Annotated in this window: 48 protein-coding genes and 2 pseudogenes (2 of these 50 cut by a window edge); 37 read left to right on the forward strand and 13 right to left on the reverse strand. The window is 69.0% G+C overall.

Translation table 11 applies throughout. From position 1 onward, the window contains the following. The 3 genes from AC21LY_RS09880 to AC21LY_RS09890 form a co-directional block, all read right to left on the reverse strand. Positions 1 to 792: the 5' portion of an ABC transporter permease gene (locus tag AC21LY_RS09880; protein WP_489046285.1), read on the reverse strand. Its footprint begins 231 nt before the window's first position; 792 of the gene's 1,023 nt are visible here — the first part of the coding sequence; it begins with the start codon at positions 790 to 792; its stop codon lies beyond the left edge, outside the window. Further along, positions 789 to 1,781: an ABC transporter substrate-binding protein gene (locus AC21LY_RS09885; protein ID WP_489046286.1), complete on the reverse strand. Its 993-nt coding sequence runs from the start codon at positions 1,779 to 1,781 to the stop codon at positions 789 to 791. Before AC21LY_RS09885 ends, AC21LY_RS09880 begins: the two co-directional genes overlap by 4 nt. A 122-nt stretch (positions 1,782 to 1,903) precedes the next feature. Beyond that, positions 1,904 to 2,992: a polyprenyl synthetase family protein gene (locus AC21LY_RS09890; RefSeq protein ID WP_489046287.1), complete on the reverse strand. Its 1,089-nt coding sequence runs from the start codon at positions 2,990 to 2,992 to the stop codon at positions 1,904 to 1,906. Positions 2,993 to 3,015: 23 nt separating this feature from the next. Here AC21LY_RS09890 and metF point away from each other — a divergent pair, with 23 nt between their 5' ends. The 9 genes and pseudogenes from metF to AC21LY_RS09935 all read left to right on the forward strand — a co-directional run bounded on the left by metF (position 3,016) and on the right by AC21LY_RS09935 (position 13,748). Then, complete coding sequence (metF, locus tag AC21LY_RS09895) at positions 3,016 to 3,948, forward strand: methylenetetrahydrofolate reductase [NAD(P)H] (RefSeq protein ID WP_489046288.1); 933 nt, start codon at positions 3,016 to 3,018, stop codon at positions 3,946 to 3,948. Between the two features lie 257 nt (positions 3,949 to 4,205). Next, on the forward strand, positions 4,206 to 4,883 hold the full coding sequence (locus AC21LY_RS09900; protein WP_489046289.1) for a hypothetical protein: 678 nt from the start codon (positions 4,206 to 4,208) through the stop codon (positions 4,881 to 4,883). 190 nt (positions 4,884 to 5,073) lie between these two features. Further along, complete coding sequence (locus AC21LY_RS09905; RefSeq protein WP_489046290.1) at positions 5,074 to 6,549, forward strand: class I adenylate-forming enzyme family protein; 1,476 nt, start codon at positions 5,074 to 5,076, stop codon at positions 6,547 to 6,549. Between the two features lie 216 nt (positions 6,550 to 6,765). After that, positions 6,766 to 8,525: pseudogene (locus tag AC21LY_RS09910) on the forward strand (DUF3556 domain-containing protein). After that, a complete protein-coding gene (locus AC21LY_RS09915) occupies positions 8,522 to 9,979 on the forward strand; it encodes a phytoene desaturase family protein (RefSeq protein WP_489046291.1) in 1,458 nt (485 codons plus the stop codon). The pseudogene AC21LY_RS09910 and the gene AC21LY_RS09915 overlap by 4 nt, the downstream one beginning before the upstream one ends. Then, the gene (locus tag AC21LY_RS09920; protein WP_489046292.1) at positions 9,961 to 11,283 is read left to right on the forward strand and encodes a PucR family transcriptional regulator; all 1,323 of its coding nucleotides are present in this window, start codon (positions 9,961 to 9,963) and stop codon (positions 11,281 to 11,283) included. Before AC21LY_RS09915 ends, AC21LY_RS09920 begins: the two co-directional genes overlap by 19 nt. A gap of 227 nt (positions 11,284 to 11,510) precedes the next feature. Continuing rightward, positions 11,511 to 12,515, forward strand: a complete 1,005-nt coding sequence (locus AC21LY_RS09925) for a zinc-binding dehydrogenase (protein ID WP_489046449.1) — start codon at positions 11,511 to 11,513, stop codon at positions 12,513 to 12,515. A gap of 59 nt (positions 12,516 to 12,574) precedes the next feature. Then, a complete protein-coding gene (locus tag AC21LY_RS09930) occupies positions 12,575 to 12,916 on the forward strand; it encodes a hypothetical protein (RefSeq protein ID WP_489046293.1) in 342 nt (113 codons plus the stop codon). Positions 12,917 to 12,977: 61 nt separating this feature from the next. Then, positions 12,978 to 13,748 (forward strand): glucose 1-dehydrogenase, encoded by a 771-nt coding sequence (locus AC21LY_RS09935; protein WP_489046294.1) that lies wholly within the window; start codon positions 12,978 to 12,980, stop codon positions 13,746 to 13,748. Between the two features lie 661 nt (positions 13,749 to 14,409). On the opposite strand, the gene AC21LY_RS09940 is transcribed toward AC21LY_RS09935, so the two are convergent. Continuing rightward, positions 14,410 to 15,927, reverse strand: coding sequence for a carboxylesterase/lipase family protein (locus tag AC21LY_RS09940; RefSeq protein ID WP_489046295.1), 1,518 nt, complete (start codon positions 15,925 to 15,927; stop codon positions 14,410 to 14,412). Then, positions 15,914 to 17,332, reverse strand: coding sequence for a sugar porter family MFS transporter (locus AC21LY_RS09945; RefSeq protein WP_489046296.1), 1,419 nt, complete (start codon positions 17,330 to 17,332; stop codon positions 15,914 to 15,916). Before AC21LY_RS09945 ends, AC21LY_RS09940 begins: the two co-directional genes overlap by 14 nt. Positions 17,333 to 17,425: 93 nt before the next feature. Between AC21LY_RS09945 and AC21LY_RS09950 the strand changes: the two genes are divergently transcribed. Continuing rightward, positions 17,426 to 18,622, forward strand: coding sequence for an ROK family protein (locus tag AC21LY_RS09950; protein ID WP_489046297.1), 1,197 nt, complete (start codon positions 17,426 to 17,428; stop codon positions 18,620 to 18,622). A 191-nt stretch (positions 18,623 to 18,813) separates the two neighbouring features. Then, positions 18,814 to 19,629: a histidine phosphatase family protein gene (locus AC21LY_RS09955; RefSeq protein WP_489046298.1), complete on the forward strand. Its 816-nt coding sequence runs from the start codon at positions 18,814 to 18,816 to the stop codon at positions 19,627 to 19,629. 102 nt (positions 19,630 to 19,731) lie between these two features. Here AC21LY_RS09955 and AC21LY_RS09960 read toward each other — a convergent pair whose 3' ends face one another. Genes AC21LY_RS09960 through AC21LY_RS09970 form a run of 3 tightly spaced genes read right to left on the reverse strand, consistent with a single transcriptional unit; the run spans position 19,732 to position 24,290 of the window. Next, positions 19,732 to 21,333 (reverse strand): AMP-binding protein, encoded by a 1,602-nt coding sequence (locus AC21LY_RS09960; protein WP_489046300.1) that lies wholly within the window; start codon positions 21,331 to 21,333, stop codon positions 19,732 to 19,734. 40 nt (positions 21,334 to 21,373) lie between these two features. Continuing rightward, on the reverse strand, positions 21,374 to 23,062 hold the full coding sequence (locus AC21LY_RS09965; RefSeq protein WP_489046301.1) for an aldehyde dehydrogenase family protein: 1,689 nt from the start codon (positions 23,060 to 23,062) through the stop codon (positions 21,374 to 21,376). A gap of 37 nt (positions 23,063 to 23,099) precedes the next feature. Then, entirely contained in the window at positions 23,100 to 24,290 is a 1,191-nt protein-coding gene (locus AC21LY_RS09970) for a DUF2306 domain-containing protein (RefSeq protein WP_489046302.1), read from the reverse strand. Positions 24,291 to 24,335: 45 nt separating this feature from the next. On the opposite strand from AC21LY_RS09970, the gene AC21LY_RS09975 reads away from it, so the two are divergent. Continuing rightward, positions 24,336 to 24,944, forward strand: coding sequence for a TetR/AcrR family transcriptional regulator (locus AC21LY_RS09975; RefSeq protein WP_489046303.1), 609 nt, complete (start codon positions 24,336 to 24,338; stop codon positions 24,942 to 24,944). 336 nt (positions 24,945 to 25,280) lie between these two features. On the opposite strand, the gene AC21LY_RS09980 is transcribed toward AC21LY_RS09975, so the two are convergent. After that, positions 25,281 to 25,847, reverse strand: a complete 567-nt coding sequence (locus tag AC21LY_RS09980) for a TetR/AcrR family transcriptional regulator (protein WP_489046304.1) — start codon at positions 25,845 to 25,847, stop codon at positions 25,281 to 25,283. Positions 25,848 to 25,927: 80 nt separating this feature from the next. On the opposite strand from AC21LY_RS09980, the gene AC21LY_RS09985 reads away from it, so the two are divergent. Beyond that, positions 25,928 to 27,148 (forward strand): alpha/beta hydrolase, encoded by a 1,221-nt coding sequence (locus AC21LY_RS09985; protein ID WP_489046305.1) that lies wholly within the window; start codon positions 25,928 to 25,930, stop codon positions 27,146 to 27,148. A gap of 179 nt (positions 27,149 to 27,327) precedes the next feature. Here AC21LY_RS09985 and AC21LY_RS09990 read toward each other — a convergent pair whose 3' ends face one another. Next, the gene (locus tag AC21LY_RS09990; RefSeq protein WP_489046306.1) at positions 27,328 to 27,585 is read right to left on the reverse strand and encodes a hypothetical protein; all 258 of its coding nucleotides are present in this window, start codon (positions 27,583 to 27,585) and stop codon (positions 27,328 to 27,330) included. Positions 27,586 to 27,649: 64 nt separating this feature from the next. On the opposite strand from AC21LY_RS09990, the pseudogene AC21LY_RS09995 reads away from it, so the two are divergent. Continuing rightward, positions 27,650 to 28,555, forward strand: a pseudogene (locus tag AC21LY_RS09995) (IS5 family transposase). 17 nt (positions 28,556 to 28,572) lie between these two features. On the opposite strand, the gene AC21LY_RS10000 reads toward AC21LY_RS09995, so the two are convergent. The 3 genes from AC21LY_RS10000 to AC21LY_RS10010 are packed head-to-tail and all read right to left on the reverse strand — an operon-like array spanning position 28,573 to position 31,471. Next, positions 28,573 to 29,283: an LppM family (lipo)protein gene (locus AC21LY_RS10000; protein ID WP_489046307.1), complete on the reverse strand. Its 711-nt coding sequence runs from the start codon at positions 29,281 to 29,283 to the stop codon at positions 28,573 to 28,575. Then, the gene (locus AC21LY_RS10005; protein WP_489046308.1) at positions 29,280 to 30,857 is read right to left on the reverse strand and encodes a phytoene desaturase family protein; all 1,578 of its coding nucleotides are present in this window, start codon (positions 30,855 to 30,857) and stop codon (positions 29,280 to 29,282) included. The genes AC21LY_RS10000 and AC21LY_RS10005 overlap by 4 nt, the downstream gene beginning before the upstream one ends. Further along, entirely contained in the window at positions 30,854 to 31,471 is a 618-nt protein-coding gene (locus AC21LY_RS10010) for a GNAT family N-acetyltransferase (RefSeq protein WP_489046309.1), read from the reverse strand. Before AC21LY_RS10010 ends, AC21LY_RS10005 begins: the two co-directional genes overlap by 4 nt. Positions 31,472 to 31,702: 231 nt before the next feature. On the opposite strand from AC21LY_RS10010, the gene AC21LY_RS10015 reads away from it, so the two are divergent. From AC21LY_RS10015 to AC21LY_RS10125, 23 genes are all read left to right on the forward strand, one after another. Beyond that, positions 31,703 to 32,116, forward strand: a complete 414-nt coding sequence (locus AC21LY_RS10015) for an SAV_6107 family HEPN domain-containing protein (RefSeq protein ID WP_489046310.1) — start codon at positions 31,703 to 31,705, stop codon at positions 32,114 to 32,116. Positions 32,117 to 32,222: 106 nt separating this feature from the next. Next, entirely contained in the window at positions 32,223 to 32,642 is a 420-nt protein-coding gene (locus AC21LY_RS10020; protein ID WP_489046311.1) for a DUF3040 domain-containing protein, read from the forward strand. A 556-nt stretch (positions 32,643 to 33,198) separates the two neighbouring features. Further along, a complete protein-coding gene (gene mraZ, locus AC21LY_RS10025) occupies positions 33,199 to 33,630 on the forward strand; it encodes a division/cell wall cluster transcriptional repressor MraZ (protein WP_489046312.1) in 432 nt (143 codons plus the stop codon). A 156-nt stretch (positions 33,631 to 33,786) separates the two neighbouring features. Continuing rightward, on the forward strand, positions 33,787 to 34,818 hold the full coding sequence (gene rsmH, locus AC21LY_RS10030; protein WP_489046313.1) for a 16S rRNA (cytosine(1402)-N(4))-methyltransferase RsmH: 1,032 nt from the start codon (positions 33,787 to 33,789) through the stop codon (positions 34,816 to 34,818). Further along, the gene (ftsL, locus tag AC21LY_RS10035) at positions 34,815 to 35,681 is read left to right on the forward strand and encodes a cell division protein FtsL (RefSeq protein WP_489046314.1); all 867 of its coding nucleotides are present in this window, start codon (positions 34,815 to 34,817) and stop codon (positions 35,679 to 35,681) included. The genes rsmH and ftsL overlap by 4 nt, the downstream gene beginning before the upstream one ends. Further along, positions 35,678 to 37,633 (forward strand): peptidoglycan D,D-transpeptidase FtsI family protein, encoded by a 1,956-nt coding sequence (locus AC21LY_RS10040; protein WP_489046315.1) that lies wholly within the window; start codon positions 35,678 to 35,680, stop codon positions 37,631 to 37,633. Before ftsL ends, AC21LY_RS10040 begins: the two co-directional genes overlap by 4 nt. Positions 37,634 to 37,657: 24 nt before the next feature. Continuing rightward, positions 37,658 to 39,241 (forward strand): UDP-N-acetylmuramoyl-L-alanyl-D-glutamate--2,6-diaminopimelate ligase, encoded by a 1,584-nt coding sequence (locus AC21LY_RS10045; RefSeq protein WP_489046316.1) that lies wholly within the window; start codon positions 37,658 to 37,660, stop codon positions 39,239 to 39,241. After that, positions 39,238 to 40,764 carry a UDP-N-acetylmuramoyl-tripeptide--D-alanyl-D-alanine ligase gene (locus tag AC21LY_RS10050; RefSeq protein ID WP_489046317.1) on the forward strand — a complete coding sequence of 509 codons (1,527 nt, stop codon included), beginning with the start codon at positions 39,238 to 39,240 and terminating at the stop codon, positions 40,762 to 40,764. Before AC21LY_RS10045 ends, AC21LY_RS10050 begins: the two co-directional genes overlap by 4 nt. Continuing rightward, on the forward strand, positions 40,761 to 41,840 hold the full coding sequence (gene mraY / locus AC21LY_RS10055; protein WP_489046318.1) for a phospho-N-acetylmuramoyl-pentapeptide-transferase: 1,080 nt from the start codon (positions 40,761 to 40,763) through the stop codon (positions 41,838 to 41,840). Before AC21LY_RS10050 ends, mraY begins: the two co-directional genes overlap by 4 nt. Beyond that, entirely contained in the window at positions 41,840 to 43,354 is a 1,515-nt protein-coding gene (gene murD / locus AC21LY_RS10060) for a UDP-N-acetylmuramoyl-L-alanine--D-glutamate ligase (RefSeq protein ID WP_489046319.1), read from the forward strand. Before mraY ends, murD begins: the two co-directional genes overlap by 1 nt. Beyond that, positions 43,351 to 45,054 carry a putative lipid II flippase FtsW gene (ftsW, locus tag AC21LY_RS10065; protein WP_489046320.1) on the forward strand — a complete coding sequence of 568 codons (1,704 nt, stop codon included), beginning with the start codon at positions 43,351 to 43,353 and terminating at the stop codon, positions 45,052 to 45,054. Before murD ends, ftsW begins: the two co-directional genes overlap by 4 nt. After that, positions 45,048 to 46,145 carry an undecaprenyldiphospho-muramoylpentapeptide beta-N-acetylglucosaminyltransferase gene (gene murG, locus AC21LY_RS10070; RefSeq protein ID WP_489046321.1) on the forward strand — a complete coding sequence of 366 codons (1,098 nt, stop codon included), beginning with the start codon at positions 45,048 to 45,050 and terminating at the stop codon, positions 46,143 to 46,145. The genes ftsW and murG overlap by 7 nt, the downstream gene beginning before the upstream one ends. A 44-nt stretch (positions 46,146 to 46,189) precedes the next feature. Continuing rightward, a complete protein-coding gene (gene murC, locus AC21LY_RS10075) occupies positions 46,190 to 47,629 on the forward strand; it encodes a UDP-N-acetylmuramate--L-alanine ligase (protein ID WP_489046450.1) in 1,440 nt (479 codons plus the stop codon). Next, on the forward strand, positions 47,626 to 48,330 hold the full coding sequence (locus AC21LY_RS10080) for a cell division protein FtsQ/DivIB (protein ID WP_489046322.1): 705 nt from the start codon (positions 47,626 to 47,628) through the stop codon (positions 48,328 to 48,330). The genes murC and AC21LY_RS10080 overlap by 4 nt, the downstream gene beginning before the upstream one ends. A 179-nt stretch (positions 48,331 to 48,509) precedes the next feature. Then, positions 48,510 to 49,667: a cell division protein FtsZ gene (gene ftsZ, locus AC21LY_RS10085; RefSeq protein WP_489046323.1), complete on the forward strand. Its 1,158-nt coding sequence runs from the start codon at positions 48,510 to 48,512 to the stop codon at positions 49,665 to 49,667. Between the two features lie 60 nt (positions 49,668 to 49,727). Beyond that, positions 49,728 to 50,468, forward strand: a complete 741-nt coding sequence (gene pgeF / locus AC21LY_RS10090) for a peptidoglycan editing factor PgeF (RefSeq protein ID WP_489046324.1) — start codon at positions 49,728 to 49,730, stop codon at positions 50,466 to 50,468. Positions 50,469 to 50,594: 126 nt separating this feature from the next. After that, the gene (locus AC21LY_RS10095; protein ID WP_489046325.1) at positions 50,595 to 51,269 is read left to right on the forward strand and encodes a cell division protein SepF; all 675 of its coding nucleotides are present in this window, start codon (positions 50,595 to 50,597) and stop codon (positions 51,267 to 51,269) included. Between the two features lie 23 nt (positions 51,270 to 51,292). Continuing rightward, positions 51,293 to 51,583, forward strand: a complete 291-nt coding sequence (locus AC21LY_RS10100) for a YggT family protein (protein WP_489046327.1) — start codon at positions 51,293 to 51,295, stop codon at positions 51,581 to 51,583. A 164-nt stretch (positions 51,584 to 51,747) separates the two neighbouring features. Continuing rightward, the gene (gene wag31, locus AC21LY_RS10105) at positions 51,748 to 52,575 is read left to right on the forward strand and encodes a DivIVA-like cell division protein Wag31 (RefSeq protein ID WP_489046328.1); all 828 of its coding nucleotides are present in this window, start codon (positions 51,748 to 51,750) and stop codon (positions 52,573 to 52,575) included. 39 nt (positions 52,576 to 52,614) lie between these two features. Further along, positions 52,615 to 53,256 (forward strand): hypothetical protein, encoded by a 642-nt coding sequence (locus AC21LY_RS10110; protein ID WP_489046329.1) that lies wholly within the window; start codon positions 52,615 to 52,617, stop codon positions 53,254 to 53,256. Positions 53,257 to 53,533: 277 nt separating this feature from the next. Then, positions 53,534 to 56,680 (forward strand): isoleucine--tRNA ligase, encoded by a 3,147-nt coding sequence (gene ileS, locus AC21LY_RS10115; RefSeq protein ID WP_489046451.1) that lies wholly within the window; start codon positions 53,534 to 53,536, stop codon positions 56,678 to 56,680. A 2-nt stretch (positions 56,681 to 56,682) separates the two neighbouring features. Further along, positions 56,683 to 57,501: an enoyl-CoA hydratase/isomerase family protein gene (locus AC21LY_RS10120; protein WP_489046330.1), complete on the forward strand. Its 819-nt coding sequence runs from the start codon at positions 56,683 to 56,685 to the stop codon at positions 57,499 to 57,501. Between the two features lie 10 nt (positions 57,502 to 57,511). Continuing rightward, positions 57,512 to 57,671, forward strand: partial view of a DNA polymerase IV gene (locus tag AC21LY_RS10125; RefSeq protein WP_489046331.1) — the beginning only. 1,214 nt of this gene lie beyond the right edge of the window; the window shows 160 of its 1,374 coding nt (coding positions 1–160); it begins with the start codon at positions 57,512 to 57,514; its stop codon lies beyond the right edge, outside the window.

The following is a 57,671-nucleotide window of genomic DNA, read 5'->3' on the forward strand; positions in this document are numbered from 1 at the left end:
CGGGATGAAGCCGACGACCACACTGGTGACGCCGGTGGCGAGCGCCACCATGGTCACGCCGAGGCCAATGGTGAGTCCGTAGCGCAGCCCCAGCGAGGTCGCGACGTCCTTGCCGAGCCCGGCGATGGTGAAGTAGTTCGCCAGCAGGTAGGTCGCCACCGCGATGACGGCGACCGCCCACAGCGGCTCGTAGAAGCCGCGCACGATGTGCGCGAAACCGCCCGAGCGCCAGCTGGTCACGGCCTGCAGCAGCTGTGCGCCGATCGCCAGATAGGTGGTGATGGCGCCGACCACGGCGCCCAGCATGAGACCCACCAGCGGCACGATGGCCGAGCGCCGGGCCCGGATCCGGGACAGGAAGCCCAGGAAGATCATGGTGCCCACGAAGGCGGTCGCGGTGGCGAAGAGCATCCGCACCAGCGGCGTGGCGCCGGGCAGCAGGAGCATGCACAGCAGCACGCCCAGGCCGGCCCACTCGGCGGTGCCCGCGGTGGTCGGCTCGACGAACCGGTTCTGCGTCAGGCGCTGCATGATCACGCCGGAGAAGCTCATCGCCAGGCCCGCGAAGACCAGGGCGGCGGTGCGCGGGACGCGGGAGATGAGGAACATCCGCCACATCTCGTCGTCGCCGGCGAGGAGCCCGGCGAGCGTGATGTGGTATTCGCCCGTCATCAGAGAGGCGAACAGCAGTGCCGCGCAGGCGATCGCGAGCAGCGCGAGCGCAACGCGACCCCGGCGGGCCCCCTGCTGGGAGCCCGCCCGGGTCGGCGCGGAGGTCGCGGTCGTCGTCACTTCTTGGCGGCGAGGGCCTCGGCCAGTGCGGCGTAGTTCTGGCCGTAGTCCTGGATGCCCTCGCGGATGTAGAAGGCGTTGTCCAGGTAGAAGATCCGGCCCTTCTGCTGGAACTCGGTCCCGGCGAAGGCCTGCTGTGCGGCGAAGACCTGCGCCGCGGTCTGCGGCGTCTTCCCGTCGGTCGGCTCGACGGCGGCGTCGCGGTCCATCACGATGACCCACTGCGGGTTCGCCTGCGCGATCGCCTCCGGGGTCAGGCCCGAGTTCTGGTGGTGATCGCCGGCCTGCCCGCCGAAGACGTCCCGGAGGTTGAGCGGGGCGACGAAGGGCTGCATGCGCTTGGCGCCGTTGTCGATCTTGCCGCCGTTGACGATGGAGAGGAAGACGCTCTGGCCGGTGGTCTGCGCCTTCGCCGCGTTCAGGCTCTTGTCGAAGTCGGCGACGATCTGCTTGGCCAGCTCGTCCTTGCCGAAGATCTTGCCCAGGGTGATCGTGGAGTCGCGCATGGTCTCGACGCGGCCCTTCGGCGCGCCGTCCTCGGCGGCGATGTCGATGAAGGCGGCGCCGGTCTTCTCGGCGATCTTCTTGAGGTCGCCGTCGGACTTGGCGAACCGGTAGCCGCCGATGATCAGGTCGGGCTTGACGTCCTCGATCACGTCGAACTTGGGCTCCGCGTGGGTACCCGTGTCCTTGATCTCGGGGTTGGCGATCCAATCGCCCAGGACGCTCTTGGCGAACAGGCCCTTGGGGATCGCGACGGGGGTGACGCCCATCGCCTTGACGGTCTCGGCGCTCGTGTTGTCGAGGACGACGACCCGCTTCGGGTTCTTCGGGACCTGCACCTCGCCCTTGTTGGTGCTGACGGTGATCTTCTCGCCGGCGGCGGGCTTGTCCTCGTCGGCACCGGTGGTGGAACAGCCGGCGAAGACGAGGCCGGCCGCGAGCAGCGCGGCGGCGACGGGCGCGGCCCTGCGGAAGCGGGGGAACATTCGGGGTGACTCCATTCTCGCTGTAGCTTCAAGACGGGACACCGTAAGCCGATGGTAAAGAGGCTTAGGTAAACGGAACCATACCCATAGGTGGCTAGGTTTACCTAACTCGGGTGGGAGGGTTATGCCGCCCGGTCCACCAGGACCGCCGCGAGCCGGGCCAGGACGGGCCGGGCACCGTCGGCGATCGGGGCGTCGCCGATCGCGGCGGTGGCCCGGGCGGTCAGTTCCTCGACCCGCGCCTGCATGGCCGACGGTGCCCCCGTCGCCCGGAGCGCGGCGCGGGCCCGCTCGACGCCCGCGTCGTCCAGCTCGGTCCCGACGAGTGCGCGCAGCTCGGCCGCGGCGTCACCGCCGGTCGCGAGGGCGTGCGCGAGCATGGGGGTGTGCTTGCCGGACCGCAGGTCGTCGCCCGAGGGCTTGCCCGTGACCGCGGGATCGCCGAAGGCGCCCAGCAGGTCGTCCCGCAGCTGGAAGGCGACCCCGAGATCCACGCCGATCCCGCGGAGCGCCGCGATCGCCTCGTCCGAGGCGCCCGCGAGGGCGGCGCCCACGTGCAGGGGGCGCTCGACGGTGTACCCGGCGGTCTTGAACCGCACGACGCGCTCGGCGGCGGCCTCGGACTCGTCGCGGGCGGCCTCGCTCACGATGTCGAGCAGCTGCCCGCCGAGCACCTCGGTGCGCATGGCCGCCCAGGCGTGGGCGGCGCGCAGGTAGCGCTCCGGTTCCAGCCCGGCGCCGAGGAACATGTCGTCGGCCCACGCCAGGGCGAGGTCGCCGAGCAGGATCGCCGTCGCCTCCCCAAACCTGTCCGACGAGCCCGACCAGCCCCGCTCGGCATGCAGCTGTGCGAACTCACGGTGCGTGGTTGGATGGCCGCGGCGGGTCAGCGAGGCGTCGATGATGTCGTCGTGGATGAGGGCGCACGCCTGGACGAACTCCAGTGCCGAACAGGCCCGCAGCGCGGCGCGGGCGACGGCACCGTCGGCCTCGCCACCGCCGGCGAGCCAGCCCGTCCAGGCGAACGCCGGCCGAATACGCTTACCGCCGCGTAAAATGAAGCGCTCGAGCCCCGCGGTCGCCTCGGTGAACACGGGCCCGACGGGTTCGACCAGGTCACGGCGCTCGTTGAGGAAGGATTCCAGGGTCGGCTGCACGGCCGCCGCGATGTCCGTCAGGCTGGTCTGGGGCGGGGCGACGGGCAGCGTCATACCTGGAAACCTATTCTGAAAGGGTGACTGAACAAAGCCGGACCGTACTCGACCGCCTCGACGCCGTGCGCGCGAGCGGCCGAATGCCGTTCTCGGTGGAGTTCATGCCGCCGCGGGACGAGGAGGGCGAGGCGCGGCTGTGGCGCGCCGTGCGCACCTTCGAGCGGATGGACCCGGCGTTCGTCTCCATGACCTACGGCGCGGGCGGCTCGACCCGTGACCGCACGGTGCGCGTGACCGGTGAGCTCGCCGCGACCACGACGCTGCTGCCGGTCGCCCACCTGACCGCGGTGAACCACAGCATCGCGGAGCTGCGCGCCCTCATGGGCGCCTACGCAGATCAGGACGTGCGCAACGTGCTCGTGCTGCGCGGCGACCCGCCGGGCGACCCGCTCGGGCGGTGGGTGCGTCACCCCCAGGGGCTCAAGTACGCCAGCGAGGTCGTCGAACTCGTGCGCGAGCTGGGCGACTTCCACGTGGGCGTCGCGGCCTTCCCCGAGGGGCACCACCGCTCGCCCGACCTCGACACGGACGTGCGCTACTTCGCGAACAAGCTGCGGGCCGGCGCCGATTACTCGATCACCCAGATGTTCTTCGACGTCGACGACTACCTGCGCCTGCGCGACGCCGTCGTCGCCTTCGATCCGGAGCAGGGCGCGAAGCCGCTGATCCCGGGCATCATGCCGATCACCTCGCTGAAGTCGGTCTCGCGCATGGCGGAGCTGTCCAACGCGAAGATCCCTGAGGCGATGCGCGCCGAGCTGCGCGCCGCCGCGGGCGATGGGCCCGAGGAGGATCGCGCCGCCGTGCGCGCGGTCGGCATCGAGATCGCCACCCGCATGGGGGAGCGGCTCATCGCCGAGGGGGCGCCGGCGTTGCACTTCTGCACCCTGAACTTCGCCAAGGCCACCTCGGAGGTGCTGGAGAACCTGGGGATGCTGCCCGTCGGGGTCTAGGGCGTGTCTCGTAACCGATTTCGGTTTCGTGGGGCCGAGTTTCTTCGGTGTCGAGAGTTCAGGTCCTGACCGATGAGATGTGGGCGCGGATCGAGCCGTTGATGCCGGCGCCGTCCCGGAAGGGGGGCGGCCCTCCGTAACCGAGATCGCCGGGTACCGCATCGTCCGCCAGCTCGGTGCTGGCGGTAGGGGCAGGTGTTCCTGGTCGAGCACCGCGGCTGCCGCGCCAAGACGCGCTCAAGCTCCTCGATGCCGGCGTGTCCCGGAACCACGTCTTCAAGGCACGATTCACGCGCGAAGCCGACCTGCTCGCCCAGCCGTCGCACTCGAACATCGTGACCCTGCACGACCGCGGCGAGTTCGAGGACCGGCTCTGGATCACGATGGAGTACATCGACGGCACCGACGCCGGCGAGTTCGTCAAGGCGAACGGGGCCCTCGACCCCACCCTCGCGCTGGAGCTCATCACGGGCGCCGGCGCGGCCCTAGAGGCTACGCAGCTACGTGGAGATGCGGAACCCGCCACGCCCGTCAGGAAGCCGCGGGCGGTACCGATCCTCGCTGCTGTGACGAGCTCGACGACGGTGCCCGCGGCGCCAACTGTGACGGTGAGCGTGACGCCTTCGACCACGACGGTGCCAGTGACGACGTCAGCTCCCGAGACGACTTCTGCCATGACTACGGTGCAGACCACCACCGCGGCGCCGACGATCTACACAGGGATGCCGTGCGATGAACCCGGAGCCACTTCTCCCGACGGACTGTACGGCTGCAGCGGGGAACTCGGAGTCTGGAAGGAGCGGAACGCTAAGCCTCTGCCAACGATAGGTTGGGATGCGATAGGCAAGGCGTGCACTCAGCCAGGCGCTAAGGCGCGACTCACCGGCTCAGACGGTGTTCTAACGTGCACTCCCAAGTCAGGGAGCTACATCTGAGTATCGGGTCCCTACTGACAGACACATCGAGGTGCAAGAACACCGCTGGTCACGCTGGCACGCTCACACTGCAGCAGAGCTTGTGCAGACTGACCAAACTCTAGCGGGCCGTTCGTCAACGCAGGACATGGTGAGCATCATGTTAAGGCCATAGTGTGGCTCGAGACACAGCGATCTAGGAAGCGGAACAATGACACACTTCGCATATCTCCCGTGGGTAACCGGAAACCGCTTCGGCGACGCGCCCGCCTTGGCGGACGATAACGGACACTGGAGCTATCGTGAGATTGATGCTCGAACAGCTGCTGTCTCTAAACAGCTAGCTACGGCTGGAGTCGGTCGCGGCGACGTCGTTGGTGTAATGCTGCCCAATCGCGCAGAACTGATTGTCACGATTGGTGCGGCATGGAGATTGGGCGCGACCGCCATGCCCGTCAATCCTGCATTAACTGACACCGAGGCTTCGCACCAGCTCGCCGATTCGGATGCTCGGGTTATTGTCACCGTCGATGGAGTCTCGCCGCTGGCCGGCCGAACCGTGCTCGGGGTAGATGACCTCGTGGCCGACACGACCGAGCAAGAAGTCGCTAGCGAACCGGTCGAACCCGTCGATAGCGACGTTGCGTTGCTCATCTATACGAGTGGATCTACTGGCCGCCCCAAAGGGGTTCAGTTGACCCACGCTAACGTCGATGCGATGACCGCGGCGATGGTCGAGCATTTCGGATTGACTGAAGCAGATCATTGCATGCTGGTGTTGCCCTTATTTCATGTCAACGCGTTGATGGTGTCTACCTTTTCACCGATGCGCGCCGGCGGGCAGCTAACCGTTATTCCATCATTCTCCGCATCGAGGTTCTTCAATGACGTAGAACGTCTCCGCCCCACCTTTTTCTCGGCGGTTCCGACGATATTCGCGATCCTTGCAGCGTTACCGGAAGACATGGTCCCCGATACTTCGTCGCTGCGCTTCGCCGTATGTGGCGCAGCGCCGGCGACCCGACAGCTTCTTGAGGCTTGCGAACAACGCTATGGCTTCGTGATAGTCGAGGGATATGGGCTTACCGAAGGAACATGCGCCTCGGCATGCAATCCGGTTTTAGGCGTACGCAAATTGGGCACTGTCGGACCCGCTCTGCCGGGTCAGCGGGTCCGGATAGTGGATGCCGAAGGTAAGGCCGTACCCGCTGGCCAATGCGGTGAGGTGGTCGTTTCCGGACGAACGGTCATGGCAGGGTATCTGAACAATCCCGATGCTACTGCGGCCACGATTGTCAATGGCTGGCTCCACACAGGGGACGTGGGACGACTTGATCAAGATGGATACCTCCAGATTGTCGACCGGATCAAAGATATGATCATCCGCGGCGGCGAGAACTTGTATCCCAAGGAGATTGAGGGGGTCATCGCCGAGGTTCCTGGCGTCTTGGAAGTGGCGGTCGTAGGACGGCCTGACGAGGTCTTGGGCGAGGTCCCGGTTGCCTACGTGGTCGCGTATCCGCAGTCTAATCTCTCGGTCGACGTACTGCGCGAACACTGCATGCAGCGTCTGACCCGGGTGAAGGTACCAGTGGAGATCATTACGGTCGCCGAGATGCCGAAGAACCCAGTCGGCAAAATTGATAAGCTTATCCTGCGCCAGAGGGAGGCAGCTCCCTCCGTCTAGGAAAGCTCGACCCGCCGTGATTTCGGGGCAATTCTCTTCGGGTCGCCATCTCAAATTTCGGTGCACATGGAGTTCGCGGCGTCACTTTCAGTCGTCCGCTCGGCTTTGCTGCTTATATCACTCTCGGCCACACGACACAGACAAGGAGTAATCGTGGGATTCAATACGGCATCGATGCCTCCCGTTGATCCAGCAACGTTCGGCTCTATTCCATTCATGCAGAGGATGAAGATCCTCGCCATCCACTGGGCGGAGTACGGCTTCGGCGGGCCGAAGAAGCTAAATCTTCTATACGTGTACAAAATGGCGTTTTATGTCGCATTCGGCCTCATGGCCGTAGGGCTCACAACCCCTGCTATTGGTGGTTTCGGTGACTTCGCTGCCTGGTGGACGCAGCCCATCGTGTACATCAAGTTGATGGCCTGGACGGTGCTGTTCGAGGTTTTGGGCCTCGCCTCGTCCTCAGGACCGTTGTCGTTCAAATTCTCGCCTTTCATCGGCGGCTGTCTCTACTGGCTGCGGCCCGGAACAATCCGAGTTCCCCCATGGCCAGGCAAGGTGCCGTTGACCCGCGGCAACACGCGGCAGTATTGGGATGTTGCCGTCTACGTAATGATCCTTGCGAACCTCGTATTCTTGGTTGCCCACCCCGGGGTATCGGCCCCGCGGGCGAGTGACTCGGCTGGACTTCCGCCGCAATGGGCGATGTTCTCCTATGTCGGATTGATTATCCTAATGGGTCTGCGGGACAAGACGGTTTTCCTCGCGGCCCGTTCAGAGCAATACTTGGCCACCATTTTTGTCTTCGCAGCTGCGGGGTCGCTTGTCGATATGATCGTTGCGGCGAAGATCTCATTTTTGCGAGTTGGTTCGGTGCCGGTATCTCCAAGTTCGGGCGTCACTTCTCGCCGGTTGTAGCCGCGATGACCTCCAATACGCCGTGGCTCACCTCAACCCGAATCAAGCGGAGCCTCTACCGCGACTTCCCTGAGGATCTGCGAGCTTCACATCTGGCTGGCGTTATGGCACATCTACCTGGCACCATTATTGAGCTTGCACTGCCTGCGATTCTTCTATTTTCCTCCAACAAGTGGCTTACGCTGGCAGCGTTGATCGGCATGATTGGTTTCCACATTTTCATCATATCAACCTTCCCCCTAGCCGTTCCGCTGGAGTGGAATGTGTTCTTCATTTTCTCGGCATGGTTCCTATTTTGGAATCATTTTGCTGGCAGCGGATGGGCGCTCGGCGATATGTCCACTCCGTGGCTGATCATCGCGATTATCATGGCCGCAGCCTTTCCGGTGGTGGGCAACTTGCGACCCGATCTGGTGTCCTTCCTACCTTCGATGCGTCAATACGCCGGCAACTGGGCATCGTCGACCTGGGCATTCCGTGGACGCGCGGCCGAAGAGAAGTTGAACCAGCACCTCATCAAGTCCAACCTCAACCAGATCGATCAGCTGGCTGCGGCGTACGGCGAGGAGGTCGGCGAGATCTTCATGCAGAAGGCGATGGCCTGGCGCACGATGCACAGCCAGGGCCGCGCCCTGGTCTCGCTCATGATGCGGCACACCGACGACTTGGAGAATTACGTGATCCGCGAGGGCGAGTTTGTCTGTACGACGATCATCGGCTGGCAGTTCGGTGACGCGCACCTGCACGACGAGCGCACGATCGCCGCGGTGCAGGAACGTTGCAACTTCGCCCCCGGCGAGGTAGTCATCACGTGGACTGAGTCCCAGCCCATCCATAAGAACTACGCCGAGTATCGGGTGATAGACGCGGCATTGGGCGTCGTTGAGACCGGCACGTACGTAGTGAAAGACGCCACTGAGGAACTTCCGTGGCTACCGAATGGCCCGATTCCGCATACCGTGACCTGGACCCGACCGGGCTACACTGCCCCCTCTGATGGGACGGCCTACGCGGGAGACGCCCCTGCCGCTGCAAATAGCCGTAGGCTGGGCGGATGACGGACGCGGTCGTGGTTGGCAGCGGGCCGAACGGGCTCGCTGCCGCCCTCACCCTTGCCGCCGCCGGCGTCAGAGTCACGGTTCTTGAATCCGCTGACAGCGTAGGCGGTGGAACCAGGTCGACGGCCGCGACCGTTGAGGGCCTGATACACGACGAATGCTCCGGGTTTCACCCGCTTGCCGTAGATAACGCATTCATTCGAACGTTCGACCTGACCGCCCACGGTCTGACCTGGCGATGGCCGGATGTGCAGTACGCACATCCGCTCGACGGCGCGAGGGGCGGAGCCGTATACCGCTCAATAGAGCGGACAGCGGATTTCTTAGGACATGATGGGCGCCGTTATGCGAGGCTGTTCGGTCCTTTGGTCAAGCGGTTCGATGTCATTGCGGAAGAATTTCTTCAGCCCGCGCTGCACCTGCCGCGCCATCCGATCGCCCTGGCGCATTTCGGTCTTCGCGCCGGCACCCCTGCCGCAACAGTGGGGCGTCTCTTTCGGACGCCCGAAGCTGCAGCGCTATGGGGTGGGGTCGCAGCGCACGCGTTCTATCCGCTTTCGACGCTGTTGTCGTCGGCAGTTGGCACCGCACTAGGTACCGCCGCGCACCGTTACGGATGGCCGGTTGCACAAGGAGGGTCTGCAACGATCAGCAAAGCGACAGCAGCCATGTTGATTGCGTTGGGCGGCCGGATCGAGACATCGACAGTGGTCACATCACTCGCAGAACTAGGTCGGGCAGACATCATCATGCTCGATACATCGCCGGCCGCCGCAGCCGGAATTCTGCATGGACACCAACCTGCCCGGATCGAGCGGGCCTATCAGCGGTACCGTCATGGCCCTGGGGCGTTTCAGGTGGCATTTGCGGTTCGGGGTGGGATTCCATGGAGCTATCGACCGGCCAGACGCGCCGGTACCGTGCATGCGGCTGGCGACTTCGATGAGGTCGTCGCGGGCGAACACGCTCTCTGGCGCGGTCGAATGCCGACCTCGCCGTTCGTCTTGGTCGGACAGCAGTATCTCGCCGATCCAACCCGATCGGCAGGTGATCTCCATCCGATCGATGCCTACGCACACGTCCCCCATGGCTTCCAAGGGGACGCTCGCGCGGCAGTCATTGCGCAGATCGAACGCTTTGCCCCTGGATTCGACAAGCGAATCGAGGCGATGACTATTCGATCCACTGCTGCAATCGCGTCCGCCAATCCGAACTACCGCGGCGGCGATATCACGACCGGTGCAAACTCTGGCCGACAATTGATTCTACGACCGCGGGCCGCATGGAACCCGTACCGCACAGGAGTGAAGGGCGTATACCTCTGCTCGGCAGCCACCCCTCCCGGAGCGGGCGCGCATGGCCTGTGCGGGTGGCACGCCGCCCGCACCGCACTGCGGACGGCAGGGTTGGCCTTTCCCGACGATTCGTCTTCCTCGTGGGAGGCAACACCATGAAGGGCGAGGTCACCCGACGTCGTATCGTGACGCCGGGGTCAGACCAGGCCGACGAAATCCTTCGGCTATCTGCAGTTGTCGGCGATCGCCTACACGCGCGCGCTGCGACGCTTAACCAATCGATGAACGCCGCGATCGAGGCCGGCCTCGAGGAACTGAACCAGCCCGACCTGCTCGACATGCTCCATGCCAGCGTCGAGGGAAACATCGCGACAATCCTGCATATGATGCGCAACGGCATCGCCTTCGAAAACATCCAGCCGATCACCGCGGCGGACGAATACGCCAATCGTTTGGGGCAACGGGGCATCCCAGCGGCCTCGCTCCGTCGGGCATATCATTTCGGGTCTGACGACATGCTAGCCTTTATTTTCGAAGAGGTCTGCGAGCTAAACTGTTCTCCGGATCATAAACTGAGGGTGCTACACCATTTGTCGGGGTGGATGTATCAGTATGTGGACTGGATTACGCGCACTGTTCTGGAAGCCCACGAACGAGGTCGACGTTATACGATCGAGCAGAACGCAAATCTGGTCTCCGAAATGGTCACCCGTGTGCTGCGGGGTGATGACGTCAGCGAGTCACTGTTTGCCGATCGCACGCGGTATCGCCTGGCCGGGCGTCACCTGGCTGCGACGATTTGGATCTCGGGGGTGTCCCCTGGAGTGGATCTCCTTCGCGAGCTCGACCAGGCGGCCACAGGTCTCGCCGAGGCTGTGGGAGCATCGTCGCGTCCCCTGGTCATGGTGATCGATCAGTCCACTGCATGGATCTGGTTATCGCCATCGAGCCCAACATCGCCATTATCTTCGAACCAAGGCGTCCGACTGGTGGCGGCTAATCACCCGGGATTGCGGATCGCATGCGGAGCGGAGGGCGTCGGTGTCAAAGGCTTCCGCGCCAGCCACGCGCAAGCGGAATCCGTGAAGCGGGTAGCTCTGGTGTCGACTAACCGGCAGCTAACTGTGGTCGACTACCGAGACGAAGCGATGCCAGTGCTTGCGGTGCTAGCGAGCAACCCTGTGCTCCTTCGCGAGTGGGTGAGCGAGGTATTGGGTGAGCTCGCATTCGACACTGAAGCGACAGCTCGTCTGCGGCAGACGCTGCACATCTTCTTCGCCAACGGCAACAGCTATGCCGCTGCCGCCGAGAAGGGCAACCTACATCGTAACACAGTACGGTATCGACTAAACAGGGCCGCAGAACTGATGGGTCGCCCTGTCGCGAACAACCGGCTCGACACCGAACTGGCGCTGCGGGCAGCGCACGTGCTCGGGGGCGCAGTTCTCATTGCGCCACCCTGACGCGCTTGTCCGAATGATTGTGCACGGGGCACAACAAGGCCCGGAAAGTTCGGTCTCAGTGGCCATGCCCCCACAACACTCCGGTCAGTAATGTGATGGCCGTCACGTCGCGTCATTGATGTCCGCGTGACGATAGTCCAGTCTCCGGAGTAGGCGGCGTGAGGGAGTCGCCACAGTACCGCGCCGTACCCCGATTTCTCTGCCCATGAGGAGAAGCTTTGTCTCAGATGATGTCCGCCCACCGGTGGGACTACGAATCAGGCAGGTTCGTACACAAATCCGTCGCGATTCCGCAAGCTGGCGAGGGTGAGGTCCTCGTCCAAGTGAAGGCTGCAGGAGTCTGCCTGTCTGACGTGCACTTCCTCGACGGTTCGCTGCGCCTGCCTTACCCGATGTCCGGCGAGATCACGATGGGCCACGAGGTCTCCGGGGTTGTCGCCGCGATCGGCGAGAACGCCGGCTCCTGGCAAGTTGGTGATCGAGTGCTCAGCCAGGTCATGCGCACGGATTCCCGCGGAGTCACCACCACGCTCGGATTCGACTATGACGGCGGCTGGGCCGACTACATGCTAGCCCGCGACGTGGACCTGGTCGCCATCCCAGATTCTCTTCCGTTCGAGCAGGCTGCGATTATCCCGGATGCGATCTCGACGCCCTGGGCCGCGATCTCTTCGACCGCGGCCGTCCGGCCAGCCGAGTCCGTCGGCGTTTGGGGCATCGGGGGTCTCGGCGTGCACGCCGTATCTCTCCTACGAATGATCGGTGCCGTGCCCATTATCGCCATCGATCCCTCGCCCGCTGCTCGGGAACGTGCGCTCATCGCTGGGGCGGACTATGCGCTGAACCCGACCGATCCGGGCTTTGCAGAGGAGTTGGCCGGTGCAGCGGGCCCCGGTCTCGATGTCGCCCTGGACATGTCGGGAGCAGCATCGGCGCAGCACCAGGCGATCGGAGCCCTTGCCCCCGGTGGCCGAATGGTCCTGGTGGGCATCAACCCCGAGCCGTTAGCCTTCGAAACCTGGACGTTCATGAATAGCGGCAAGCGGATCCTTGGCCACTACGGGGCGGCGCCCCACCATGCCGCGGAGATAGTCCGTTTCATCGAGAACGGACGGATCGACTTCTCCTCGTCCATCTCCCGCGTCATGCCGATGTCCGACGTCACCGAGGCGGTACACCGACTTGAGAACAAGATCGACGATCCGGTGCGGATCGTGCTGGTTCCCGAGTGAGTGAGCCGTCGATCCGGTGACGAGTTTTTGCACCCAGATTCACAAACGAAAGAGGTCTTATGTCCAAGGCTCTTCTGGTCGCTCATGTCCACCCCGCGTCAGCCGATCTCGAGGACGAGTTCAACCGATGGTATGACGAAGTTCATATCCCGCAGGTCATTGAACGTATCGCCGGGGTGGTCGGAGGGTCGCGGTACCGCTACGCCGACGTGCAGCTTCTTCCCTCGGAAGCCGCCCCGGAACGCCGCTACTTGAGCCTCTACGAACTCGATACCGACGACTTGGCCGTTACCGCCGCCCGCCTCGGCGCTGCGCTCGGCGACGGCACGTTGGACATGACCGAAGCCATCGACACAGGCGAACGGGGCCCGCTGTTGTACTTCTTTGTGCCAACTCCGTAGTACATAAAATCCCACACCTAATCGAATCATCTCCCGCCTGAGGCGGAAAGTAAAGAGTAGAATGCCAAAAGCACTGAGCGGCCAGGTGGCAATTGTGACGGGCGCTGGCAACGGTCTCGGTGAGGCCATTGCAAGAAGATTTGCAGCGGAAGAAGCCCGAGTCGTCATTTCTGATATCGACCCTCAAGCCGCAGAATCTGTGGCAGCGTCAATCGATGGCGCGATCTCGATTCCTGCAGACGTTACCAATGAAGCGGAAGTCCAAGCGCTTGTCGATCAGACGATGGAACACATGGGCGGCCTCCATATCATGGTGCCAAACGCTGGCGTCGGGTTCGTCCAATCGATCAGCGAAATGTCTCTTTCCGATTGGCGACGGACCACCGCGGTCAATCTCGACGGAGTATTTTTATCCATTCGTTATGCGGCCCCCGCGATCATCGAGTCCGGCGGCGGGGCGATCGTAACGATCAGCTCAATCACCGCGACTTCCGGGTCTCCACTGATCGCACCGTATGCCGCGTCTAAGGCAGCGGTACGCAACCTAACCGAGACCGCAGCCATCGAGTTCCGCGACCACGGGGTCCGCGTCAACGCCGTACTCCCCGGATTCATCGATACTCAAATGGTGGCTACCGCCGCACCGCGGTTCGAAGCCGCCCTAGGGCTTTCCGAGGGCGGATTTGGACCTTTCATCGCGCAAAAACAGGGACGGTACGGCACGCCTGAAGAGGTGGCAGCAGCGGTAACGTTCTTCGCTTCAGACCAGGCGTCGTGGTGCACCGGAAGCAGTCTGGTACTGGACGGCGGTATGGTTGCATCGCTTCTCTAGTGAGTCGCAACCCCAAGATGAGGGAGGATCTCACGTCGTCGAAAGCGATTCATGGCAAGTCGATTTCATTCGGCGGTACCTTCGCAGAAATTTCGGACTGTCCAACATTCTGGACGGTTGCGTGACAATGGAGTTCCGTTGATTTGAATGAAAAGAATCCCGGGCGGTCGCCTTAGCTGCGTGAGCAGGTCCGCTTCCCACTGGAATCTAACCTTGAAGTCGTCGTTCCGCGGCAGGACGCATCGAGCGAATTCAACGTGTCCTGCCGCGGTCGCCGAGTGTTCGACGCGGAACACCTTGCCCATGCCTGTCGGCACCCATTTGGCGGATGACGCGGTACCCAGCGATGTCAGTGATGGACATGTGGCGGTCCTGGCGGGCCGCTGAACAGGTTTGACAGGGGGGATTGGCAGGTCAGAAGGCGTTTTGGCCGCGCACCCATCCCCAGAGGCCAACGCGGTCGCAACCGTTTCCGGTCATGGGCGCCGCACACTTGGACGACCGCGGTGGGTGGCGGTCCAGGTCGCTCAGGCCCCGGCATGGGTGCACTGCTAACGCGATCGACTCTGCTGTGAACGCGGAGATCTACGCAATCTTAGGGGAGCGAACGCCGCAGCCCCTCCGCCCGGGTAGCTGCGTTCTCGTTGCCGATAGTGCGGGTTCACAGCCGGGTTACCGGATGGCCGGGGATAAGAATCCGTTCTGCGCGATAGCCGTCGACGACAGTCTCACAGGTGACGTCCATGCGGCGCACGGATCGTGCGTGACCGTACTCCTGCCAGCCCGGCGAGCCGGACGTGATGAACTGTGACCACGCGTCGTGCATGTCGTCGGCCAGCCCTTGCGGGGTGGGTCCGGTCACTCGTGGGGCACCGGCCGCGTCGGTATTTCCCCATGCGAACGGAAGGTCCAGGCAGTGGTGCGCCGCGCCGGGGTTGACGACGCCTGCAGCCGGCCATCGGAAATCGTAGGCCCAGGTCCGCGGTCGATCCTCGGCAATCGCTGCCACCGGCGTGCGGATCAGCAGGTCGCTGAGGAGTTGGCCGAGTAGGGCTGAGCCCTCGAGCTCGGCCCGCGCGCGCCGGTAGTCCTCCGCCCGCCCCGCCGAAACATTGAGGAGCTCGATCGACTCGGTATCTGTCCGATGCTCGGGGGCCGTCGGCGGGGCACCTGATCGTGGCAGGAAGTCGTTGAACTCCTCGGCCACGGCACCGATGAGGAGCGGGAATCGGCTCCCACCGACGGAGCGCGGCGCCTCGATCAACGGCAGCCGCACGAGGTCACCGTCGAATACGGGGGCGAGCTGCAGTGACCCCAGCACGTCCCGGATAAGCCCGGCGGGCTCGGTGCCGATGCCGGCCCGGCCGGGTGCGGCGCCGAAGACGTTGTACATCCGCCACGGCACGTCGGCGAGCGCCGCAGCTGGCACGCTTCCGAGTGATCCGACGGTAGGTGCGGCCCTGAGCAGTTCGCCTATCTCGCCCATGGTGGTGGCCGCGTCGACTGGATCGGTGAGGGCGACCACCGGTGACATCGCGATCGCCCGGTGGGCCAGCTCGTCGATGCCGTCGATCCCGAGCAGGGTGAGCACCGCGCCGCCGCCGGCGGACTGGCCTCCGATGGTGACCCGGCGGGGATCACCCCCGAACGACTCGATGTTCTCCTGCACCCACGCCAGCGCGGCCAGCCAATCGCGTACGCCGCGGTTCGACGGTGCCCCCTCCACCTGTCCGAAGCCGGCCACACCGAGCCGGTAGCCCACGGTGACGACAACGATCCCTTGCCGGTTGAAGGCACCGCCGTCATACCACGGGCTGATCGGCGATCCGGCGATGTAGGCGCCGCCGTGGATCCAGACCAGGACCGGAAGTTCACCTGACGCCGACGGCTCCGGAGTGAAGACGTTGACCGTCAGGATGTCATCGCCGGGGATCGACGGCTCTGGGATCGTTCCATCGGCGAAGCCTCGATGCTGCGCGGTGGGCCCCGGGACCCGCGCGTCCCGGACCCCGCTCCACGGTTCCGGGCGGGTCGGCGGTAGGAACATCGCCGGTCCCGCGGGCGCCGTCGCGTACGGGATCCCGTAGAAGGCGGTCGAGCCGCGCCGCACCGCGCCGCGGACCGCGCCTGTCCGTGTTCGTACGACCACGTCTCCCGCGACCAGATCATCGGGCGTCACTGGTCATCTCCTCCAGCTCGCGCCCACGGGTCTCGGTGACCATACGGAGGACGAACACGAACGAAGCCGCCGTGCACAGCGCGAACGCGCCGTAGGTCAGGCTCAAGCCGATGCTCTTGATGAGGATCGGGAACAGCAGGGTGACCAGGAAGTTCGCGATCCAGTTCACAGGAACCGCGATGGCCATGCCCGCGCCCCGGATCCGATTGGGGAACATCTCACCGAGGTAGACCCACATCACCGGGCCCCAGGTCCCGCAGAAGAAGATGTAGAAGACGTGCGCCGCGATCAGCCCGACAATGCCCCACTGCAGCGGCAGCTCCGCGCCGCTGGTGCTGCCGGGCGTCCCCTGAGCGAAGGCCACCGCGACCACCACGAGACTGATCGCCATTCCCGCGGACCCGACGAGCAGCATGGGCCGACGGCCGACGCGGTCGACCACGGCGATGGCGACGAATGTCATGATGATGCCCAGAATCGAGGTCCCGACAGGGATGATCAGTGCCACTCCGGACTCGAAGCCGACCGCATTCCACAAAGTGGTGCCGTAGTACAGAATGACGTTGATACCGGTGGTCTGCTGGAAGAACGCCAACGCGATCGCCACCCATACAACGGGCTTGAGTCCGACGGCCGACCCGCGCACGTCGGCGAAGCTGGGGCGCTGGTCACCCGCCAGCGACGCCTCGATCTCGTTGAGCTTTCCGGTGGGATCCGGGTCCGCGACGGCGTCGGCCAGGATCCGGCGGGCATCGTCGGGCCGGCCGACTGCCACCAGGTAGCGGGGCGATTCCGGCAGTCGCATCGCCAGCAGGCCGTAGAGCACGGCCGGAAACACGCCGGCGATCAGCATCCAGCGCCACGCCGACAGACCGAGCAACCAGTCGGCCTCCGGAGAACCTGCTATCGCCGCGATGGTCGCGTCCGAGACGAACGCGCCGAACAGGCCGAACGCAATAGCCAACTGCTGTAGCGAGCCGAGCCGGCCACGGGCGGCGGCCGGAGCGACCTCCGCGATGTACGTCGGGACCACGACCGAGGCGATGCCGATGCCCAGCCCCGCGACGATCCGCCAGAGGATGAGGTCGTAGACCCCGATCGCGAGGCCCGATAGCACGGACGAGACGGCGAACAGGATCGCCGAGACGACCATCACCCGGACCCGGCCGTACCGGTCCGCGGCGCGACCGGCGAATATCGCGCCGAGCATGCAACCGAGAAGGGCCGACGACACCGCGGCGCCCGTCATCGCGGCGCTCAGCCCGAAGCCTGCTTCTTCGCCGCTGAGGGCGTCGACGGCGCCGTTGATGACGGACGAATCGAAGCCGAAGAGGAAGCCGCCCACTGCGGCGGTGACCGAGATTCCCAGGACCTTCCCCGGGATCTTGGTGGAAGAGTGTGCCACGAGATCTCCTTTCACGGATGACGTGTGGGGCTACGACAGTCGACCGAAATCTGTCCGTCAACGGTCAATATTCGCTGGGGCAGAATGAACGCCGTGGAGCAGGACGGGCCCGCTGAGCGGGATATCGACCGGGAACTTGTCGGGATCGATCGCAGGATGACGAAGAACGTCGTCGACACTCTCGCCCGCATCGGGCCGGTGGACCGCAAGGTCCTCGCCGACCGGCTGAAGGTGGGACGGTCGACGCTGGCCCGCGCAGTCGGGGACCTGTTGGATGCGCGCATCGTGGTGGAGCAGCACACCGCGCCGAAGGGGCGCGGCCGCCCGCAGACGCTGCTCGCGGTCAATCCGCGTTCCGCCACCTCAATCGGCCTGGACTTCGGCATGCGGCACATCCGCGGGGCCGCGGTGGACGCCGCGCACAACACGCTCGCAGCGCGGGAGATCGAGCTACCGATGGACTACTCCGTCGATATCGCCGTCGACGCGGCCGCAGAGCTGGTCGAGCGACTGAAGGCGTCGGCGATCGGTCCCGTGGTCGGCATCGGTATCGCCCTTCCAGGGCCGGTGGACCGGTCCGCGATGGTGCTGACCCGGTCGAGCATCCTCCCGGGCTGGGCCGGCGCCCCGATCCTCGATAGCTTCCGGCAGAGGATCCCGCATCCTCTGTTCGTTGACAACGAGTCGAATCTCGCGGCGTACGCCGAGAAGTTGTGGGGCTCCGCAATGGACGAGGAGTCGATGGTCTACCTCAAGCTGCACTCCGGCGTGGGCGGGGCGCTCATGCTCGACGGCACCGTCGTCCGCGGTCAGCGCGGGGCGGCGGGGGAGTTCGGGCATCTGAGCGGGGACGGAGGGGGCCGACGGTGCCGGTGCGGAAACCGGGGATGCCTCGAGGCGTCGATCGGCCTGCCGGCCGTGCTGGGCTCGATGTCGGCGCGACACGGCCGTGATCTGTCGTTCGCCGACGCCGTCCGATTGACCCGCGACGGCGATCGCGACTGCCGCGAGGTCATCGTCACCGCGGGGATCGAAGCGGGCCGGGCGCTCGGTACCCTCTGCAACGCCTTCGACCCGCAGTGCATCGTGCTCGACGGTGCCCTGCTCGCGTTCGGCGAACCTCTTCGCGAGGCCATTACGGCCGGGCACCGCGCGGCCGCTCTCCCGATGCACACCGACATTCCGATCAGATCAGCTCGGCTCGGCCGGGCGGCGTCCGCACTGGGAGCGACGGGGCTGGTGCTGGCGTCGGGATTCGACGACCTGATCGCTGCCGGATGGCGTACGTAACCCGCACGTTCCCGACCCCCACGCTCCGCCCACCGCGTCCAGGTCAGACCCTGCGCCAGAATTTCTGATTTATGTCCGTTGACGGGTATTAATCGCGATGCGAGGTTGGTCCGCGGGCGCGGTCGGACCGGATGATGATCTGCTGCGATCACGCCCGACCACCAATTGAGCGCGAATGAAAAGAGAAGGCGATGGTGCGGAAGTTCGGCGCGGCGGTGGTTTCCGTCGCACTGGTCCTGACCGGTTGTGGCGCGAACGACTCGGCGACGAGTCCATCGAGCAGTGGCGCTGCGGCAGCGGACTCGGTGACGCTGTACATCGTGCGTCATGGACGAACCATGCTCAACACCACGCACCGGGCGCAGGGCTGGTCGGACGCGGTGCTGACCCCGGACGGCGAGGCCGTGGTCACGGCGGCGGGCCGCGGCCTGACTGGAGTGAGGTTCCAGGCGGCCTACAGCAGCGACAGCGGGCGCGCCGTGCAGACCGCGAAGGTGCTGCTCGCCCAGAATGCGCTCTCCAGCGCGGTGCCGCTGGAGAGCGATGCCCGGCTGCGTGAGTTCAACTTCGGAACCTTCGAGGGTGATCCGAGCCGCGATGTCTACGCGGTCCTGGCGCAACGAGCGGGCACCGGGCAGAGTCCCGAGGACTACGAGAAGACGGTCACCCCGAAGGCGCTCGCCGACGGCATCGCCGCGCTGGATAAGGAGAACCCGGAATCGGCGAAGAACTGGCCAGCTGAGAACTACTCGCAGATCACCGAGAGGATGAAAGCGAGCGTCGGCGAGATCGCAAGGAAGGAGGCACGGAAGGGGCAAGGTAACGTTCTCGTCGTTTCTCATGGTCTCAGCATCACCGCATTGTTCGAGACGCTGGTGCCGGGCTTCACGAAGCCCGATGGTGGCCTGAAGAACGCTTCTGTCTCGATTCTGAAGTACTCGAAGGGGACCTACACGCTGGAATCGGTCAACGATGTCTCGTACATCGAGAGGGGCAAGCCGAAGTAACTGCAAGCTGCGACCGAGCCGGACCGGCCTTCCCTCGACGAACTGATTTTCGAGGAAGGGCGGTGGGGCAGGATCGCAACCCCGCTACTGCAGCGGTGTGGGCTACCTGCTTGGCAGGCAGCGGAGGTCCTTGCGGAGGATCTTGCCTGACGCAGCCTTCGGCACCTCGGCGATGAAGTCGACGAGGCGGATCCGCTTGTGCGGCGCGACGCGGGCCGCGACGAACTCGATCAGCTCCTCCTGGCTCGCGCTCGAATCGGGTTGCAGCACCACGAATGCGCGGGGGATCTCGCCGGCGTCCTCGTCGGGGTGCGCGACGACCGCGGCGTCCGCCACCGCGGGATGCGTGAGCAGGAGGGCCTCAAGCTCGGCCGGCGGTACCTGGTAGCCCTTGTACTTGATCAACTCCTTGAGCCGGTCCACGACGTAGACTTCGCCACTGCGGCCGATCTCGATGATGTCGCCGGTGCGGAGCCAGCCGTCGGTGGTGATCGTGGCCGCGGTCGCCTCAGGGTTGGCGAGGTAGCCTGCCATCACGCCTGGTCCGCGGACCCACATCTCGCCGGGCTCGGTGCGTTCGGCACCAGGGAGGATCTCGATGTCTTCGCCGGTTTCGACATCGACACTGCGGAATTCGATGTTCGGGATTGCGGTGCCGATGGAGCCGACCGACATGTGGTCGTCGTCCCAGGGCGTGATGTGCGAGACGGGGCTGAGTTCGGTCATACCGAATCCCTGAAGCAATCGGGCTGAGATGCGGGCGCGCAGGGCGCTCCCGAGGGATTCGCTCATCGGTGCCGCACCGGAGACGATCGTGTCGACCGAAGAGAGGTCGGCGTCGGCTGCGGCGGGGTGTTTGGCCAGCGCGACGGCGATCGGGGGTGCGATGAACAGCAGGTTCACTCGCTCGCGGGCGATCACTGTGAGGAAGCCGGTGAGGTCGAACCTCGGCATCGTGACCAGCTTCGCCCGGTTCCGGAGTGCCAGGTTCATGATCACGTTCATGCCGTAGATGTGGAACAGCGGCAGGACGGCGAGGACGGTGGTCTCCGGCGTCTGCTTGAGCACCGGCGCAAGCTGGGCGAGGTTGGCGACCAGGTTCGTGTGGGTCAGCATGACCCCCTTGGCCTTACCGGTGGTCCCGGAGGAGTACGGCAGCACGGCGAGCGCGGATGCCGGGTCGAGGTCGATCTCCGGTGGAACGCGGTTCTCCACCAGCAGATCGGCCAGCGACTCGTGATCGCCGGCACCGGCGTCGGCGGCACCGCGGTCGAGGACGATGATGTGGCCGGCATCCAGGCCCGCCTCCGCGGCCCCCACGATCGCGACGGGTAGCAGTCCCGCAACGGTGACGTAGGTCCGCGCGCCGGAGTCCCGGAGCTGGCTCGCGATCTCCGACGGGGAGTAGAGGGCGTTGAGGGTGGTCGCGGTCGCGCCCGCGCGCAGGATCCCGTGGAAGGCGATGACGAACGCGGGACTGTTGGGAGCGTGCAGCGCGACGACGTCGCCCTGCGACACGCCGCGTACGGCGAGTGCGCCGGCGAAGGCGTCGATGAGGCTGCGGAGTTCGCCGTAGGTGAGCGTCGTCGCACCGTCGGTGAGAGCGACCCGCGCGGCGTCCTCCGTGCTGAGACCGGCGAAGAGGTAGTCGTAGACGGTCGACCCGGGGATCTCGACGGCGGGATAGGAACTGAAGTGGATCATGGGATCGGGAATCTCTCTGAGAGTGGCAGTCTGCGGTGCGTCAGGCGCGGAAGGCGCTTCGGAAGATGCCAGGCAGTTTGGCCCAGCTCGGAGCCTTCGCGAACCGGGTCAGCCCCTGCGCGGTCTCCTTGGCGGATGCGGCGGTGACGAACCAGGCGGGCTTCGGGGAGAGCGCGAGCTCACCGTGCAGGACGGACCGGGGGAACGGGCGGAACGGCGCCCACAGCACGCTGCGCTCGACGTCCTCGACCAGGTGGGCGTTGTGCACGATCCCGATACCCGAGCCGACGGCGGCGAGCGTGTTGCCCGGGAAGGCGCCCCAGCTGAGCGCGGGGACCAGGAAGCCGATCGCGCTCCACACATTGACGCCGATGGTGCCGTACCGCAGGTCGGCGAGGACGGCGTCGAACCTCTCGCCGATCGCCTTGCGGTCCTCGGGCGCGACGATGATGCTCGCCCCCAGCGAGCCGTCGAGCCGGTCGTTGGCGAAATCGATGGCGTTGCGGAAGAACTCCTCCCCTGTGCCGGGCACCGTCGTGTGGCCGAGGACCGGCCCGAAGTACTCGGTGGTCAGCAGTTCCGTCGACGTGTCCGCCCCGACTTCGACGAGGACGCATCCGTTGACGTCCTCCGCGGCGGGGTAGGCCGCCCGCGCCGAAGCGACCTTGCGGTCCGTGCCCGGGTACCACGCGCGGGCCGGGAGCCCGGCGAGGACGTCACGCAGCTCGCGGAGGAAGTCCTCGCGCTGGGCCCACTCGTCCGAGAGGATCAGCGCTTGCCCGGCGATGCAGTTGTGGCCGCCGTTGTGCAGTCGCTGCGTCGCGACGTTCTCGGCCTGGAACCTCAGGTCCTCTTTCGACCACTCGCCGGGGACGATGATGATCGGTGAGACGCCGCCGAGCTCGGAGCTGATCGGCGTGTCCAGCCGGGGCGGCCCGGACTTGTCGCCGCCGGGCCCCCACACGATCAGGTCGTGGGTGATCCCCGAGCCGGTGATGTGGATGTGGCCGATCCCGGAGTGGCCGGTCAGGTATGCGCCGACCTGGGCGTCGCCGTTGACGATCCGGAGGAAGCCCTCCTCGATCAACGGGGCGAAGGCCGCCTCGTACGCGTCGGTCAGTCCCGCGAACGTCGGGTTCAGCTTGAGCACGCTCACCCGGTTGAAGGCGATGAGCTCGTAGAGCACGTCGAGCGGGCCGATCGCGGAGATGTTCCCGGCGCCGAGCACCAGTCCCACGCCTCCGTTCTCGCCGAGCCGCTTCGCGCCGAGCCCGGCGCTCGCGACCGCCTCCTCCGCGGTGACGCCGGGCCGCAGCCACAAGTCCCCGCTGAACCCGTTGAACAGGTTGAACTCGTACAGGTTCGCCGGCATCATCCGGAAGGTCGTTCGGCCGCCCGGCGCGGAACCGGACTTCACACCGTCGAGCGGCGACTTGCCCGCGGCGAGCTTCTCCAGGCTCTCGATCGCGGCAGCAAACCCGGACAGCGTTGCGTAGGGCCCTGACATCCATTCCTCGCCCTCGAGCCGGCCGGCGGGAACGCGCTTCGCCTCGATCGCGGCCAGCGCCCACTGCTCCGCGGCATCACCGATGGCCCGGTGCGTGCGGCGCAGGACGTCGACGCGGGCGCGGTGATCGAGGGCGGCCCAGCGGACGGCGCCGTGGGCGAGTTCGCGGAGCGCGTTGTCGACCTCGGACTCTGTGGCGAAGTCGATGGTGTTGTCGGTCATGTCGTTTCCTCGGTGTTCGGGTGGACAGGGGTGGGAGTCAGACACTGTGCATCGTGCGACGCACAGCCGCCCGGCGCGGAGGGGAGCCGATACCGGCGGTGCCGGCGAGGCCGTGCACGACGAGGGTGTACGAGACGAGGATCGGGAACGCGATGCCGACCATCAGGCCCGCCAGCAGCCCCGACGGGGCGCCCCACAGCACGCCGGCCGCGAGGTCCACGACGAGCGCCGAGATCGGCGCGGTCGCCGCTCCCCAGAGCAGGATCCGCCATCGGGCCTGCAGCTCTCGGTCCTCCCGCCGCGCGCTGCGCGCGGCACCGAGGGCGCACACCGCGAGGTAGGCCGCGGCCGCGCCGAGCGGGACCCAGACGATGCCTGCCGGGAGCACGTCGTCGACCTGCCGGTACCGCAGCACCAGGAGCGCGCCGCCGACGAGCCCGATCAGGAGGGGCAGGCCGGCGCGGACGTTCGGGACCGCGCCCCAGAGCGCCGATCCGCTGCCGCCGCGCGACCGCAGCGACAGTTGCATGGCGATGGCCGCGCCGCCCGGCGCGATGACGCCGAGCATGCTCGAGCCCATGCCGAGGTTGTCCAGGAGCACCTGATCGGGGAACAGCGGGGCGGCGAAGATCCACATCACCCGCAGGAACGGGGCGGTCATCATGAGCGCGAAGTTCAGGTACATCCACGCCTGATGTCCCAGCAGGTTGCGCCGGCGGATCGCCAGCAGGCCCAGCGCGCCGCTCAGCAACGTCCCGAAGTCGAGCGCCCACAGCTGCAGGTAGAAGGCGTTGCCGATCAGAGCCTCGACGGGGTCGACCGACATCAGGAAGATCAGCGCGGTCAGCATGCTGATCACCATCAGGACGAAATAGACCCGCCCCACCCAACGGTGGGTGGCCAGGCTCCGCCGCCGCAGGCTGGGCGCCAACTGGTGCACCATCAGCAGCAGCGCGATCCCGCCGAGTCCCGTGTGCACGAGCATCACCCAGCGGTTGTCGAGGTAGTCGACCATCCGCACGGAGTCGACCGACCCGGCCCGGTAGGTGTAGTCGCCGCCGTTGACCGCGGCGGTCAGCGCGTCCTGCCACCGGCCCGCGTCGGAATCGAACGCAAACCACATGTAGTTCACCGCCAGTGGCGTGTACAAGACAGCCGCGCCGAGCACGGCCGTCAGCAATGCTCGGCGCAGCACGATCCGTCGCCAGGCGGCTTCAACCTCGTTCATATCACTGTTATGGCATCGACATAACTGTTGCGGTAGCCTGGAGTGGTGACGACATCGACGACCTCGCGGCGCGAACTCCTGACCCGGGCCGGCGTCGAGCTGCTCGAGGACAGCGGCCCCGACGCACTTTCCACGCGGAAGGTCGCCACCCGCGCGGGGACCACTACGATGGCCGTGTACACCGAGTTCGGATCGATCAGCGGCCTCATCGCCAGCATCGTCGACCACGGCTTCGGCCTGCTGACCGATGAGCTCGCCGCGGTTCCGCACACCGACGACCCCGTCGCCGATCTGCACTGGATCCCCGAGCAGTACCGGGCCTTCGCGCTGGCGCATCCCCACCTCTATCGGGTGATGTACGCCGTGGGCCCGGTCGGCGGCTACATGCGCAACGGTACCGAGCTCCTGCAGGGCTCCACAGCCTTCGCCGTGCACCTAAGGGCGGTCCGCCGCGTCATCGACGGCGCGCCGTCCGTTGACAGTTCGGCAGCCTTCGACCTGGCGGTACAGATCTGGGCATCCGTGCACGGAGTCGTGCTGGTCGAACTGTCCGGCTTCCTCGCCAGCATCGACGCGCAGAACCCGCAAGATGTCCTGCACAGCGTCGTTGACGGCCTGGTCGGCGCCGCGCTGTCTCGTCACCCCGTGCGGTGACGACGGTCCCCCGCGAGGGGGCAGCTACCCGCGCGTAGCCGCCCTTCATTCACTTCAAGGAAAGCGCCTAGCTGTACCCGGCCACCACGTTGGTAGCGGCGTGGCTGGTTGAACGAGGGAGAACCTCCGACGCGCTGCAGCCACGTCACCGCCGGCTGCGTCCGGCCCGGGTGGTGGCCCATCGTCGCGACGGGAGTGCTCGCGGCGACCATCGCGATCACCACGACAACGCGCCGGGCGATGCGCACCACCGAACAGGTGCGCAAACTGCTCGCTGAGGAACAGGTACCCGAAGCAGCCGCAGACACCGTCCGAGCTCTGTCAGGGGCCGAGCGCCTAGAGCGCGCCGCGCAGCACCAGATCAACGACAGCAGACGGCAGGCCTTCCGGGATCTCAGCTTGAGTGAGGAGCGCGCGCATGTGCAGCGGCGCGACGACGGCTTCTAGGATGAGAGAGCCGTCGACGCCCTCTCTGAGTTCGGTACGAAGCTTGGCACGATCGATGACAGCTGCGAGTTGTGACCACCGGCCGTTCCAGAAGGCCTCACGCTGGGCGTCCGTTGCGGCGTCGCTAATAGCGCCAGCACGCAGTAGAGCGCGACCAATCGGTGTGGAGATGAACGCCGCGACGCTGCGGGAGATTTCGATGAGGTCGTCGCGCAGGTTGCCGGTGTCTGGGATGGGAATCGCGTCGGCACTCGCGCCCAGCAGCGCATCGAGGGCAAGCGCCTCCCGCGTTCCCCACCGACGGTAGACCGACGTCTCGTGAACGCCGGCGCGGGCAGCGATCCCCTTGACCGACGCCGCGTCGAAGCCGACCTCAGCGATCTCGTCGATTGCGGCCGCGAGCACGGCCTCTCGCAGAGCTTCGCCACGACGCCCCAATCGATTACCGGCTGCCATGTTCTCAGACTAATGCAGGACGACTTGCGTCACTCGGGGCATCATGATTTATTGCAAGTGTACTTGTGATAGGAGTGGCGATGAGCGAGAGCGTAAGAGGCACGCGCGGATGGTCGCGCGCAGAAGGCGTCGTGGGCTACCACGTCTTCCATCCCGATGTGAGCGTGAACTTCCAGTGCAACCGCTGGGTTCAGTGGATCGGGAAGGATGCCATCCCCGAGGTGGCCGGCCTCGGCCGGACCTGCCAGACGTACCCGGACTGGATCGATGGATTCCTCGCTCTGGCGGATCGCGCGCGTTCTGCGGGCCGTGACGCTGCTGCGGCGTACTACGACCGCGCAGCCGAGTTCTTCATGCTCCCCAGTGATGAGCGGCGCGCGGGTGCACGCGCCCGCTTCCTCAAAGCGATGAGGTCCATGTACGCGGCCACACCGATCTCGGTGGCGTACGCCGATGAACACCAGACCGGGGTACTGCCAACCTACGACTGGCGACCGAACGACCCGGCACACGACACCTTGGTGGTGTTCGGTGGCTTCGACAGCTACGTCGAGGAGTTCTTCCCCCTGCTCGCCGACATGGTGGACCGCGGGTTCCGCGTTATCGCATTCGACGGCCCCGGTCAGGGTGGAGCGCTAGAAGATCACGCGCTGCACTTCACCCCTGAGTGGGAGCGACCGGTGACGGCCATCCTGGACCACTTCGGACTTCAAGACCCTGTCACTGCGATCGGCGTCTCACTCGGAGGAGGTCTGGTACTTCGTGCAGCTGCCTTCGACAATCGGATTGCTCGTTCGATCTCCCTCGACGTGCTCGACGACGCGCTCGGCTCGGTGGCGGCACAGATCCGGCCTGGAATCGAAGTCCCCCTGCGACTGCTCGTAGACCTGCGCGCCCGACGGCTCATCAACCTGATCGCCCGTCGGCGCATAGCGAGCTCCCCGATCGCCGAATGGGGCATCAGGCAAGGCATGTACATCACCGGCACTTCGACGCCGTTCGACTTCCTTCAGGTCATGCGCCGAACCCACACACGAAAGATCTCGCACCTCGTCACCGCAGACGTTCTCCTATTCGCGGGCCTCGATGACCACTACGTGCCCTACCCGCAACTCGCGCGGCAGGTCAAGAACCTGACGAACGCGAGGTCGATCAGCACGTCCACATTCACGCAGGCGGACGAAGCTAGCAATCACTGCCAGATCGGCAACGTAGGTCTCGTCGCCCAAATCGGCGTTGCATGGGCCGATCAAGTAATGCGACGGCACCTACCGCACATGTCGCCGAACCGGGGCTCGTGACACTTCGTTGACCCCGGTGACAGTGCCGGCAACATCGCAGCTACGCGGCCATCCGCGTCGGGAGGCGGGCCGCACGCGGCCGGAATTGCCCCCGGACCCTATTGAGTTCGAGCGGTCACGCCTGATATCCGCGCACGCAGAGGGCGCACCTCCCCTGGAAGACGACATGGCACCATCCGTCACCCCACGTCCCGGTTACTGGCACCCATCGTGGCAATCTCACGGAGAGCAGACCGCACATCGTTGCACGCAAGTTTCCCGTCGCCGTGTACGGGGCCAGACAGTCGGCGCTGGACCGGCGCCCAGTCGCCGCGGCAGGTGATCGCCCTCCACGACGGGCGGGGAAGCCGTGCCAATTGCGGCCGCTTCGCCTTGATCCGCGCGACGTTGATCGCCATCTGCGTGAGATAGTCGGCCAGGTTCTCCACCGCCACCATGCGACAGGCGCTCCTAGGGCGTGTCTCGTAACCGATTTCGGTTTCGTGGGGCCGAGTTTCTTCGGTGTCGAGAGTTCAGGTCCTGACCGATGAGATGTGGGCGCGGATCGAGCCGTTGATGCCGGCGCCGTCCCGGAAGGTGGGCGGCTCTGGCGTGATCACCGCACCGTGATCGAGGGGATCATCTGGCGCTTCCAGGTCGGTGCCCCGTGGCGGGATCTACCGGCCGAGTTCGGCGCGTGGCAGTCGGTGTGGCGGCGCCATGACCAGTTCAGCAAGGACGGCACCTGGGAGAAGATCCTGATCGCGTCGCTCGCCGACGCCGACGCCGCGGCGTTGATCGATTGGGACGTCAGCATCGACTCGACGATCAACCGGGCGCACTAGCACGGGACGAACCTGCCCCGCGGCGCCGCCCTCACAGGGGGATCTATCGAACTACAAGAACCTGGCGCAGGAACCTGCTGATCACGGAATCGGCAGGTCGCGGGGCGGACTGTCGACGAAGATCCACCTGCTCGTTGATGGCCACGGACTGCCCCTGGTGGTGATCTGCGGTCCCGGGCAGGGCGGCGACAGCTCGATGCTCACCCACCTGCTCGACACCCTGCGAGTACCCCGGGGCGGCCGCGGCCGGCCCCGGACCCGCCCGGACACCGTCCTCGGCGACAAGGCGTACTCGTCCGCGGCGACCCGCGCACTGCTGCGGATGCGGGGCATCACCGCGGTTATCCCCGAACGCGCCGATCAGATCTGGAACCGGAAGAACAAGGGGTCCGCCGGTGGCCGGCCGCCCGGCTTCGACCCAGTCAAGTACCGCGATCGCAATGTCGTCGAACGCGGATTCAGCACCCACAAGCAGTGGCGCGGGATCGCCACCCGCTACGAGAAGTACAACGCCAACTACTGCGGCGGTGTCCTGCTCCGCGGCATCGTCCTCTGGCTCAAACGGTTACGAGATACGCCCTAGTGGCGGGTGCCCGCAGGTCAGCGGCGCAGCTTCTCGCGCAGCCACTGCGGCAGCTCGATGACCGACTCGGGCTCGTCGGACTCCTGGCCGGGCTTCGGGCTGCGGTCGCGGCGCGTGTAGGCGAGCGCGGCGACGAGCGCGGCGGCCAGGAAGGAGACCGCGGCGGTGATCCACGCCCACGTGGTGAACGAGGCGATCGACGGGTCCGCGTACTCGGCCTCGGCGGTGAGCGCGGCGGACGTGCCGCCGTTGAGCGTCCAGGTCACGAGGTCGTCGGCCTCCTGCTGACCGTTGGTCGCCCGGACCGGGCCGGGGAACTGCAGCGAGACCACGATCACCGCGGAGTTCGGCGGCAACGAGGACAGGTCGGCGGTGCCGGAGAGGATCACCGTGCCGCCGGTGCGCTGCACGCGCATCTTGATCGAGGCCGACGAGGTGTCGAAGGCCTGGGAGACCACGTCGCCGACCTGGTTGAACTGGCCGAAGGTGATGTTCTCGAAGATCATCTGGGTGCCGACTCTGCCGTTCGAGTCGTACGCCTTGACCTCCGCGAGGCCCTTCAGCTCGCCCGGTGCCGCGATCTGCGGTCCCTGCGGGTTCGCCGCCGGCGTCTGCGCCGCGACGATCTTGCCGGACATGCGGTCGCCGGGGCCGGGACTCGAGCACGCCGCGGGGGCGGCCACCAGCGCGAGCACCGCCAACGCCGCGAACATCCTTCGGAGAATCACGCTCGCCATCGTGCCAGGTGCCCCAGGTCCCGGGCGAGCAGCCGCGCCGCGATCCGCCCGCTCGAGCCGTTCACGCCGCCGCCCGGATGCATCGACGCGCCAGCCAGAGCCAGGCCGGGCGCGTCCGGGACCCGGCCGCCCGCGAGCGCCGGGACCGGCCGGAACAGCAGCATGTTGTGCAGCGCCATCTCCACGTGCATGACGTTCCCGCCGAGCAGCCCGAGTTCGGACTCCAGGGTCGACGGGGTCTGCACGAACCGGTGCTCGATCGTGTCCTCGAAGCCGGGGGCCCAGCGCGCCGTCTCCGCGACGATCTGATCGGCCTCGCGCTCCGCCACGTCCGCCCACGCGCCCTCGGCGAGGGCGTAGGGGTACCACTGCGCCCACAGTGTGGTGTTGTGCCGCCCGGCCGGCGCGATGGACGGGTCCAGGCCGGAGAAGGTCATCGCCAGTACCGCGGGCCGACGGGGCGCGTCCCCCGCCAGCATGTCCCCGCGGGCGCGGGCCAGGTGGCCGCGGTCCGCGACGAGCAGGCCCAGCCCGGACTGCTCGGCGAGCGGCACGCCGGCGAAGGCGGGCGGCGCGGTCGTGCCGAGGCGCAGCACCATCCCCACGCCCGGTCCGACCTGGATGCTGCGGCGCCACCCGGCGAGGCGCGCGGCGTCGTAGCCGCCGCGTTCGAGGAGGTCCAGCGTGGTCAGGACGTGACAGCCGGCGAGCACGGTGCGGGCCCGGACGGTCCGGGCACCGTCGGGCCCGCCGACGGTGACCTCCCACTCCCGTCCGGTGCGGCGCAGGGCCGTGACCGGAGCGCCCGGCTCGACGGTGCCCCCGTCGGCCGACAGGCGGGAGATCAGGGCCCGGGTGAGGGCGCCGCTGCCGCCGACGGCCCGGCCGGGCGGCAGCGTGTGCATCAGGGCGGCGAAGCCGACCATCGGGGCCGTGCCGGGCTCGCTCATCGCGGGGCCGGACTGCGCCCCGAACCAGGCGAGCGCGGCCTTGAGCCGCTCGTCGTCGAAGTACTCGTCCAGCAGCTGATCGCCCGACGCGAGGTAGGCGCGGGACATCTCGGTCAGGCTCGCGCGGCCCTTGGTGGGCCAGAAGGCGCGGCCGAGCCGCGGCGCGCTGGGGGAGGAGCCGAAGGCGGCCATGGTCGCCCGTGCACGGGGCGTCCAGTCCGCGACGAAGCGCCGGTACTCCGCCGCCTCCCGCGCGCCGCACGCCGCGGCGATGGACGCGGCGGTCGCGTCCAGGTCCTGCCGGAAGAGGATCGGCGGCGCGTCCGTTCCGGGCGGCGTGGGCGCGAAGGCCCACGGATCGCAGTCCAGGTAGCGCAGCCCGTGCGCCGCGAGGCCGAGCTCCTCGGCGATCCCGGTGTGCCGGAACATCAGGTGCGCCGACGAGCCGCGATCGACGCGGTATCCGGGGAACCGTTCGACGGTGCTGACCGCCCCGCCGGGCACGGTGTCCGCCTCGAAGACGGCGGTGGAACGGCCCTGCGCCGCCAGGTACGCGGCGCCGACCAGCGCGTTGTGGCCGGAGCCGACGACGGCGACGTCGAGCGCGGTGCTCACGGCGACGGCGGGACGAACGGGAGGTCGTGGCCCAGCACGGCGAAGGGGCGCGGATCGCCGGAGAAGCGGAAGTCGCGCAGCACGTCGTAGAAGCCGGTGCGGCGGTAGAGGCGCCACGCCCGGTTCTGCTCGGCGGCGACCTCCGGCGTGGAGAGCAGCACGCGCGGTTCGGGGCGGCCGGCGAGGAGGGCACGCAGGAGCGCGGCGCCCGCGCCCTGCCCCTGCGCCGTGGGGTGCACGTGCAACTCCGTGAGTTCGAAGTAGGACGCGGCGACGGCCTCGATCTGGGACGGGGTCAGGCCGCGCCGGCCGAGGCCGACGCGGAGCTGGCGGTTCCACCACTGATCGCCGGCGCCGCTGTAGCCGTAGGCGATGCCCACCAGGTGGTCGGTCACGCGGCCGTCCGCGGCCGGCAGTGCCTGGACCGCGCCGAAGGCGGCGTACCCGGGCCGGTTCAGGTGTTCGCGCCACATCGGCAGCCGGTGCGACTCCGTCCCGGCGGGGTAGTCCATGGCAGCCACGTAGATCTGCAGGGCGGCGGGCAGCCACAGGGTGGCGTCCTGCGGCGACAGGGCCTGGATCCGTGGTGGCGACGGCGACGGCACTGCGGTCACGGATTTCCTCCCCTTGACGTGTCGGATGCTCACGCTATATTAGAAGTGATCGAATGATTGTTCGATCACGGACCGTCGGATGGGTGCACGTGTTCTGGCGCCGGGGCTCGGGTCACCGGTCCGGGTTCGTCGGCGGGACTGGCGCGGAACGAGGGAAGCGTTACGTGTCAGTCCCGTCCGGTACAACACGCAGTGACAGCGAAGTCGGTTCCACGGAGCAGGAGGAAGGCCATGGTCGAATCGAAGGCACGGATCGATCACGTCGGTTCCCGTCGTCGCATCGGCGAGTCGGGCGCGTCGCGCATCCTCGACCGTGCGGATCAGTTCCTCGCCCGCGCCGGCGGCTCTCCCGCTCCGGCGGATCAGTACCGCGAGATCTACCACGCGGCGTTGCGCGGGGCGGCCGCGCTGTTGGCGGAGCGGGAGACGGGGGTCCGCCGTCCCACTCGCAACGCCTGGCTGCGCCTGGCGAAGGCCGCGCCCGGGTACGCGGAGTGGGTCGCCTACTTCACCTCGGTCTCGGGCGTCGTCGCGGCGTTGGAGACCACGGCGCGCTCGGTCACCGCCGAGGAGGTCGCGGTCCTGCACGCCCGCGTCCAGAGCTTCCTGAATTCGGTCGAGTCCGATCTGAGTCGTGCCGCCTGATTTGTCACAGTGAACGCTGAGAGTTCGGCCGATGGTGGTCGTCGGGTCGCAAGCCTCGTATCATGAAAGCAGGAGTTGGAACCCACGAGTGCTGAAGGAGGGGAACGTGCCACTCTCCGAGCACGAGCAGCGCATGCTCGACCAGATCGAGAGCGCGCTCTACGCCGAAGATCCGAAGTTCGCGTCGAACGTGCGCGGCGGCCGGTTCGCCGGTGCGACGGGCAAGCGTCGCGTCATCGCCGCGATCGGTTTCGCGGTCGGATTGATGCTGCTCATCGCTGGAATGCTGCTGCCCAAGGTCGAATACACGGTGATCGTGGGCCTCGTCGGCTTCCTGCTGATGTTCGGCTCGGTGGTCTACGCGCTGTGGTCCGGTCCCACCAGGAAGGGGCCGCGCGGCACCGTCGGGGAGGACGGATCGGTCCGCGCATCGTCGGGCCGCGGGCGCTCCACGGGCGGCGGTCGTGCCTCCCGGCAGTCCTTCGTCGCCCGGATGGAGGAGCGCTTCCGCCGCCGCTTCCCGTGATCTGAATACCGTGAGAGAGCCGCCGACCCGAGGGTCGGCGGCTCTTTTCGTTGCGCCTTGAGCGAAATCGTGTCGTACGCCGCTGTGGCGTCTCGTGGGGGACCGGGCGCCGCGTGGGGGACGGCTGAGCCCCCATGGCACGACCGGCGTCCGGTGGGGGCTGAACCGCGGGGCGGGGGATTCGGCGCCGCGCGGGGGACGGCCGGCTTCTCGTAGGGGACGGGTGCGAGTCCCCACTTCTCCCCACCCGCATTCCCCACATCTCCCCACCATGCGCCCTGTCGGCGCCAATCTCGTCTCAGGCGTCCCGTTGGTCGCGCTGATCGCGGGTGTCGCCGCAGGTGTGACGAACCGCGCAGCGCCGCGGCGCGCGCGGCGCCCCACTTCTCACCACGGCAATGACCTGCTGTAACTCTGAGAAAACGCCGCGAAACGCACGGCGATGTGGTTGAAAGTGGTGGATGGTGGGGTAATGTGGGGCGCACTGGAGAGAGACGAGCTAGTCTGAAGTCTCGATCCAGTGATAACCCCTCGGGGTAGGCGGGAGGTGGCCGTGATGTTCACGGGTACCTACACGCCGAAGCTCGACGACAAGGGACGGCTCACCCTCCCCGCGAAGTACCGCGAGGAACTGGCGGGTGGGCTCACGATCACGAAAGGACAGGATCGAAGCCTCACGGTGTACCCCAAGGCGGAGTTCGAGCGCATCGCCGAGAAGGCGGATGCCATCGAATGGACCGACCCCGCGGGACGCGCCTTCTACCGCAACTTCTTCGCCAGCTCGGACGACCAGCGGCCCGACTCCCAGGGGCGGATCTCGCTCTCGGCCGATCACCGTCGCTACGCGGGCCTGACCAAGGACTGCGTCGTCGTCGGATCGCGGAGATTCCTGGAGATCTGGGACGCGGAGGCGTGGGACGCCTACCAGGCACAGCACGAAGACGACTACGCACAGCCGCAGTCCGAATCGCTCAAGGCGATCTTCTGACGACCGCGCTCGCGCGCGGCCCGGTCCAGGTGGACCGAGGCCTGCGCCCGAACCGGCCCTGACGTACTTCCCCAACGCCAGGTACGGGTCGGGCGGGGACCCCGCTCCACCTGCCACGAAACCCTGTCAAACGCCACCGTGTGCCCTGGAGGACTCATGCCCGTCGACCCGCGGAGCGGACGAACCGGCTCGGAGTTCGGTCACGTGCCCGTCCTCGCGACCCGCGTGCGTGAGCTCCTCGCCCCGGCCCTGCGGCACGACGGTGCCGTCTACGTCGACGCGACCCTCGGCGCCGGCGGGCACGCGGAGCTGATTCTCGAATCCTTCCCGACCGCGCGGGTCGTCGGCCTCGACCGCGACACCGACGCCCACGCCATCGCCGGCGAGCGCCTCGCCCGCTTCGGCGATCGCTTCGTTCCCGTCCACACCCGCTACGACGGCATGGCCGTGGCCCTCGACGAGCTCGGCATCGGCCGCGCCGGCGGAGGGCCGGGGGTGGACGCGATCCTGTTCGACCTCGGGGTCTCGTCCATGCAGCTGGACCGGGTCGAGCGCGGCTTCGCCTACTCCGTCGACGCGCCGCTCGACATGCGGATGAACGCGGAGGACCCGCTGACCGCGGCCGACGTGCTCAACACCTACTCGCACGGCGATCTCGCGCGGATCCTGCAGCGCTACGGCGACGAGCGGTTCGCCGGCAAGATCGCCTCCGCGGTGCTCAAGGAGCGCGAGAAGGAGCCCTTCACCACCAGCGGCCGCCTCGTCGAACTGCTGTACGCGACGATCCCCGCGCCCGCGCGCCGCACCGGCGGCCACCCCGCCAAGCGCACCTTCCAGGCCCTGCGGATCGAGGTCAACGCCGAGCTCGCCTCCCTGGAGGCCGCCGTCCCGCAGGGGCTCGACGCGCTGGCCCCCGGCGGCAGGATCGTCTTCCTCAGCTACCAGTCGCTCGAGGACCGCATCGTCAAGGCCGCGCTCGCCGAACGCACGCGGTCGACCACGCCCGCCGGCCTGCCTGTCGACCTGCCTGGCACCGGCGCCACCTTCGAACTGCTCACCCGCGGCGCCGAGCGCGCCACCGACGACGAGATCGCCGAGAACCAGCGGGCGGCACCCGTGCGGATGCGCGCGGCCCGCCGCCTCGAGGACCCCACCGACCGGACCCGCAGCACGAGGAGCGCGCGATGACCGCACCGAACGCGACCCAGGCACCGTCGACCCCGGACACCCGGGCCCGGCGCGCCCCCGCGCGCCGCGACGACCGGGACACCGCGCGCCCCCGGTCGTCGTCCGCGCAGCGGGCCCTCGATCGCCGGCGCAAGCGTGTCGAGCAGCAGCGCGCCGTCCTCGACGCGGGCGGCACCCTGCGGGAGACCCCGGCCGAGCGGGCGCTGCGCCGGCATCGCGCGGGAGCCGAGTCGGCCGGGCTGATGGCGCGGCTGCCGGACCCGCGGACCGTGGTGCGCCGGGTCCCGTTCGTGCTCGCCCTGATCGCGCTGGTCTGCGCCGGACTGGGCCTGACGCTGTGGCTGTCCACCGGCAGCGCGGAGAACTCCTACGACCTCCGCAAGCGCGAGTCCGTGAACAACTCCCTCGCGGAGAAGAAGGCGGCGCTCGAGCGCGACGTGAAGTCGGGGGAGAGCGCGCCCGGGCTCGCGGAGCGCGCCACCGCCCTCGGCATGATCCCCGCCGGCACCGTCCCGGTGCTGGTCGGCAAGGACGACGGCAAGGTGCTCGTCGTCGGCAAGCCCGCGCCCGCGACCGGCGTGGCCAAGCCGGCGCTGAACCCGCCCGCGCCGCGGACGGGCGATCCCAGCGGCGCCACGTCGAACGGGTCCGGCACGCCGGTCGCCGGGAATCCCGGGTCCGCACCCGCGGGCGGGGAACAATTGGTCACCATGAATCCCGGCAGCCCGACCGTCGCGAACACGCCGGCGACCGCACCGTCGGCGGCCGCATCCAGCCCGACCCCGAGCCCCGTCCGTCCCCCGGCGCAGAACCCCGCCCCGACCCCGGCGGCGCAGGCTCCCGCGCAGGGGACGCCCCGGTGACCCGCGCTCAGCGCACGTCGACGAAGACCCGGCCCGCCGCCCGGACGGGGGCCGCGCGCACGCCCGCCCCGAAGCCCGGACCCCAGTCGGCCCGCGCCCGCGTCAAGGGCGGGCGTGCGCCCGAGGTCTCGACCGCCTTCGTCGGCCGGGCCCGGTTCGGCGGCTGGGTGATCGTCGCCGTCTTCGCCGTCATCGCGGTGTGGCTCGGCGTCGTCCAGTTCGTCCAGGCCCCGAGCCTGTCCGCGAAGGCGGAGAGCCAGCGGCAGGTCAAGGAGGTGCTGCCGGCGGTCCGCGGCTCGATCACGGACCGCTCCGGGCAGCCGATCGCCTTCACCATGGAGGCCAAGTCGCTGACCATGCAGCCCGTGGTGATCCGTAAGCAGCTCCAGGAGAAGTACGACAAGGCCGTCGAGGCCAAGCGCAGCGGTGCGAGCACCGAGGAGCCGGTGTCCGTCGACGACCGGCTGCAGGCGATCGCCAAGAAGATCGTCTCCGTCCTCGGCGACGCCGTGAGCGAGCAGAAGCTGCTCGAGCAGATGCGCGGCAACGAGACCTTCGTCTACCTCGCCCGCGGCGTGGATCCGGCCAAGGCGTCCGCGATCACCGACGAGTACGAGGAGGTCGGCGCCGAGCGGCAGTCGATCCGCAACTACCCGGGCGGCTCGCTCGCCGCGAACGTCGTGGGCACCACCGGTTTCGAGGGACAGGGCCTGATCGGCCTCGAGTCCTCGCTCGACTCGATCCTCGCCGGCACCGACGGCTCGCGCACCTACGACCGCGGCTCCGACAACGCCGTCATCCCCGGCAGCACCCGCGACGTCCACCCCGCCGCGAACGGCGCCCGCGTCGTGCTCACCCTCGACAACGACGTGCAGTTCTTCGTCCAGCAGGCCGTCGCGCAGGCGAAGGCGAAGTCCGGCGCGAAGAGCGTGCAGGCGGTGGTCCTCGACGCCAAGACCGGCCAGGTGCTGGCGATGGCCGTCGACAACACCTTCAACCCGGCGAACGGCATGAACAACCAGCCGGACTCCGCGCGCACCGGCAACCTCACCGTCACCACCCCTTTCGAGCCGGGCTCGGTGAACAAGCTGATCACCGCGGTCGCCGCGATCGACGGCGGCAAGACCAAGCCCGACGAGGTGCTCCAGGTCCCGGGCCAGATCCGCATGGCCGGGGTCACCGTCAAGGACGCCTGGGCGCACGGCACCGAGCCGTACACCACCACGGGCGTCTTCGGTAAGTCGTCCAACGTCGGCACCCTGATGCTCGCGCAGCGGGTGGGCGAGGACGCGTTCGCCGACTACGTCGACCGCTTCGGCCTCGGCAAGGCCACCGGGGTCGGCCTGCCCGGCGAGTCCGGCGGCTCCGTCCCGGCGCGCAACCAGTGGTCCGGCGGCACCTTCGCGAACCTGCCGATCGGCCAGGGCCTGTCGATGACGGTGCTGCAGATGGCCGGCATGTACCAGGCGCTCGCCAACGACGGGGTCCGGATCCCGCCGCGCATCATCAAGGAGATCGACGGTGCCGCGAACCCCGCGTCCGGCGCCGAGCCGGTCCGGGTGATGAGCCCGGAGACCGCCCGCACCGTGCTCGACATGTTCCGCGCGGCGCTGCAGCGCGACCCGATGGGTTACCAGCAGGGCACCGGCGCGCCGGGCGCGGTCGAGGGCTACCAGATCAGCGGCAAGACCGGCACCGCGCAGCAGGTCGACCCGGTGACCAAGGCCTACTCGAACTCGCTGTACAACATCACCTTCGCCGGGGTCGCGCCCACGAACGACCCGCGCTTCGTCGTCGGCCTGATGATGGACGCGCCGACCCGCAGTTCCGACGGCTCGGGCGGCCAGTCCGCGGCGCCGCTGTTCCACGACATCACGTCCTTCCTCCTGCAGAAGTACGGCGTCCCGCTCTCGCCGCCGTCGCGGCCGTTGACGTTGGTGGCCGGTAAGTAGTTAACCGGCGGGTAGGATCTACCGGTGCCCGAATCGACTCTCACCCGCCCCGCCCACCCCCGCGGAGCCACGCCGGCCGAGGTCGCCCGGCAGGTCGCGGGCGTGACGCTCGCCGGCGCGGAACCCGCCGAGCTGTTCCTCACCGGGGCCACCGTGCGCGCCCAGGACGCCCGGCCCGGCGACCTGTTCTGCGCCGTCCCCGGCTCCGCGACGCACGGCGCGCGGTTCGCCGCCGGAGCCGTCGAGGCCGGGGCCGTCGCCGTCCTCACCGATCCCGACGGTGCCGCCGTCCTCGCCGCCGAGGGTGTCGACGTCCCCGTCCTGCTGCACGACGACCCGCGGTCGGTCCTCGGGCCGGTCGCGTCCGTGGTGTACGGGGCACCGTCGGCCCGGATGACGCTGATCGGCATCACCGGCACCTCCGGCAAGACCACCACGAGCTACCTGGTCGAGGCGGCGCTCGCGGCGGGCGGCCACCCGACGGGGCTGATCGGCACCGTCGGGACCCGCATCGCCGGGGTCGACGTCCCGAGCTCGCTCACCACCCCCGAGGGCACCGCGCTGCAGGGCCTGTTCGCGTCCATGGTCGAGCGGGGGGTGACCGCCGCGGTGATGGAGGTCAGCTCGCACGCCCTGGCGCAGAACCGGACGGGCGGCAGCCGCTTCGCCGTCGGCGCGTTCACCAACCTCAGCCAGGACCACCTGGACTACCACCCCACGATGGAGGACTACTTCGCGGCGAAGTCGCTGCTCTTCCTCCCCGGCGACCGAGGGCCGGAGACGGTCTGCGCTCGCGCGGTGATCTGCGTCGACGACGAGTGGGGCCGGCGGATGGCGGAGCTGCGTCGCGCGTCCGGTCTGCCGCTGGTCACTGTCGCCACCACCGGTCCCGCGGACTGGACCGCGGGCGGGGTCGCCGCGCACGCCGACGGCACCCAGCGGTTCACGCTGAGCGGCCCGGACGGGCGGAGTGTCGCCGCCGCGGTGGGCCTGCCGGGCGCCTACAACGTGGCGAACGCCGCCCTCGCGCTGGTGATCGCGCACGAGGCGGGCGTCCCGCTCGCCGACGCGGCTCGGGGCATCGGCGAGGTCGCCGTGCCCGGCCGAGTGCAGCGGATCGACCGCGGGCAGGACTTCCTCGCCGTGGTGGACTACGCGCACAAGCCCGCGGCGCTCGACGCGGTGATCGCCACGCTGCGCGGCCAGGCCGAGGTGTCGGGCGGGCGCATCGCCGTCGTGGTCGGCGCGGGCGGCGACCGCGACCGCGGCAAGCGGCCGCTCATGGGCGAGGCCGCGGCGCGCGCCGCCGAGCTGGTCATCGTCACCGACGACAACCCCCGGACCGAGGATCCGGCCGCCATCCGCGCGGCCGTCGTCGCGGGCGCCCGCGCCGTCGCCGGCGGCGGTGAGGTTCGGGAGATCGGCGACCGCCGGGCCGCGATCATCGAGGCGGTGAACTGGGCCCGCACCGGCGACGTCGTGCTGGTCGCGGGCAAGGGCCACGAGGCGGGCCAGGAGATCCACGGGGTCAAGAACCCCTTCGACGACCGCGACGAGCTCGCGGCCGCACTGGACGCGCGGCGCGCCGCGGGGGAGGCAGACGCATGATCGAGCTCACCCTGCGCGAGATCGCCGCGATCGTCGGCGGCACGCTGCACGACGTCCCGGACCCCGAGGCGAAGGTCACCGGCACCGTCGAATTCGATTCCCGCGAGATCGGCCCCGGTGGCCTGTTCCTCGCCCTGCCCGGGGCCCGCGCCGACGGGCACGACTTCGCCGCGGCGGCGGTACGGAAGGGTGCGGTCGCCGTGCTCGGCGCGCGGCCCGTCGGCGTCCCCGCGGTCGTGGTGCCCGTCTCCGGCGAGACCGACAACCGCGTGATGGCGCTGGAGAACGACACCGACGGCGCCGGGGCCGCGGTCCTGCGGGCCCTCGGCGACCTGGCCGCGCACTGCACGAGGACCCTGGCCGACGGCGGGCTGACCGTCGTCGGGGTCACCGGTTCCGCGGGGAAGACCTCGACGAAGGACCTCATCGCCGCGGTGCTGCGCCCGCTCGGCGAGACCGTCGCGCCGCCGGGCTCGTTCAACAACGAGATCGGCCATCCCTGGACCGCGCTGCGCGCGACCGCGTCGACGAAGTTCCTGGTGCTGGAGATGTCGGCCCGCGGCGAGGGCCACATCGCGGCGCTCGCGCGGGTGGCGCCGCCCCGGATCGGCGTCGAGCTCAACGTGGGCACGGCGCATCTCGGCGAGTTCGGCTCGCGCGAGGCGATCGCCCGCGCCAAGGGCGAGCTGGTCGAGGCGCTGCCCGCGGACGGGCTCGCGATCCTCAACGCGGATGACGCTGCCGTGGCCGCGATGGCCTCGCGGACGGCGGCTCGCGTGGTCCTCTACGGAACCGGGGAGGCGCAGGTCGCGGCCGCGGACGTGCGGATCGACGCGCAGGCCCGCGCCTCCTTCACGCTGCGCACCCCCGCGGGCTCCGCGCCCGTGGCGCTCAAGGTGCACGGCGAACACCAGGTGCACAACGCCCTGGCCGCCGCGGCGGTCGGCCTGGAGTGCGGCGCGAGCGTCGACCAGATCGCGGCGGCGCTCTCGTCGGCGGGGGCGGCCTCGCCGCGCCGGATGGACGTCTTCACCACCGACGGCGGGGTCACCGTCGTCAACGACACCTACAACGCCAATCCCGACGCGGTGCGCGCCGCGCTCCGCAGCCTCGTGCTCATGTCCGAGCACGACGAGGCGGGGGAGCGGCTGCCCGGGCGGCAGCGGCGCCGCACCTTCGCGGTGCTCGGCGAGATGGGCGAGCTGGGCGAGGACTCGATCCTCGAACACGACCGCCTCGGCCGCTTCCTGGTGCGGCTCGACATCACCTCGACCATCTGCGTCGGCACCTCCCGCGCGGTGCACGCGCTGTGGCAGGGCGCCGTGATGGAGGGCTCGTGGGGGAGCGAGGCCGTGCGCGTCGACACCCGCGAGGAGGCCGTGGAGCGGCTGCGCGCCGAGCTGGCACCGGGTGACCTGGTTTTGGTCAAGGCATCGAAGTCCGAGAAGATGTGGGAGGTCGCCGAGCACCTGGGCACGGCCGGCCCGCGCACCGATAACGAGAACGGGGAGTCACCGAAGTGATCCAGATCCTGTTCGCGGGAGGCATCTCGCTGGCCGTGGCGATCCTGCTCACGCCCGTCCTGATCCGGGTCTTCTCCCGCCAGGGCTTCGGCCAGGAGATCCGCGTCGAGGGGCCGCAGAGCCACCAGAAGAAGCGGGGGACGCCGTCGATGGGCGGCGTCGCGATCGTCGTGGCGCTGTGGGCCGGGTACCTCGGCGCGCACCTGCTCGGCTGGAAGTCCGGCCCGGCGCCCAGCGCCTCCGGCCTGCTGGTGCTCGGCCTCGCGACCTCGCTCGCGATCGTCGGCTTCCTGGACGACTTCATCAAGGTGCGCAAGCAGCGCAACCTGGGCCTGAACAAGACCGCCAAGACCGTCGGCCAGACGATCGCGGCGGTGATCTTCGGCGTGCTGGTGCTGCAGTTCCCCAACGCCAACGGCGTGCGCCCGGCCAGCCAGTTCCTCAGCTACACGCGTGACATCAACACGCTGTCGCTGTACTCCATCGTCTTCGTCGTCTTCTGCTGGTTCGTCGTCTCCGCCTGGTCGAACGCCGTCAACTTCACCGACGGTCTCGACGGTCTCGCGGCCGGCTCGATGGCGATGGTGCTCGGCAGCTACGTGCTGATCAGCTTCTGGCAGTTCCGCTACGCGTGCGAGACGAAGCAGGTCGCCGGGTGCTACGACGTGCGCGACCCGCTCGACCTCGCGCTCATCGCGGTCGCGGCGGGCGGCGCCTGCCTCGGCTTCCTCTGGTGGAACGCCGCGCCCGCGAAGATCTTCATGGGCGACACCGGCTCGCTCATGCTGGGCGGCCTGCTCGCGGGCCTGTCGATCACCACCCGCACGGAGCTGCTCGCCGTGGTGCTGGGCGCCCTGTTCGTGGCCGAGATGGTCTCCGTGGTCGTGCAGATCGCGGTCTTCCGTTCGACGGGCCGCCGCGTCTTCCGGATGGCGCCCTTCCACCACCACTTCGAGCTCTCCGGCTGGGCGGAGACCACGGTGATCATCCGGTTCTGGCTGCTCACCGCCATCGCCTGCGGCCTGGGACTGGTGCTCTTCTACGCCGACTTCCTCGGTTCCGGCGCGGTCGTCTGATGCTGCCCGACGTGCTTCCGGGACCGGGCACCGCGGTCCTGGTCGCCGGCGGCGGCGTGACGGGGCCCGCGGTCGCGCGGGCGCTGCTGCGGCTCGGGGCGGCGGTCACCGTCGCCGATGGGAAGCCCGAGGCCCGCGCCAAGGTCGCCGCCGAGGTGCCGGGCGTGACGGTCGCCGATCTCGACGGGCACGACCCGTCCGGGTACGCGCTCGTCGTGGTCGCGCCCGGCTTCCGCCCGAACGCACCGATCGTCGCGGCGGCCCGGGCCGCGGGCGTCGAGGTGATCGGCGATGTCGAGCTGGCCTGGCGCGTCGATCGCGCGGGCGTCTTCGGCCCGCCGCGCGACTGGCTCGTGGTGACCGGCACCAACGGCAAGACCACGACCACGCAGATGCTCGAGTCGATCCTGCTGCACGCCGGCGTGCGCGCCGTGGCCTGCGGCAACATCGGCCGCCCCGTGATCGATGCCCTCGGCGACGCCGCCGACCCGCGGGTGCTCGCCGTCGAGCTGTCGTCCTTTCAGCTGCACTGGGCGCCGTCGGTCCGCCCGCGCGCGGGAGTGGTGCTCAACATCGCGGAGGACCACCTCGACTGGCACGGCTCGATGGCCGCGTACACCGCCGACAAGGCGCGCGCGCTGTCCGGCGAGCTCGCGGTGATCGGCCTCGACGATCCGGTGGCCTCCGGCCTGCGCGGGACGGTCACCGTCGGCTTCACCACGGGCGAGCCCGGCCCGGGGGAGTACGGCGTGCGCGGGGGCCTGCTGGTCGACGGTGCCGGCGCGCCGATCCTGCCCGCCGACCGGGTCTCGCCGCCCGGCCCCGCCGGGGTCGCCGACGCCCTCGCCGCGACCGCGCTGGCGCAGGCCGTCGGCGTGACCGCCGCGCAGGCGGGGGAGGCGCTCGCCGCGTTCCGGGTGGGCGCGCACCGCGCGGAACCCGTCGCGCAGGTCGACGGCGTCACCTACATCGATGACTCCAAGGCCACCAACCCGCACGCCGCGCTGAACTCGATCGAGGCGCACGAGCGGGTGGTCTGGGTCGCGGGCGGCCAGCTCAAGGGCGCCGACGTGGGCCCCCTGGTCGAGCGCGTCGCGCCGCGGCTCGTGGGCGCGGTGCTGTTGGGCGTGGATCGGGAGGAGATCGCGCGAGCACTGGCGCGACACGCGCCGGATGTCCCCGTGGTTCGGGTGTCTTCGGGCGACGATGTTCCTGTGTCTCCTGTGACTAATGATGCAAATCGTTCTGTAGGGACGTCTGGTGCAGTCGATGTACGAGTGTCCGGCGGTGCGGATGCGGTGATGGCGGCCGTCGTGGCCGAGGCCGCGAGGATCGCCGGCGCCGCAGCGCGCGCCGGCGACGCCCGCAGTAGTGAATCGGGCCCGCTCGCTCCGCTTCCGGCACCCGTCGTGCTGCTCGCACCCGCGGCGGCGTCGCTCGACATGTTCACCTCGTACGGGCACCGCGGCGACAGCTTCGCCGCGTCCGCCCGCGCGCTCGGAGCCGCATCGTGAGCCGCACCGGCAAGGCCACGGCCGGCTCCGATCCCGACACCGACACCGATCTCGCCCCCGGCGCCCTCAACGCGCCCGAGAGCACCGAGTTCGACGCGCAGCCCCAGGAGACCGGCGCGTCCACCGACGGTGCCGGCGGGGTGGGCGCCCGCGGGGCGGCCGCCGCCTCCGCGGCGCGGTCGAGCGCGGAGGTCGCCCGCAGCGGCGCCTCCCTCCTGCGCAGCGCCGCCGTCGGGCTCGTGACGGCGCTGCGCCGGCCGCTCGCCTCGTTCCACATCGTGCTCGGCCTGACCGCCGTGCTGACGGTGATGGGCCTGATCATGGTGCTCTCCGCGTCCTCCGTCGAGGACATCAGCGCCACCGGCTCGCCCTACGACAAGTTCACCAGCCAGCTGATCTACGTCGGACTCGGCGTGGTCGCCTTCGTCTTCGCCCTGTACCTGCGGCCCGCGCTGCTGCGCCGGGTCGCGCTCGGCGGCGTCCTCGTCTCGATCGCCCTGCTCGCCGCGGTCCTCGTGCCCGGCGTCGGCACGAAGGTCGGCGGCGCCCGGCGCTGGATCGACCTCGGCGGCTTCACCCTGCAGCCCTCCGAGATCGCCAAGGTCGCGCTCATCATCTGGGGCGCGCACCTCCTGGCGGACCGCGGCCGCAAGGGCAACATCAAGGAACTGCTGCTGCCGCTCGGCCCGGTCGTGGTGCTCATGGCGGCGCTGGTCGTCGCCGAGCCGAACCAGTCGACCGCCATGATCATCGTCGGCGTCGGCGCGATGCTGCTGTACTACGCCGGCCTCTCGTCGAAGCTGATCGCCTCGCTGATCGTGGTCTTCACCCTGCTCGGCGTCTTCTTCGCGCTCGCCGAGGGCTACCGCTCGGCCCGCGTGCAGGCCTGGCTGGGCCGCACCGACGACGCGCTCGGCGCCAACTACCAGTCCAACCAGGCCCGGTACTCGCTCGCCGACGGCGGCCTGTTCGGCGTGGGCCTCGGCAACTCCACCGCCAAGTGGAGCTACCTGCCCAACGCCCACAACGACTTCATCTTCGCGATCATCGGCGAGGAACTCGGCTACCTGGGCGCCGGCGTCGTCATCCTCATGTTCGGCATCCTGACCTGGGTCGGCATGCGGATCGCCGGCCGGGTCGCCGATCCGTTCCTGCGGCTGGCCGCCGCCACGATCACGACGCTCATCGCCCTGCAGGCGATCATCAACATGGGCTACGTCGTCGGCCTGTTCCCCGTGACCGGCATCCAGCTGCCGCTGCTCTCCGCGGGCGGCAACTCCGTCATCCTCGTGCTCTTCATGATGGGCCTGCTCGCGAACACCGCCCGGCACGAGCCCGAGGCCATCGCCGCGCTCGCCGGGGGCCGGGAGAGCCGCGCCGGACGCCTGCTGCGCCTGCCGAAGCCGCTGCCCTACATCCCGCCGCGCCCCGAGCGGCCGGCCGGCCGCGGCCCGGCGCCCCGTCGGGACCGCCCCGCGCCCGCACCCCTCCGACGTGCACCTTCGCCGCGGTCCGCGCCGTCACCGTACGATCGACACCCGTACGGTGACGAGAGCCTGACCCGGCGCCGGGAACTCCCGCCCATGCGCTCGGTGGGTCGGACCTCGGAGCCCTGGCGGGGCGAGCGCGCCGGACAGCGGAACGCGCCGCGGCAGCAGCAGCGGCGCCGAGGACAGGAAAAGGGCAGACGGGCGTGGTGAGTTCTTCTCGATCGGTTTCGGTGGTCGTGGCCGGTGGCGGCACCGCAGGACACATCGAACCCGCGCTGGCGGTGGCCGACGCCGTCCGGGCCCTGCGGCCCGACGCCGTGGTCACCGCCCTCGGCACGCCGAAGGGGCTGGAGGGACGCCTCGTCCCGGAGCGCGGCTACCCGCTCGAGATGATCCCGCCCGTGCCCCTGCCCCGGAAGCCCGGCAAGGATCTGGCGAAGCTGCCCATCACCCTCACCGGCGCGGTGCGCCGCACCCGGAAGGTGCTGCGCGAGACCGGCGCCGACGTGGTGATCGGCTTCGGCGGCTACGTCGCCCTGCCCGCCTACCTCGCCGCGCGCAGCATGGGCGTGCCGATCGTGATCCACGAGGCCAACGCCAGCGCCGGCGTCGCCAACAAGGTCGGCGCGCGGCTCGCCACCAAGGTCTTCGCCGCGGTCCCCGGTTCGGGCGTCGCGGCCGAGGTCGTCGGCATCCCGGTCCGCGGCTCGATCACCGCCCTCGACCGCGCGGCCCTGCGCGCCGAGGCCCGCGCCCACTTCGGGCTGCCGGCCGACGGTCCCGTCGTCCTCGTCTTCGGCGGCAGTCAGGGCGCGGTCCGGCTCAACGACGGGGTCGCCGGCGCCGCCCGGGACCTCGCCGACGCGGGCATCGGCGTGCTGCACGCCTACGGCCCCAAGAACTCCGTGGACGTCGACGTTCCCGGGTACGTCGCAGTGCCCTACCTGTCCCGAATGGACCTCGCCTACGCCGCCGCCGACCTCGCCGTCTGTCGGTCGGGCGCGATGACGGTGGCCGAGGTCGCGGCGGTCGGGCTGCCCGCGGTCTACGTTCCCCTCGCGCACGGCAACGGCGAGCAGGCGCTCAACGCGCGCCCGGTGGTCGCCGCGGGCGGCGGTCTCCTCGTCGACGACGCGGCGTTCACGGCCGACGTCGTCCGCGAGACCGTGATCCCGCTCGCGACGGATCCCGAGCGGCTCGCCGCCATGAGCGCCGCCGCTCGCGGCACCGGGCACCGCGACGCGGCGGGCACCGTCGCGGCCGCGGCCCTCGCACTGGCACAGGAGAGGCGGAAGTCGTGACCGACTCGATCGCGGAGCTGCCGCAGCGACTGCAGCGCGTCCATATGGTGGGCATCGGCGGCGCCGGCATGTCGGGCATCGCGCGGATCCTGCTCTCCCGCGGCGGACTCGTCTCGGGCTCCGACGCCAAGGAGTCCCGCGGCGTCATCGCGCTGCGCGCCCGCGGCGCCCAGATCCAGGTGGGGCACAGTCCCGAGGCCCTGGACCTGCTGCCCGGCGGCCCGACCGTGGTCGTGACCACGCACGCCGCGATCCCGAAGGACAATCCCGAGCTGGTCGAGGCGCACCGTCGGGGGATCCCCGTGATCCTGCGGCCCGAGGTCCTCGCGGACCTGATGGACGGCTACCGCACCCTGCTCGTGAGCGGCACCCACGGCAAGACCTCGACCACGTCGATGGCGGTCGTGGGCCTGCAGCACTGCGGCGCCAACCCGTCCTTCGCCGTCGGCGGCGAGCTCAACGAGTCGGGCACCAACGCCTTCCACGGCACGGGCGAGGTCTTCGTCGCCGAGGCCGACGAATCCGACGGCTCGCTGCTGCAGTACTCGCCCGACGTCGTCGTCGTGACCAACGTCGAGGCCGATCACCTGGACTTCTTCGGCTCCGAGGAGAAGTACGTCGCGGTCTTCGACGCCTTCACCGAGCGGATCCGCCCCGGGGGCACCCTGGTGGTGTGCCTCGACGACCCCGGTTCCGCGGCACTGGCCCAGCGCACCTGGGCCGCGCTGCGCGACCGCGGGGTCCGCGTGCTCGGCTACGGCGAGGGCACGCGCCCGGAGCTCGCGCCCGACGTGCCCCTCGCGGCCCGGCTGATCGACTACAAGCCCCGCGCCGAGGGCGGCATGCTCAAGGTTCGGTTCACGGACGCCGACGGTGCCGTCACCGAGCGGGCGCTCCTGCTGTCGGTTCCCGGCAAGCACATGGCGCTCAACGCCGTCGCCGCGACGCTGGCCGTGGCCGCGACCGGCTTCCCGATGGCGAAGGCGATCGCGGGCATCGAGGCCTTCGGCGGTGTGCACCGCCGGTTCCAGATCCGCGGCGCCGAACAGGGCGTGCGGGTCTTCGACGACTACGCCCACCACCCGACCGAGGTCCGCGCCGTCCTGACCGCCGCCGCCGAGATGGTCGCCAAGCAGGCCGGGCCGGGCCGGGTGATCGTCGCCTTCCAGCCCCACCTGTACTCGCGCACCGAGCAGTTCGCCGCCGAGTTCGCCGAGGCGCTGAGCCTGGCCGACGAGGTCGTCGTGCTCGACGTCTACGGCGCGCGGGAGGCTCCGCTGCCAGGCGTCACGGGGGAGCGGATCGCCGAGCGGGTCACCGCACCCGTGCACTACGTGCCGAGCCAGGCCGACGTGGCCGGCGTGGTCGCCGGTCTCGCCCGCCCGGGCGACGTGGTGATCACCATGGGCGCCGGCGACGTGACCATGCAGGCACCGGCCATCCTGAACGTACTGGCGCAGCGCGGCGCCGAGGCTGGCGCGTGAGTGCTCCCGCGACGCGCAGGCGCGTTCCGGGTCTGCGGCGGCTGCTGCTGATCCTGCTCGCGCTGATCGTCGCCGGCGGCCTGGTGGCCGCGGCGTACTTCTCGCCGGTGCTCTCCGCGCGCGATGTCTCGGTGACGGGAGCGGCCAACGCGCCGTCCGACGAGGTCGCGAAGGTGGTCGAGCCGCTCAAGGGGCGCCCGCTGCTGCAGATCACGCCGGGCCAGCGGGACGCCTACGCGGCGCAGGTGCTCGCGGTGAGCCCGTGGATCGACCGCGCCACGGTCACGGTGAAGTACCCGTCGACCCTCGTGGTGGAGGTCGTCGAGCGCGAGGTCGTGGCGTACGCGCAGCGGCCCGCGGGCACCGTGCTCGTCGACGCCAAGGGGGTGCCCTTCATCAAGGTGCCCGAGCCGCCGATCCTCACGCCCAAGCTCGTCGTCGCCGATCCGAAGTCCGACGATCCGTCGACGAAGTCCGCGATCGCCGTGCTGCGGTCGCTGCCGCCGGACCTGCACGGGCAGGTCGTCGAGGTCGGGGCCGATTCGCCGGCGAACGTGCGTTTCGTGCTGCGCGACAAGCGCGTCGTCTACTGGGGCGACGAGTCGCGGGCCGACGCCAAGATCGCGGCACTGCGCCTCGTGCTCACCCGCCCCGGGCACGAGTTCACCGTGATCAACCCGGACATGCCGACCACGCGCTGAGTGTGCTCTTCCGCTCACCGAGAACGTTTTTCCCGACACGCCCATGCGCCTGCGGGGTTTGCGGCGCGACGCCCTCTACCTTGGTTTCAGACCAGCTACTTGACATAACTTTAAGCCTTCTGTTGAGGTTTAGAGTTCGTCTCAGGGCACAGACTCCACACCCATAGGGAAGGCGAAACATGACCGCCGCGCACAACTACCTCGCCGTAATCAAGGTCGTCGGCATCGGCGGCGGCGGCGTCAATGCCGTGAACCGGATGATCGAACAGGGGCTCAAGGGCGTCGAGTTCATCGCGATCAACACCGACGCGCAGGCGCTCATCATGAGTGACGCCGACGTCAAGCTCGACGTGGGCCGCGACTCGACCCGCGGCCTCGGCGCCGGCGCCGACCCCGAGGTGGGCCGCAAGGCCGCCGAGGACGCCAAGGACGAGATCGAGGAGCTCCTCAAGGGCGCCGACATGGTCTTCGTGACCGCGGGCGAGGGCGGCGGCACCGGCACCGGCGGCGCGCCCGTCGTCGCGAGCATCGCCCGCAAGCTCGGCGCGCTCACCGTGGGTGTCGTGACCCGCCCGTTCACCTTCGAGGGTGCCCGGCGCGGCAAGCAGGCCGAGCAGGGGATCACCTCGCTGCGGGAGTCCTGCGACACGCTCATCGTGATCCCGAACGACCGCCTGCTGCAGCTGGGCGACGTGAGCGTCTCCGCGCTCGACGCCTTCAAGAGCGCCGACGAGGTCCTCCTCAACGGCGTGCAGGGCATCACCGACCTGATCACCACCCCCGGCCTGATCAACGTCGACTTCGCCGACGTCAAGAGCGTCATGTCCGGCGCCGGCAGCGCGCTCATGGGCATCGGCTCGGCGCGCGGCGAGGGGCGCGCGCTCAAGGCCGCTGAGGCCGCGGTGAACTCGCCGCTGCTCGAGACCTCGATGGAGGGCGCGCACGGCGTGCTCATGTCCATCGCGGGCGGCAGCGACCTGGGCCTGTTCGAGATCAACGAGGCCGCCTCGCTGGTGCAGGGCGCCTCGCACGAGGACGCCAACATCATCTTCGGCACCGTGATCGACGACAACCTGGGTGACGAGGTCCGGATCACCGTCATCGCTGCGGGCTTCGACGGTGCCGCCCCCGCACGTCGCATCCGCGTCGTCGGTGGCCAGCACACGGCCGCGGAGCAGCCGGTCGCCGAGCCGGAGGAGCCGCGCCGCGGCAATCCCTTCGGCGCCCGCCCGGCGCGCACCGATGACCCGTTCGCGACCGGCCCCGCGGCGCGCGGGACGCGCTCGGACGACGACTTCGACCTCGACGTCCCGTCCTTCCTGCAGAACCGCCGCTGAGCTTTCGACCACGACGGCGCCCCCGGCTCTGCCGGGGGCGCCGTCAGTAGTCTCGACGACATGACTGAAGCCGCGAACGCTCCTGTCCCAGCGCACCGGGTCCGACGGGTGACCACCACCCGTGCGGGCGGTGTCTCCAAGGCCCCGTACGACACCTTCAACCTCGGCGACCACGTCGGCGACGATCCCGCCGCCGTGGCGGCCAACCGGCAGCGCCTCGAGCGCGAGATCGGCGTGGAGCCGGGCCACGTGGTCTGGATGGAGCAGATCCACAGCCGCAACGTCACCGTCGTCGACGGTCCGCGGGACGAGCCCGTGGAGGCGACCGACGCCCTGGTGACCGCGGTACCGGGCCTCGCGCTGGCCGTCCTCACCGCGGACTGCGTGCCGATCCTGCTCTCGGACGACGAGGCGGGCGTGCTGGCCGCGGTCCACGCGGGGCGGGTGGGGGCGCGGATCGGCATCGTGCCCGCCGTGATCGACGCCATGCGCGACCTGGGCGCCCGCCCGGAGCGGATCGGCGCCTTCCTGGGCCCCGCCGCGAGCGGCGCGCAGTACGAGGTGCCGGCGGCGATGGCCGCGGACGTCGAGCAGCACCTCCCGGGCAGCCGGTGCCGTACGGCGAAGGGGACCGACGGGCTCGACCTGCGCGCGGGCATCCGCCGGCAGCTGCAGGGCCTCGGTGTGGCCGCGGTCGCGGAGGACCCGCGGTGCACGATCAGCGACCGCACGTTGTTCTCACACCGACGGGGCGCGCCGACGGGGCGGCTCGCCTCTGTGATCTGGATCGACACCCCGTAAATGACATCGATGGAATTCGTGCGCGTGTCGGAACCGCCATTCGCACGGGTTCCCCACTAATCTCACTTCCATAACGACAGTCACAACCGTCACACCAGCCCATGCAGGCGCCGAGGAAGGGCAAAGATGAGCACTCTGCACAAGGTCAAGGCGTACTTCGGGATGGTTCCGCTGGATGCCTACGACGACGGATACGTCGACGAGGGCACCCCGCAGCCGCGCGGACGCCGCAGCCTCGACGACGACTTCGACGACTACCGCTCGGACTACCGCGGTGACCGCGGCTACGCCTACGACGGTCGCCACGCCGACGAGTACGACTCGTACCGGCCCGCCTACGAGGACGGCTACGCCGCCCGTGGCGCAGGCTACGACGACCGCTTCGAGCGCGGCTACCGCGAGCCCGCGCGGGCCCCGCTGCCGCGCCTGGAGCCGCTGCGGGAGGCCTCGCGGCCCGTCGCCCCGTCCACCCGTGGCGCGCTGGCGATGGACACTCGTGCCGACGTGCTGAGCCAGGAGAACCCCATGTCGCGCATCACCACCCTGCGTCCCACCTCGTACGAGGAGGCGCGCACGATCGGTGAGCGGTTCCGCGAGGGCATCCCGGTGATCATGGACCTGACCGCGATGGACAACGCCGACGCCAAGCGCCTCGTCGACTTCGCCGCCGGCCTGACCTTCGCGCTGCACGGCTCCTTCGACCGCATCACGACCAAGGTGTTCATGCTGGCCACGGCCGATATCGACGTCACGGAGGAGGATCGGGCCCGGATCGCGGAGACCGGTTTCTACAACCGCTGACGGACTCGGGCAGACTGGTACCCGTGCAAGCGTTCTGGCTGACCGTCCTCATCTTCCTGTCGATCTACTCCTTCCTGCTGCTGATCCGGCTCGTCATCGAGGTGGTGAAGTCCTTCGCCCGGGAGTGGTTCCCGTCGGGGATCCTGGCGATCCTGCTGGAGGCGCTGTTCACCGTCACGGACCCGCCGCTCAAGCTCCTCCGGAAGCTGATCCCGCCGGTTTCGCTGGGTTCGGTCCGGCTGGATCTGTCCTACATCGTTCTGTTCGTGCTGATCTGGGTCGCGCGCGAGCTGATCTACGCCTTCGCCTTCTGAGCCGGTCAGCGGGGTGATCGCACGGATGATTTCGGTCATTTCATCGCGTGATTCTTGGGTGATGAGGAACAAACGGGTCTGGTGTGACAGGATGTGCACTAGTTACAGTGTTGGTCCGAGTGACTTGAGTTCTGTCGAGCAGCCGAATTGAGGGGAAACGACCTATGAAGCTGACACCCGCCGACGTGAGGAACGTGGCGTTCAGCAAGCCGCCGATCGGAAAGCGCGGCTACAACGAGGATGAGGTGGATCAGTTCCTCGATCTGGTCGAGACCGAGCTCGCTCGGCTGATCGACGAGAACAACGATCTGCAGCAGCGCAACGCCGAGCTCGAGCGCGAGCTCAGCGAGGCCCGCGCGGGTGGCGGCGAGCAGCCGTCGGCCGACAGCACCGTCGCCTTCGCCGCACCGGCGCCGAACGCGCCCGCCGTTGCGGAGCCCGCGGCCCCCGCCGCTGCTGCTGCCGCCCCGGCGTCCACCGAGGAGGCGCACGTGCGCGCCGCCAAGGTGCTCGGCCTGGCGCAGGAGACCGCGGACCGCCTGACGAACAACTCGCGGGCCGAGGCGGAGAAGCTCGTCGCCGACGCGCGTGCCCAGTCGGAGGCCATGGTCACCGACGCCCGGCAGAAGGCCGAGGCGATGGTCTCGGACGCGCGCCAGCGCTCCGACGCGCTGCTGGCCGACGCCCAGACCCGCTCCGAGAACCAGCTGCGCCAGGCGCAGGAGCGTGCCGACGCGCTGCAGGCCGAGGCCGAGGCGAAGCACACCGAGATCATGACCACCATCAACCAGCAGCGCACTGTGCTGGAGGGTCGGATCGAGCAGCTCAAGACCTACGAGCGCGAGTACCGCACGCGCCTGAAGACCTACCTGGAAGGCCAGCTCGAGGAGCTGCAGTCGCTGCGCAGCGCCGCCCCGGTCGATCACGGCCAGGGCCGCGGTGGCGACTTCAACGATCCGGGCAACGCCGGCGGCAACCAGCAGTACAAGTAGCCGCTGGTACCGGAGCATCGGTACGAGGGCGGGATTCTCATGCTGCTAGCCGCACTGGGGGCGACGGTCATCGGGTTCATCCTGCTGATCGTCGCCCTGGTCACGGCCAATCTCTGGCTCGCGATCGCCTGCGTGGTGGTCTCGGTGGTGGGCGTCGGCCTGCTGCTCGGCGACGTGCTCACCTATCGCCGCGGCGACCGGGACAAGGCCGACGATGCCGGATCCGACGGTGCCGCCGGCGCCTGGAGCCCGGGGGACCGGTCGGAGGACGACCGGGACGAGACGGCACCGTCGGGCGGGGCGGCCCGCGCCGCCGGCGACGGCCCGGACCCCGCGGATTCGGAACAGACCCCGGACGAGGGCGAGCAGCCCGTCGACGAGGCCACGCGGGAGGCGAGCACCGTCGGGCACGAGGAGTTCGGGCGGCACGACGGCCCGGACGAGGATGCGCGCCCGACGACCCAGTTCGGGATGGGCCCCCTGGGCGGGCCCACGGGCTGGGAGCACGAGTCCCCGGCCGACACCGACGACGAGACCACGCGCGGGCTGTTCGCGCCCGGGACCTACGACCCGGACATGACCGATCAGATCCCGCAGATCCGGATCGATCAGGCCTGGGGCACGGAGTGGACTCCGCCCCAGGAGCCCGAGCCGGAGTCGGACGATCCCGGCAAGAAATGACCTTGCACCAACCGCTATCCTTGGTGATAGCACTGCGTTGATCCGGCCATCACCGGGGAGCATCCGGAAGAACGGGCGGTCCCGCCTCAGTAGAACCGGACGGGTGGGCCCGTCACAGCCTTCGTAAGAAAGTGGCGCCGCCCCCGGCACGACCGGGGAGGCGCAAGCGGGGTGGTACCGCGGAGTCCGGTCACAGGGCCGGGCATCGTCCCCGTGCTGGTAGTAGACGGCACGAGGAGTCACCGTGAGCAGCAAGCGCCCCTATCCGCTGGTCGACATGACCCGCGACGACGATGCCCCCGCCCGCACGGGCACCCCGTCGTTCCCCGATCTCGAGGAGCGCGTCCTCGCGTACTGGGCCGAGAACGACACCTTCCGCAGGTCGATCGCGAACCGTGAGCACGGCGCCGGGAGCGCAGCGAGCGGGCCGGATCAGCGCAGCACGGAGGAGTTCGTCTTCTACGACGGCCCGCCCTTCGCCAACGGCCTGCCGCACTACGGCCATCTGCTGACCGGCTACGTCAAGGACCTCGTCCCGCGCTACCAGACGATGCGCGGCAAGAAGGTCGACCGCCGCTTCGGCTGGGACACCCACGGCCTGCCCGCCGAGCTCGAGGCCGAGCGCCAGCTGGGGATCAAGGACAAGTCCGAGATCGAGACCATGGGCGTGGAGAAGTTCAACGACTACTGCCGCACCTCGGTGCTGCGGTACACCGAGGAGTGGCGGCAGTACGTCACCCGACAGGCCCGCTGGGTGGACTTCGACAACGACTACAAGACGCTCGACCTGGACTTCATGGAGTCCGTCATGTGGGCGTTCAAGACGCTGCACGACAAGGGCCTGATCTACCAGGGCTACCGGGTGCTGCCGTACTCCTGGTACGAGCAGACGCCGCTGTCGAACCAGGAGTCCAAGCTCGACGACGCCTACAAGATGCGGCAGGACCCGGCGGTCACCGTCGGGATGCCGCTGCGCACCAAGGGCACCCCGCTGGAGGCGCTCGACGGTGTCGAGGCCCTGATCTGGACGACCACGCCCTGGACGCTGCCCTCGAACCTCGCGATCGCCGTGCACCCGGACCTGGACTACGTGCACGTCACCGGCGCGGACGGCAAGGATTATCTGCTGGCCGAGGCGCGGCTGGGGCAGTACGCGCGCGAGCTGGGGGAGTCGCCCGAGGTGAAGGGCCGGTACAAGGGGCGCGAGCTGGAGTTCGCCGCCTACGAGCCGCCCTTCGACTTCTTCGCGGGCCACCCGAAGGCGCACGTCACGCTCCTCGCGGACTACGTGACCACCGACTCCGGTACCGGCGTGGTGCACCTCGCGCCCGCCTTCGGTGAGGAGGACATGGACCTCGCCACCGGTAAGTACGGCATCGAGGTCGTGCAGCCGCTGGATCCGGGCGGCAAGTTCACCTCGGCCGTACCGCCGTACGAGGGCCTGCAGGTGTTCGACGCGAACCCCGTCATCGCGAAGGATCTCAAGGCCAAGGGCCGGCTGCTGCGGCACGAGACCATCGAGCACAGCTACCCGCACTCGTGGCGCTCGGGCCAGCCGCTGATCTACATGGCCGTGCCCTCGTGGTTCGTCGAGGTCACCAAGATCATCCCGCGCATGCTGGAGCTGAACCAGGACATCACCTGGAGCCCCGCGCACATCCGCGACGGCCAGTTCGGCAAGTGGGTCGAGGGCGCGCGCGACTGGAACATCAGCCGCAACCGGTACTGGGGCGCCCCCATCCCGGTATGGGTGTCCGACGATCCCGCGTACCCGCGCGTGGACGTCTACGGCTCGCTGGACGAGCTCGAGCGCGACTTCGGCGTGCGCCCGACGAATCTGCACCGCCCGTACATCGACGAGCTGACCCGGCCGAACCCGGACGATCCCACCGGCCGGTCGGTGATGCGGCGGGTGCCGGAGGTGCTGGACTGCTGGTTCGAGTCGGGCTCGATGCCCTTCGCACAGGTCCACTACCCGTTCGAGAACCAGGAGTGGTTCGACAGCCACTTCCCGGGCGACTTCATCGTCGAGTACAACGGCCAGACCAAGGGCTGGTTCTACAACCTGCACGTGCTGGCGACGGCGCTGTTCGATTCCGCCGCCTTCCGCACGGTCGCCGCGCACGGCATCGTGCTGGGCCACGACGGCCTCAAGATGTCCAAGTCCAAGCGGAACTACCCGGACGTCAACGAGGTCTTCAACCGCGACGGCTCTGACGCCATGCGCTGGTTCCTCATGGCCTCGCCCATCCTGCGCGGCGGCAACCTCGTGGTCACCGAGCAGGGCATCCGCGACGGCGTGCGGCAGACCCTGCTGCCGCTGTGGAACGCGTACTCCTTCCTGCAGCTGTACGCGGAGAAGCCGGCGGTGTGGCGCACGGACTCCGAGGACGTGCTGGACCGGTACATCCTGGCCAAGCTCGCGCAGACCCGCGACGCGATGACCGAGGCGCTCGACACCTGCAACATCGCCGACGCCTGCGAGGAGCTGCGGCTCTTCGTCGACGCGCTGACCAACTGGTACGTGCGTCGTTCCCGGGCGCGGTTCTGGGACGGTTCGGACGACGGTGCCTTCGACACGCTGTACACCGTGTTGGAGACCACCTGCCGGCTCGCGGCGCCGCTGCTGCCGATGGCGACCGAGGCCATGTGGCGAGGCCTCACGGGCGGGGAGTCGGTGCACCTGACCGACTGGCCGTCGGCGACCGACCTGCCCGCCGACCCGGAGCTGGTCGCCGCGATGGACGAGGTCCGCGACGTGTGCTCGGTCGCCTCGTCGGTCCGCAAGGCGAACAAGCTGCGCGTGCGGCTGCCGCTGCACTCGCTGACCGTCGCCGGGCCCGGTGCGGAGAAGCTCGCGCCCTTCGCGGCGATCATCGCCGACGAGGTGAACGTGCGCGACGTGCAGGTCTCCTCCGATGCCGATCAGTACGGCCGGGTCGAGATCGCGGTCAACGCCCGCGCCGCCGGCCCGCGCCTGGGCAAGGACGTGCAGACGGTGATCAAGGCCGTGAAGTCCGGCGACTACACCGTCGCCGACGGCGTGGTGACCGCCGCGGGCATCGCGCTGCAGGACGGCGAGTTCACCCGCAAGCTGGTCGCCGCCGCGCCCGATTCCACCGCGGAGCTGCCCGACGGTGCCGGGCTCGTCGTCCTCGACCTCACGGTGGATGCAGAGCTGGAGGCCGAGGGCTGGGCCAAGGACCGCATCCGCGAGATCCAGGAGGCCCGACGGTCCGCCGGGCTCGACGTGAGCGACCGGATCTCGCTGGTCCTGGACGTGCCGGCGGAGCACCTGCCCGCGGCTCAGGCGCATAAGGACCTCATCGCAGGCGAGGTGCTCGCCACCTCTCTCGAGTTCGGTCCCGCGCCCGACGGCGTGGACATCGGCGACGGTGCCCGCGCGACGCTGGTGAAGGCGTGACGATGAGCGAACGGAGCGAGCAGGCGGGCGCCGCCGAGCGGGTGGAGTACACGGCGGCCGGCGGCGTCGGCACCGTCGAACTGGTGCGCCCGGGCGGCAACGCCCTGGACCTGGACCTGGCGGAGGCGTTCCGGGGTGCGACCGAGCGGCTCGCTGCGGACGCCGCGGCGGGAACCGTGCGCGTCGCGGTCGTCCGCGCCCGCGGGAAGCTGTTCAGCGTGGGCGGCGACCTCGAGGACTTCGCGACGGCGCCCGACCGCGGCGCCCGGGTGAAGGCCATCGCCGATGCCATCCACGCCGGCCTGGGTGTGGTCCACGGCCTGGAGATCCCCGTCGTCTCGGTGATCCACGGGACCGCCGCCGGGGGCGGGCTGGGCGTCGCCCTGTGCGGCGACGTCGTGCTCGCCGCCGAGGAGGCCAAGCTCCTCATGGCCTACACGGCGGCCGGCCTGACGCCCGACTGCGGCCTCGGCTGGGTGATCCCGGACCGGCTGACCTGGCCCCGCGCGATGGACCTGCTGCTCACCAACCGCGCGCTCACGGGCCGCGAGGCAGCCGACTGGGGGCTGGTCAGCCGCGCAGTGCCCGCCGACCGGCTCGACGCCGAGGTCGCCGCCGTGGTCGAGGGGCTCCGTACGGGACCCACCTCGGCGTTCGTCGCCGCGAAGCGCGTCATGCGCGAGGCCGCGGGACGTACCGTCGTCGAGTCCATGGCGGCGGAGGGGGAGGGCATCGCCCGGGCGATCACGGCGCCCGACGGCGTGGAGGGCGTTGACGCCTTCCTGGCCAAGCGGCGGCCCGTGTTCCACCCCGAGGACTGAGGCCGTTCGCGTGAGCAGCGCGCGCTGGGTGCTGCATTTCGATATGGACGCCTTCTTCGCGTCCTGCGAGCAGCTGACCCGCCCTACGCTGCGCGGGCGTCCCGTGCTGGTGGGCGGGCTCGGCGGCCGCGGCGTGGTGGCCGGGTGCTCGTACGAGGCCCGGGTCTTCG

The organism is Tsukamurella sp. II2bb (assembly GCF_057815145.1).

Bases quoted from the DNA above. Each gene is read 5' to 3' on its own strand.
- AC21LY_RS09915 (WP_489046291.1), top strand. From the start codon at position 8,522: ATGACGGACGCGGTCGTGGTTGGCAGCGGGCCGAACGGGCTCGCTGCC.
- wag31 (WP_489046328.1), top strand. From the start codon at position 51,748: ATGAAGCTGACACCCGCCGACGTGAGGAACGTGGCGTTCAGCAAGCCG.
- AC21LY_RS09925 (WP_489046449.1), top strand. From the start codon at position 11,511: ATGATGTCCGCCCACCGGTGGGACTACGAATCAGGCAGGTTCGTACAC.
- ileS (WP_489046451.1), top strand. From the start codon at position 53,534: ATGACCCGCGACGACGATGCCCCCGCCCGCACGGGCACCCCGTCGTTC.
- AC21LY_RS09970 (WP_489046302.1), bottom strand. From the start codon at position 24,290: ATGAACGAGGTTGAAGCCGCCTGGCGACGGATCGTGCTGCGCCGAGCA.
- AC21LY_RS09960 (WP_489046300.1), bottom strand. From the start codon at position 21,333: ATGATCCACTTCAGTTCCTATCCCGCCGTCGAGATCCCCGGGTCGACC.
- murC (WP_489046450.1), top strand. From the start codon at position 46,190: ATGGTGGGCATCGGCGGCGCCGGCATGTCGGGCATCGCGCGGATCCTG.
- pgeF (WP_489046324.1), top strand. From the start codon at position 49,728: ATGACTGAAGCCGCGAACGCTCCTGTCCCAGCGCACCGGGTCCGACGG.
- AC21LY_RS10120 (WP_489046330.1), top strand. From the start codon at position 56,683: ATGAGCGAACGGAGCGAGCAGGCGGGCGCCGCCGAGCGGGTGGAGTAC.
- ftsL (WP_489046314.1), top strand. From the start codon at position 34,815: ATGACCGCACCGAACGCGACCCAGGCACCGTCGACCCCGGACACCCGG.
- AC21LY_RS09980 (WP_489046304.1), bottom strand. From the start codon at position 25,847: ATGGCAGCCGGTAATCGATTGGGGCGTCGTGGCGAAGCTCTGCGAGAG.
- AC21LY_RS09935 (WP_489046294.1), top strand. From the start codon at position 12,978: ATGCCAAAAGCACTGAGCGGCCAGGTGGCAATTGTGACGGGCGCTGGC.
- AC21LY_RS09905 (WP_489046290.1), top strand. From the start codon at position 5,074: ATGACACACTTCGCATATCTCCCGTGGGTAACCGGAAACCGCTTCGGC.
- AC21LY_RS10050 (WP_489046317.1), top strand. From the start codon at position 39,238: ATGATCGAGCTCACCCTGCGCGAGATCGCCGCGATCGTCGGCGGCACG.
- AC21LY_RS10110 (WP_489046329.1), top strand. From the start codon at position 52,615: ATGCTGCTAGCCGCACTGGGGGCGACGGTCATCGGGTTCATCCTGCTG.
- ftsZ (WP_489046323.1), top strand. From the start codon at position 48,510: ATGACCGCCGCGCACAACTACCTCGCCGTAATCAAGGTCGTCGGCATC.
- mraZ (WP_489046312.1), top strand. From the start codon at position 33,199: ATGTTCACGGGTACCTACACGCCGAAGCTCGACGACAAGGGACGGCTC.
- AC21LY_RS09930 (WP_489046293.1), top strand. From the start codon at position 12,575: ATGTCCAAGGCTCTTCTGGTCGCTCATGTCCACCCCGCGTCAGCCGAT.
- rsmH (WP_489046313.1), top strand. From the start codon at position 33,787: ATGCCCGTCGACCCGCGGAGCGGACGAACCGGCTCGGAGTTCGGTCAC.
- AC21LY_RS09890 (WP_489046287.1), bottom strand. From the start codon at position 2,992: ATGACGCTGCCCGTCGCCCCGCCCCAGACCAGCCTGACGGACATCGCG.
- AC21LY_RS09885 (WP_489046286.1), bottom strand. From the start codon at position 1,781: ATGTTCCCCCGCTTCCGCAGGGCCGCGCCCGTCGCCGCCGCGCTGCTC.
- AC21LY_RS10095 (WP_489046325.1), top strand. From the start codon at position 50,595: ATGAGCACTCTGCACAAGGTCAAGGCGTACTTCGGGATGGTTCCGCTG.
- AC21LY_RS09990 (WP_489046306.1), bottom strand. From the start codon at position 27,585: ATGGTGGCGGTGGAGAACCTGGCCGACTATCTCACGCAGATGGCGATC.
- AC21LY_RS10015 (WP_489046310.1), top strand. From the start codon at position 31,703: ATGGTCGAATCGAAGGCACGGATCGATCACGTCGGTTCCCGTCGTCGC.
- murD (WP_489046319.1), top strand. From the start codon at position 41,840: ATGCTGCCCGACGTGCTTCCGGGACCGGGCACCGCGGTCCTGGTCGCC.
- AC21LY_RS09985 (WP_489046305.1), top strand. From the start codon at position 25,928: ATGAGCGAGAGCGTAAGAGGCACGCGCGGATGGTCGCGCGCAGAAGGC.
- AC21LY_RS09955 (WP_489046298.1), top strand. From the start codon at position 18,814: ATGGTGCGGAAGTTCGGCGCGGCGGTGGTTTCCGTCGCACTGGTCCTG.
- AC21LY_RS09965 (WP_489046301.1), bottom strand. From the start codon at position 23,062: ATGACCGACAACACCATCGACTTCGCCACAGAGTCCGAGGTCGACAAC.